The sequence below is a fragment of the Corynebacterium sp. 239_CJEI genome, from assembly GCF_001055995.1.
In the GTDB taxonomy this organism is placed as follows: domain Bacteria; phylum Actinomycetota; class Actinomycetes; order Mycobacteriales; family Mycobacteriaceae; genus Corynebacterium; species Corynebacterium jeikeium_D.
On the sequence record NZ_JVOW01000030.1, the window covers coordinates 1 to 44,536 of the forward strand.

Here is a 44,536-nt window from a genome sequence, read left to right on the forward strand (position 1 = left end):
GGGTTAAGTAAAGAAAAGTGTGTCCGCATGCCACCATAACCCCAGACCACACACCACAAATCACCAAAGAATAGCTCCCCGAAAGCTATTACCCACACCATCCCACACCTCCGGCCACATTTGTGCTAACCGCACACCGGTTGGATTAAAGGATGACCACCAACCGCCCCAGCTGCCCACTATGCGGCAACAACACAAAGAAAAACGGCACCACCAGCAAATCAACCACCCGTTGGCGCTGCACCCACTGCGGACACTCCTTTACCCGCAACACCCAAACCCACAACAAAAACACCGCCACCATGGCTTTGTTCATCCAATGGGCCACCGGCACCCAATCTCTAACCACCTTCGCCGCACACCATGGCGTAACCAGGCAAACCATGCACCACCGATTCCGATGGTGCTGGTGGATCATCCCCACACCCACCATCGACTCATTCCGCATCCATGACCAAATCTTCCTCGACGCGACCTATCTAAAGTCCGGATGCCTCCTGATCGCAGCCAGTAAAACCCACGTCATCAACTGGACCTGGGCCAGACACGAAACCACCGCCGCCTACACCGAACTCCTACGCCCCATTGCCGCACCACTAATCGCAGTCACAGACGGCGGACAAGGTGCCCAATCAGCCATCCACCACTGCTGGCCAACAACACGCATCCAACGCTGCCTCGTCCACGCCCAACGAACAGTCCGCCGCCACACCACCAGCAACCCCCGCACCGATGCCGGCAAAACCCTCTACCGCCTAGCCCTGAAACTCACTCGCATCACCGACCTTGACCAAGCATCCACATGGGTCGCCCACCTGCACGAATTCGACCACACCTACCGGGAATGGATGAACGAGAAAACCACCATCAAAGACCCCGTTACCGGCGCCTACACCAAGGTCTACACCCACCAACGCGTCCGAGCGGCCTATCAATCATTGCTATCTCTGCACCGCAGAGACCTGCTGTTTACCTACCTGCAACCCCCACCAACAACCATCGACCCCGACAACCTTGCAGCAACAACAAACAGCCTCGAAGGTGGCATCAACGCCCCCATAAAAGAACTAGCCCGCAGACACCGCGGACTATCACTACCGCATCAACGCACAGTGATGGATTGGTGGCTGTATCTACATACAGAAGTCCCTGACGATCCGGTCAAGATCGCCAGGGACCAACGATGGGGTCAAGACGCACTTTCCACAGCAACAGACCTGATCACCCACAACACCACAGCCACTACCAATGACATCGGTGCACCAGCAGAATACGACACCGCCATCGACACCAGCTACCAACACAACCTCGGCATCCAAAAAGGCTGGATCAAATAACCGCAACACGCCCGGAAAAGACACACTTTTCTTTACTTAACCCTTAACCCTCAACGGGCCCTACAAAAAAATCACCGCGAGAAAATTCTCGCGGTGATTTCACTGTGCCAGATGATGGATTCGAACCAACGAAGGCAATGCCGACGGATTTACAATCCGCTCCCTTTGGCCGCTCGGGCAATCTGGCGTGCACTCTTAAACGGTGCGAATGGAATGCTACCCACTACTCTGTCATTTACACAAATCGGCAGGTCGAGAGGATATTTCCCTACCTGGATTCACCCCTCAGCAGAACTCACCCCTCAGCAGAGCTCACCTCAGAGCAGTGCTCGCCCCTAGGCTCATCTCGCCGATGGAGCTCAATCCACTACCCCACGCGCTCCACGGTGTAGCGAGCAACGTGACGCAGGGCCTCCTTGGCCGCACAGTCAGGAAGGTCAGCGATGACGCGGTCGGACTCATCCAGCAGTTCATTGACCTTCTCCATCGCGCGAGCCACACCGTTGGTCTGAGCCAGGAGCTCGAGGGCCTCGTCGACAAGCGCGTCGTCGGAGACTGGGCCGACGAGAATCTCACGGAGGCGGTCAGCGGCTGGGGTGTCCTCCTGCAGCGCGTAGAGAACCGGCAGCGTGAAGACGCCCTCGCGCAAGTCAGTGCCCGGAGTCTTGCCGGACTGATCGGTATTGGAGGAGATGTCGATAATGTCGTCGACAATCTGGAAAACGATACCGATTAGTTCGCCATAGCGGCGCAGTGCGTTGGAAATCTCGGCCGACGCACCGGCGTGATAGGCGCCGAGATAACCGGCCGATGCGATGAGCACACCGGTCTTTTCGGCAATGACCTTCAGGTAGCGCTCGATGCGCTCTTCTATCGGCAGGTCCAAGTCGTTGAGGCACTCTCGCATCTGACCTGTGACAAGAACACCGAAGGTCTCAGCGAAGTGAGCCACGCTCTCGGAGCCGAGCTCTGCCAGCAGGCGGGACGCAGCAGCGAAGAGGTAGTCACCGGCCAGAATGGCGACGGTGTTGTCCCAGCGCGAGTTTGCGGAGGGCACGCCGCGGCGCTTATCCGCTTCATCCATGACGTCGTCGTGGTAGAGCGTCGCCAGGTGCGTCAGCTCCAGCACCGTCGCGGCGGTGATGACCTTATCGCTCTCCGGGTTCTCCCCGAACTGCGCGGCCAGCATGGTAAACATCGGGCGGAAGCGCTTACCACCAGCGTGAGCTAGGTGGGAAACCCGTTCGACTAGGAAGTCCTCGCCGCGCCCCAGCTCGGTAATCAGGAGGTCCTCGCTCTTGCGCATTCCCTCGGTGATTGTTGCTTCCAGCGCCTCATCAACGAAGTGAGAACTAGTGGCGGTGTGCTCACCAGTGCCCTGAGCACTTCCGGAACTAAGCCCGGAGTAGTCTCCAGTACGCATTCGAGACCTGCCTAACTGACGATAAAAGATAAGAAACTGCTAAATAAACTACCTTACGAGCATAGTGGCTAGCAGACCGGTTCCCATATTTGTTTCAACGTCGTTATACGCTGGGGCAATGACCTCAAGCCCGATTTCGCGAGTTTCCCCCACGTTCGACGGCACCGTCGCTCTACCCAGCAGCACTGACGTGCTCATTGTTGGTGCTGGTCCCACTGGCTCCGCAGCCGCGATTCACGCCGCCCGCGCCGGATTTTCGGTCACTGTGGTCGACTCCCAGCGCTTCCCACGCGACAAAACTTGTGGCGACGGGCTCACTCCTCGCGCCATCGCTGAGCTACGTCGCCTAGGGCTTGACGACGAGCTCCTGCGCCACAACCGCAACCGCGGACTCAAGCTGCACGGCTTCGGCGGCTCCATCACCGCACCTTGGCCAGATGATGCCTCCGGCACTTTCCCCGCTGTCGGATCCGCGATGCCGCGAGTTGAGCTCGACACCTTCTTGCTCAATGCCGCCGCCGATGCCGGTGCACAGGTCTTCGATGGGGTCGCTGCGCGGAAGGTAATTCTCGGAGCGCTGAACACTGGCGGCACGCGAGGGCACGGCGTGCGCGCGGTGGAGCTTTCCGACCGCGAGGGCAAGCCACACACCATCTCGGCCCGTTGGTTGCTCGTGGCCGATGGGGTCCGCAGTACCGTCGGCAAGCAGCTGGGGCGTGCGTGGCATCGGGACAGCGTCTTTGGCGTGGCCGCGCGGTCGTATGTCAGCTTCGACAGCGCAGACGTAGCGGATGACTGGATTCACTCGCACCTGGAACTGCGCAGCTCCGATGGGCAGACGCACCCGGGCTATGGCTGGATTTTCCCGCTGGGCGAGGGCCGGGCGAATGTGGGGTGTGGGGCGCTGGCGACGTCGGCACGCCCGGCGCGCACGAACGTGAAGAAGTTGCTGCGTGAGTACCACGGACAGGTGCGCGATCAGTGGCAGATGAGCGAGCCGGAGCACGTGACGTCGGCGCTGCTGCCGATGGGCGGTGCTGTGTCGAATGTGGCGGGGCCCAACTGGGCGTTGCTCGGTGATGCTGGGTGCTTAGTCAACCCGCTCAACGGTGAGGGCATTGACTACGGCATGGAGTCGGCGCGACTGGCGGTGGAGCTGATTAGTTCGATTGGTGCGGGCCGCGATGGGCTGACGCACTCCTGGCCCGCCCTACTTCGCGACCACTACGGCACCGGCTTCTCGCTGGCTCGCAAGTTGGCGCTGACGCTGACGTACCCGAGCTTCCTTCCCACGGTCGGCCCGCTGACCATCGGCGCCCCGTGGGGAAGCCAGCTCATGGGTGTTGCCGCACGCCTGATGGGAAACCTGGTCACGGAACACGACCGCGACGTAGTGGCGCGACTCTGGCGCGCTTCGGGGAGGACAGCGCTGGCCTCCGATAAGTGGTTCGGGCGCCAGCCCTGGCAGTAGGAATCGCTTTACGACGGACCCTGCGACCCAGCCCGACTGAGAGCTAGCGAGCTACTGCACGGGCTTGGTTGCCGAGTGCAGCGCTGCGATACCGAAGGTGAGATTCTGCCAACCGGCATCCTCCCAGCCAGAGGCATTGATGTCGCGGGCAAGCTGCGGCTGGTTTGGCCAGGCGCGAATCGACTCCGCCAAGTACACATAGGCCTCCGGGTTCGAGGAGACAACCTTGGCAATCTGCGGCAGTGCCCGCATCAGGTATTCCTTGTAGAAGGTGCTGAACACCGGCACCACAGGGGTGGAGAACTCACAGACTGTTAGCTGGCCTCCGGGCTTGGCCACGCGGGCTAGCTCAGCGAGGCCCGCCTTGTAGTCCACGATGTTGCGCAGACCGAAGCTGATGGTCACCGCGTCGAAGGTGTTGTCCGGGAATGGCAGCTTCATGCCGTCACCGCAGACCTTGGGAACATCGCGGTGTGCACCGGCCTTGAGCATGCCTCGGGAGAAATCACAGGCAACGACGTATGCGCCAGACTTTGCCAACTCCACTGATGAAACAGCCGTACCGGCGGCCAGGTCGAGGACTTTCTGGCCAGGCTGCAGGTTCAGGCGCTTTGCCGTGCGCACGCGCCAGTAGTGGTCAATGCCACCGGTGAGCACGGTATTAGTGATGTCGTAATTCTTCCCCACGCCGTCGAACATCGAGGCGACTTCGCTGGGATTTTTCGTTAAATCAGCCCTAGACACGATGTCCAGATTACGCGACCGACTTCTGACGCGTAGCAGCACCTGCATGGGAGGCATCAATCGCATCTGCTGCGACCTTGCTTGACGTCTCGGCCGCGGAAACCCCAGAAACCTCCTCGTAGTGGCGAACCAGGTCTGCACACAGTGCTTCCCAGGTGCGTTCGGTCACGGTGTCGCGGCAGCGGTTGCGCAGCTGCTTGCGTGCCAGCTCATCGTCGACGAGCAGTAGCTTGTCGACCGCCTCAGACAGATCGCGGGTGAAAGTCTTGGGTTCCAGCAGGTAGCCGTTGACGTCGTTGGTAATCAGGTCGCGCGGGCCGCCTGCGTTCGGAGCGATGGCCGGCACACCGGAGGCGTGGGCTTCCTGTACCGCCTGGCAGAAGGTTTCAAAGTCACCGGTGTGGACGAACACGTCCAGACTGGCGAATGCCGCTGCCAACTTATCGCCGGTGAGCTGTCCGGTAAAGACGGCATTCGGCATCTGCTTCTGCAGCTTCTGCAGCTCCGGGCCATTGCCGACAATGACCACCTGGATATCATCGCGGCCGTTCAGCGCTGCCAGCCGCTCCACAGACTTCTCCGCCGCGAGCCTGCCGACATAACCAACAATCGGCTTGCCCTCCGGGCTCCACTGCTTCCTGAGCTCTTCACTACGCTTTGTCGGAGTAAAGCGAACCGCATCAACACCGCGGCCCCAGCGGTAGACATCACGAATCTTGTGATCCTGCAGGTCCTCAATAGTCGGCGACGACGGCGCCAGCGTTCGGGCGCAGGAGTTGTGAATCACGCGCGTCCACAACCATGCGGCCGTGGAGAGCCCCGCCAACTTGTAGTTCTTGGCAAAACCCGCAACGTCCGTCTGATAGATGGCCACAGCCGGGATACCCAGTGCCTTGGCAGTCAGCGCGCCCGCACCACCGAGCACAAATGGCGAAGCCAAGTGGACAACATCCGGCTTAAACTGCGTCAGCGCCGACGCTACCCGACGGTTCGGCACACCAATCGGTAGCGAATCAATCAACGGCACCATCACAGTGGGCACACGCTCAATGCGGTAGTCGCAGTAGAACTCTGCCTCTTCCTGCCAGTCCCGAGCGCCCGGCGCAATCACCAGCGCCTCGTGTCCTTCACGGCGTAAGTGTTCCAACACCCGCAGCACGGAGTTTGTCACTCCATTGATGTTGGGCAAGAAGCTTTCAGCAATGATGGCAACGCGCATGGTGCTAGTTTTCCATCTCGTCGGAAAGCGAAAGTGACCCTCTGTTTACCTTTTGGGGATCTCTTTGTAAACGACGGGTTGCGCGCAACGACGACCACCACAACGGCGCGACGACGAGAAATGTAACCACAGCGATACTGGTCGCCGGGAGAAGTGACAGCGTCCATGTGCGCCCGGCGACGCGGACGACATTGGGATCAGTGCGGTCGTATTCGACGCGGACGCGCTGCCCCTCTTCCAGACCAACGGGATAGAGCAAACCGGTTGGTGGCGACTGAAAATCGCCATTCTCGTCGACGAAATCAACCGTGGTGCGAAGGAGCTCGACCGAGCGCACATTGGCTACGGACTGCCCCATGTTCGACTCGATATTGCGGTCATTAATGAAGCAGCCAACCACCATGGCCAGACACGACAGCAACAGGCAAATCATCACAAAGAGCAGTACCTGACGAAGGAAGCGCGGCCAATTGGCCAGGGCAGTTTTCCACTGCATGGCGGTCGCGACCTCCTATTTTTCTGTCCCTGATTGTTTCCAGCTCTGATTGGATGCTGCCGGCCGGCTAGTGCTTGTCCAGCACCCCAATCTCCGCATTGTATGCCAGCTTGTGGTGCAACTGCCGACGCGTCGCACGTGTGGTCGCCACCTCGATGACGCGGATGCCGTCGACATCGGTATCCGGGTGCAGCTGCGCGAGCAGATCTGGGAGGCGGTCGACACGCACGTGCTCGACTCCGTAAGCCTGGCAGATGCCCTCAAAGTCCACGTCCTGCGGCGTGCCGAAGATGCGCTCAAAGCTTCCCCGCAGAGCCGGGCTGCCCGCCTCCAGCGTCTCGAAAATACCGCCACCGGCATCATTGGCCACCACGATGGTGAGGTTTTCCGGCCTCGGCTCCAGCGGCCCAATTGCCAACGCTGCGGAGTCGTGCTGGAACGTCAGGTCACCCATAAGTGCAATCGTCCGCGGCGGGCGAATCTCGTCGGCATGCTCACGGTCGGACGCCAGCGCAATACCGATTGCCGTCGCCACCGTGCCGTCGATGCCCGCGGCACCTCGTCCCGCATACGTGTTCACACCCGGGAAAGGCAGGCCCGTGTACGACGCATCGCGCACCGGGTTCGACGCGCCCAGCACCACGTTGTCACCCGTGCGCAGGCTATCCGTCAGCGCCGCCGCCACATGAAATCCGGTCAGCGGTTCCTCCGCTTCAATCGACTCGGTAAGCGTCTCTCGCACGGACTTCACCGCCAATTCGCTGGCAGCCTCACAGATTTTCGTCCACTGCGGGTCCTGCTCCCCCACAGTCTGCACATGCCTAACGACGGCCCTTGCGTTCGCCGTCACATCCGGGAACTCCACCCCAAAACCGTGGTTTTCCGCTTCGGAGACAACGGTCAGCTCGATATCCGGATTGGCCAGCAGCTTAGAGATACCTCGGTGCAGCGTCGGCCTGCCGACTAACACAATCTGCTCCGGCAGAATCTGCGCAAAAGTACCCGCCGCGAGCGGGTGAACCGGGTGCGCCGGCGCATATGCATTCGGCTCAGCGATGGTTGGCAGATCCTCCAGTTCTGGCAGGTGCGAGGCATTCGAACCCGCAATCACGAGTGTGCGGCGGCTGATGTCAATTGTGGCTGTGCTAGCCGAGTTGGCCGGGCCGGTTGCGGTGGCCGAGTTGGCTGCGATGGCGGCCGCGCCGACGTTGTTGCTGTTGGTAGGCGCAATCGTGGTCCAGGGGCCGCCGTCGGCGCGGCCCTCGGGGATGTCGGCGACGGAGTCGTCGTCAGGCACGAGCGGTTCGACAAAACGGACGTTAAGGTGGCCGGCGCCGGATGCCATGGCGGCGACAACGCGATCGATGCGGGCGCGGATCTGCGCGGCGGTGGCCTTCGTGACCGGGGCGGTGCCGTCCAGATCGAACTCGACGACGGAGGCATCAGCGAACAGGCGGTCCTGGACGATGGTCTGGTTCGCGCCAGTGCCTCGATAATGCGCGGGGCGGTCGGCGGTCAGTGCCAGCAGCGGAATGCCCGACGCGGTGGCTTCCACCATGGCGGGCACGAGGTTCGCCACTGCTGTGCCGGACGTTGTAATTACCGGGGTCACCTTGCGGGTGCGCGAGGCCAGGCCGAGGGCGAGGAAGGCGGCGGAGCGTTCATCGATACGTACGTGGAGGCGAACCTTCGCCGCGTCGGCGGCCTGGACCAGAGCGCGGGCGAGCGGGGCGGACCGGGAACCCGGGCACACCACGGCATCGACCATGCCGAGACGCAGCAGCTCATCGACGATGAGGCCCGCTACCACTGCGGATGGGGCTTGTGTGGACTGGGCGGCGTGAGTGGTTTCGACCGCGCCGGTGTCCGGGTCTTGAGAGGTGTCCTGGTTATTGTTCACACTCAATAGGCTACTTGCCGGGAGTTACTGACTAGGTTTATGTCAGTTTGGAAGCCGTTTTTCGGGCTCAAAGTGTCATAAACCTAGTCACTTTCTTGGCGTTATAGATGGGCATACGCCGCGCGGAGGCGGTCGAACCACCAATCGCGGCGGGGGCCCGGCGCGGCGAGCTCGGCCAGGCGGGAAGGGTCGGGCGCGGGGTTGGTGACGGGCAGTCGGCCATCGATAAGTGGCCGGGGCTCGATGACGTCCTCGATAAACAGCGAGGACGTGGCCAACCCCGCCGCATTCGGCTCCGGCTGCAGCTCGGTAGCAGGCAGGGCCGCCGCCGTGAACAATCCCGCGGCCATACCAACGCCGGTATCCAAGGCGCTGGCGACGGTCACCTTCATCTCCAGTTCCTCGGCCAACCGAAGCAAACGGCGTGGCCCGCCAAGCGGCGCAACCTTCATTACACCCACGTCAGCAGCCTGCTCGCGCGCAACCAAATACGGATCCTCGGCCTTGCGAATCGACTCATCGGCAGCAACCGGGCAAAACTCCCCCACTGCGTCGCGGACCTCGCGCAGCTCGGCGACAGTCGCAACGGGCTGCTCCATGTACTCCAGCGGCCCCAACTCATGAGCGGCGCGGATGGCCTGCTCCACCGACCAGCCACGATTCGCATCCACCCGCACCACAGGTTCATAGCCATAGGCTTCCGCCACCGCGGTGCGGACGGCGGCTACGCGCTCGATGTCGTCGTTAAGCGATTGGCCGCTCTCTGCGACCTTGACCTTAAACGTGCGGCACCCGGGGTAGCGCGCCACGACCTCCGGCACCTGGTCGGGTGTGACGGCGGGGATGGTGGCGTTGACCTCGACAAACTCGCGCTTCGGGATGGGCAGGCCGACGTATGCGCATTCGATGGCCGAGCGCAGCCACGCGGCGGCCTCGGACGCCTCGTATTCCAGGAAGGGAGCGAACTCGCCCCAGGTGACGGGGCCGTCGATGAGGAGTGCCTCGCGGGTGGTGACGCCACGGAATTTCACTGCCATGGGCAGCGCGACGACGTGGGCGCGGTCGAGGATGTCATCGATGGGCGGAAGCTGGATGTTGGGCGCAGCGGACACAGACATACCCCTCATGCTAGAGACCTTTATGCTGGAAGCCATGACTGATACCGCGAAGTACTCGACCGATAACCCCTTCCGCCCCGAGCAGTGGAAGACGGTTGATGGTTTTGAGGATTTGACCGACATCACCTACCACCGCCACGTCGGCGAGGGCCGCGAGAACGGCATTGTGCGTATTGCGTTTGATCGCCCGGAGGTTCGTAACGCGTTCCGTCCGCACACTGTCGACGAGCTCTACCGCGCGCTCGACCACGCGCGCCGCACCCCGGATGTCGGCGTAGTGCTGCTGACCGGTAACGGCCCGAGCACCAAGGACGGTGGCTGGGCATTCTGTTCGGGTGGTGACCAGCGCATTCGCGGTCGTTCCGGCTACCAGTACGCAACGTCCCACGAGCATGACGACGCTACCGCGGACGCATCCACCATCGATACCGCGCGCGCCAAGGTCGAGGGAGGTCGCCTGCACATCCTGGAGGTGCAGCGCCTGATTCGCACTATGCCGAAGGTTGTTATTGCTGTGGTCAATGGCTGGGCCGCAGGTGGCGGACACTCCCTGCACGTGGTGTGTGACCTGACGCTGGCATCACGCCAGGAGGCTCGCTTTAAGCAGACCGACGCTGACGTGGGATCTTTCGATGCCGGCTATGGCTCGGCCTACCTGGCGAAGCAGGTTGGTCAGAAGTTTGCCCGCGAAATTTTCTTCCTCGGCCGCTCCTACGACGCTGAGACCATGCACCGAATGGGTGCTGTCAACGAGGTCGCGGACCACGCTGAGCTGGAAGATGTCGCGGTCGAGTGGGGTCGCATGATCAACGGTAAGTCCCCGACAGCGCAGCGCATGCTGAAGTTCGCCTTCAACCTGACCGATGATGGCCTGATGGGTCAGCAGGTCTTCGCGGGTGAGGCTACTCGCCTGGCGTACATGACCGACGAGGCCGTCGAGGGCAAGGAAGCGTTCCTGGAAAAGCGCGACCCGAACTGGGACGAGTTCCCGTTCTATTACTAGGCCTGTTGGGACACTGCTAGGGCTGGCTTAGCGGCGTGAGCCCCCAGCCCTACTGCACCCCAGCCCTACTGAACCTTCGTAACCTCGAAGCGCTGCTCCGGGTGAACGTAGGCCTCCTGCGCGCGAATGAGCTCCAGCTCGCCAGAGCCGGACTCGTGCGTGACCTTCAGTAGCTCAAAGATACTGGCCGCGGTGTTGCCCAGCGCGACCGAAAGGTCACCGTCAATACCGCGACCACGCAGCAGGTTGCCTGCAAACAGCGCAGCCGCGACATCGCCGGAACCGTTGCGCTTCAACGGCAGGTACGGAGTCGCTACCAACCATGCGCCAGAGCCATTGACGGCGAGCATCTCAATCTCGCCTTCCTTGCCCTCCGGGCGCAACACGCTGGTGACCAGCACAGTTTCCGGGCCCATCTCACGAGCAGCATGGGCTGCAGCCAAGGTAGATTCCAGATCCCCGACCTCGCGGCCTGTCAGATATCCCAGCTCAAACTGATTCGGCGTAATCACGTCTGCCACCGGCACGACCTTGTCCCGCAGCAGCGGCGGAATGTCATCCGAGACGTGGCAGCCACTCTTGGCATTTCCCATCACCGGGTCACACGAGTAGATAGCCTTCGGGTTGCGCTGCTTGGCCAGCGCCACGGCCTCGATGATGACATCCGCAATATCGCTACCGCCCTGGTAGCCGGAGATAATCGCGTCGACGTCGTCAAGCTTGCCCAGCTCATCGATACCCTTGATGACCTCGCGCACATCCGTGGCCGGAATCATCGGGCCGCGCCACTGGCCGTAGCCGGTGTGGTTGGAGAAATCGACGGTGTGGACCGGCCACACTTCAAAACCTGCGCGCTGCAGCGGGAAGACCGCAGCGGAGTTGCCCACGTGGCCATAGCTCACATGCGACTGGATGGACAGAATCGAGGGCACGCGGTTGAACTCCGCGACAGTTTCAGCTGCCTTTTCAGTAGGGGCCTGGTTTTCGCTCATACCATCTATATTGCAACGGATGCACGAAAATCCCATATTCCCTAGTAGGCGCTGGGGCGACGTCGGCTGGCTTTGAGCTCGGAGCGGCGTTGCTTCTGCGCTTTACGACGGGCAATCGAGGCCCGACTCGGTCGAGTCCGCCGGCGCCTCGGAGGCGGTGGCTGCACGGCTTCTCGGATGAGATCTGCCATGCGACGCCGGGCTTCCGCGCGGTTGCGTACCTGGGAGCGCTGCGTGGTAACCGACACGGTGAGTGTCGTGCCATCGAGTCGGTGGCTGAGGTTCTGAAGGACGCGGCGGCGGTGGACGTCGGAAAGCACGCTGAGCTCGGCGATATCCACCGATAGCTGCACCTTGGAGTCGGTGGTGTTAACGCCCTGACCGCCCGGCCCTCCGGAGCGCGCGAAGCGTTCGGTGAGCTCCGCTGCGGGAATAACAAGGCCCTTTGGGATGCCAGGGCCTGGTGGGATGTTCAGGGGTTGCATGGTGGCCAGTGTAGTCAGGACGCGTTTGTGATCGGGTCCCGTTTCCTCCAATCCGCTGTTAAACAACAAATGCTCGCCTAAGCTGGCGAATAACATTTATCCACTTATAAAAACAGCAAGAAAAGGCAGGATTGAGGCACCATGGCCACTTCTGATTCCCCGTCCATTTTCATCTCCGGCGGCGCGCAGGGTATTGGCCGTGCGGTGGCCGAGAAGTTCCTGGCTGCAGGCTGGACCGTCGGCGTCTACGACATCAACGAGGATGCCCTGGCAAAGCTTAAGGCTGAGCGCCCGGAGGTAATCGTCGGCAAGCTGGACGTGACGGACTACCAGCAGTGGGAGGACGCGCTTGCGGACTTCACCTCCCACACCGGCGGCAAGCTGACGGTGCTGGACAACAACGCGGGCATCATCGGCGATGGCGATATCATCGACCAGTCGCCGGAGATTATCCGCGCGCAGGTGGACATCAACTGCACCGGCCTGACTCTGGGCGCGAAGGCGGCGCACCCGTACCTGAAGCGCACTAAGGGGTCTCACCTGGTCAACATGGGTTCGGCTTCGGGCATTTACGGCCAGCCGCACATCGCGCCGTACTCCGCGTCGAAGTTCTACGTCTCTGGTCTGACGCAGGCTCTGGATCTGGAGTGGCGCAAGGACAAGATCCGCGTCGTCGCAATCATGCCGCTGTGGGCGAAGACCAAGCTGGCGGACGTTTCCGCCGGTTCCACCCGTCGTCTTGGCGTGCGCATTACGCCGAACCAAGTCGCTGATGCTGTGTGGAAGGCAACGCACCCGCAGAACTTCATTGAGCGCCAGCGTCACTTCTACTCGGTGTCGGCGGCAGACTTTATCCTGCGCTACCTGGGCAAGATTGGTCCGCAGTTCCTTTCCCGCCCGGTTAACGCAATCATCGCGGGTTAAGAGGCAAACTAGACCTATGCTCTTTGATCAACTCCCGCGCGATGATGCCCGCATCACGCCGGGAGTTGTTCATTTGCCGGGATGGCTTCCCCTGGACCGGCAGGCGGGCATCATCACGCAACTCCGCGACATCGCCCGCGACGTTGCCGGCACTCCCCTGGCCATGACTCGCCCGCAGCTCAAAAGTGGTCAGATGCAGGTCTTTATGCTGCATCTCGGCCGCATGTGGGCCACCAATCCCTACCGCTACGTCACGCACGCAGGCGGCGTTCGCGTCCCGCCCGTGCCTGACAATCTGCTACAGCTCGCCACCGAAGCACTTCGTGCCGCCGCGCTTTACGACGAATCCCTCAACCAGTGGCCCTCCACTTTTCGGCCCGACATGGCGTTGGTCAACTACTACCCACCCGGGGCCACCATGGGGATGCACCAGGACCGAAACGAAAACTCCCCTGCCCCGATTGTGTCGCTCTCTATCGGCGATGAGGCCCTGTTCCGCATTGGCGGGACTGAAAACCGCAACAAACCCTGGGATGACGTGACTCTCGCCAGCGGGGATGTGATTGTGTTTGGTGGTCCGAAGCGGCTTGCGTTTCATGGTGTGCCCAAGACTCGTCGCGGCACTTTGCCGGAGGGGTGCGGGCTTAAAGAGGGCCGCATCAATATCACATTCCGGCAAGTGGAAAACTCACACTAAACCGCGCAAGCCACCGACCGCTAGCCTGGACACATGCAGCGCACCGCTTCCTCCATGCACGCACAGCCTGCCACCACGCAGACTCCTGCCCCACTCGACTGGCACAGCCGGGTGCGTTACTTCGTCGGCTCATTCCCAGCTGCCGATCTCGCTATTGCGACTGCTTTCCTGCTGTGCTGCTGGTTGAGCATGACGCCGCTACTTACTTATGGCCCGAGCTTTACTTATGTCACCAATGTGATTCTGTCCGCGATGATTGCCGGGGCCGCAGCGTTTCGTCGTAAAGCAGTGCGTGCATCGTTTGTGGTTACGTACAGTGCCCTAGCGGGTCTCGCCTTGCTGGTGTGGCTATCCCCAGTGAACCTTGGGCTAGACCCCATTATTGTTGCTGCCCCACTATCTCTATGGGCTGTGACCAGGTGGGAACCGAATCGCACCTGGGGCATCGTTGGGCTGTTTTTAGGGTTGATTGGCAGCTTCCTCAACCCGGCAGTTCCTGCCTTCGGCTTTACCCCGGAACGACTATTGGTCTTCGGACTACCGGCGGTGCTTATCACGGCGAGCGCGTACGCAGTGCCACTATGGCTGCGCATCAACGCCGAGGAACATGCCGCGGAGTTGGAGAACGTCGTGGCGCTCAACAAGCTGGAGTTGTCCAGGGAGCTTCACGACGTCGTGGGGCACGGACTCACCTCTATTAAGGTTCAGGCCCAAACCGCTCTGTACCTGGCGGAGATGGATGGCTCACGAGCGGAATCCGCTGCTGAAAAGACCACGCTGGAAGGTATTGCCCAGACCGCAGACCAATCGTTGCGGGATGTGCATGCGCTTGTCGATGCGCTACGTGATGGCGGCGAGATTAGCGCTGACCCGAATGAGATTCCGCGTCTGGTTGCGGCAGTTTGTCCGCCGGGTCGCGATGTTTCGGTGACTCTGCCGGAGTCTTATGGAGACCTGGCGGATTGGCCACTCGCGAAGCGTTTGACTTTGGTGCGGGCAGTGACGGAGTTGGCCGCGAATATGGCCACGCACTCATCGGGCGCTGGTCAGCTGGCACTGGTAATCGATCCACCTGCCGATGCTGATGACAGCCCGGCGCGGGTTCATTTGGTGACTGCAAACCGGGCTGAGAGCGAAACTTTGGAACCCAGGAAGCGAGCTGGCGCTGGCCTGATTGGTCTGGAAGAACGCGTGGCTCAGCTCGGTGGCGAGATGACTTATGGTGAAAGCGACGGCATGTTCCGCGTCAGTATTCGGCTGTAAGCGGTTCGACCGAAGCAGGGCTGACTGTCAATCCTGTTGAGAAAGACGAGCAATGGATGTAATTCGAGTATTAGTGGCTGAAGATCAGGCTTTGATTCGGCAGTCTTTCGCGCAGCTTATTGATGCCCACCCGCAGATGAAAGTCATTGGTGCCGTGGGCGACGGCGCCGAGGCTGTGCGTCTTGCCTCCGGAGCCGATGTGGTCGTCATGGACATTCGAATGCCCGTGATGGACGGTATCGAGGCCACACGACAGATTGTGCAAGGCGTGCCGTCCGGAGGTGCGGCTCGCGCTTCCACTCCAAAAGTCTTGGTACTGACCACTTTCCGCGAAGAAGACCTGGTGCTCGGCGCTTTAGAAGCTGGGGCCGCAGGCTTTTTGCTCAAAGACTCCAATCCCCGTGAGCTGCTTTCGGCCATCATGCGTATCCACCGTGGTGAAGGAGTCATCGATCCGAAGGTGACGCCGATGGTGTTGCGGCATGTTTCACCGCGCGCACCGCACTCAGGACAGCCAGCGAGAGCGTTCTCGACACATGGCGCTGACTCAGACCCCACTCACACAGGAACCCAATTCACACCCCGCGAACAGGAGATTTTGAACCTCGTCTGCCAAGGGCTTTCCAATGACGAAATTGCTCGCAGGTTGGTTGTCGCCACGACGACAGTGAAAACCCATGTGAAATCCCTGTTGACCAAGACAGGCTCACGCAGTCGCGTGGATCTTGTCATTTGGGCTGCGAAAAACGGGCTGCTGTAGCTTCTCCTCGCTGGTACCGTCATCCTCGCTATCGCCTCCTCCCTAGGGAGGATATTTCCGCCACCTCATCCTCAGGGAGGGCGCGAACCGTGCCAAACACTCCTATTACTTAAGGCATGAACGCACCAACCCCCACCTCAGGCCCTTCCGCAGACGCCGCCGCTCCCCTCCTCCAGCTGCGCGGCATCACTGTCTCCTACGGCAAGAACGAACCTGTCCTGAACGGCCTCGATATGAACGTCCGCGCCGGCGAGGTCTACGGGCTATTGGGACTCAACGGCGCAGGTAAATCCACGTTGATGAGCACGGTGCTTGGGCTAATTCCCTACTCCGGTGAAATCAGCATCGCGGGACACCCGTGGTCCGTTGTCGACCTGGACCGCATCGGCGCCTCCATCAATGGCCCGGCGTTCTACCCACAGCTCTCAGCCACCGACAATCTCAAAGTGCACGCACATCTGACCGGCACGGACAAGAGCCGTATCGCCGAAGTCCTCGACTTGGTCGGGCTTCATGCTGGTAACAAGCGTGGCCGCGCTTTCTCAACGGGCATGAAGGTTCGTCTTTCCCTGGCGATGGCGCTGCTCACCGACCCCGACATTGTGCTTCTCGACGAGCCCACCAACGGCCTCGACCCCGAAGCTATCGTGGGCCTGCGCACCTTGTTGCGAAATCTTGCCGCTAGTGGCAAGGCCGTCGTGGTGTCCTCCCATCAACTCGGAGAGGTCGAGAAGAGCGTTGACCACCTTGGCGTCCTTGCTGGTGGCCGACTGGTCTACGAAGGCCCGCTGGCTGACTTTGCGGCTGCTGGTCAATCCCTCGAGCAAGCTTTCTTCACCGCAGTAGGTGTTGCCCGATGAGCACTCAACCGCACACGCGCACTCTTAACACGCGCACCGTTCCTGCCCGCCGCTACTTCCGCGCCGAGCTACTGCGGGCAAAGTGGTCACTCACCATGTTTCTTCCCATCATCATGGTGGCAATCGCTCTGGTCAGCATGGTCTTTTCTAGAGGCGTTGACGCCACCGCCATGGCGAGCGCCCACATCTACTCGCTTATCCTGCTTCCTCCCCTGGCTGCTATTACGTCCGTCATCGGCCAAAACCGTGAAGAAAAACTCCGCCAAGGCGGCCTAATCTGGCGCAATATCTCGGGCACTCGAGTGCTCCTTGCCCGCGCAGCCACTGTCATTGCCTCCGCGGCCCTCGGTCACGCATTGATGGCTGCACTCCTTGCCCGGAGCGTGAGCACCGCATTGCAATTCACGCTCTTTAGCACGTTGTCATTCTTCGTCTTCTGGACATTCGGCCTTGCCCTATGGCGCCTTGTGCCACGCGCAGCTCTCTTCCTCGCTCCGCTCGCTTCCATCGCTTGGGCCATCGCAGGAACACTGGACGCCATGAGCCCAAACTGGAAAGTTCTCCCGTGGACCTGGGCAATCCGCCCAACGTTACCTATCCACGGAGTGCAGGCTAATTCCATCTCGGCTCCCGCCGACAGCGAGATCTGGAACATCGCCATCCTGCCGCCCGCGTTGCTGCATTTACTCCTCGGGCTAGGTCTATTTGCCATCGCATTGCTTGCGCACGGAAAATCTCTCAGCTTGCCGACGGGCCGGGAACGCAGCACTTCGTCGTTAAGCCATGGCATGAGCGCGACCCTTCCCTGGCGCACCTGGTGGAGTCTCGCAGCGCTGATGCTTGCCGGACTTGCGGTCGTGCGTGTGGTGTGGAACCCGGAGTATGCGCTGGGGCTGCTGAGTTTCGTCTGCGTGCCGACGGCCGCAACCGTGGTGGCCATCATGACATGGACTTCGCAAGCCGATGCCTGGCCAGCACTGATGTATCGGCGTGCGCGACGCAGCATCACGCTCCGACTGTTTGCCTTGGATATGGCGTTTCTCCTGCCGGTGCTGGTGGTTGCGGTGGTTATCAGTGGTGCAGGCGGCGAGACCAATAGCCAGACGGGCATTAACCCCTGGCCGTACCAGGCGGTAATCGCGTCTCTTGTGGCCGCGATGATTGTGGCCGTGACCGGCTTAATTGCGCGTCGAAGTGTGGCGGCCGCAATCTTTGTCTCGGTCGCGCTCGGCGGTTGGGCGGTGATGGTTGGCGGTGATGTCCTCAGCGCCTCACCGCTGTGGTGGACCTCGGAATGGGGATGGACCTGGGTAGTACGTGATTACCCCCAGCGGTGGCCGTCGATGGTTCTCGTATCCGCCATTGTGATCGTGGCTTTCGTGGCTTGGGCTCGGGCGACATCGCTAAAGGCCATCCGATCCCAAGATTGACAGCGGTGCCGCGAGCACCCCACCTACTCCTCGATAGCCTCGCGAACCTCTTCGACACTGAGGTTGGAGTCTTCAATCTCCTCGCGGGCCTCCTTGTTCCGGCCACGGCGGACCAGGCGGAAGATGCGCTTGCGGCGGGAAGTCTCTTCACTGATGCGCTCGCGGCCGCGCAACCAGGCAACAAGCATGACAGTAATGAGCAGCAGACCGATGTAGCCCAGGATTGGGTAGACCCAACCGATTAGGTTCTGGAAGCCCATGAAGCTCAAGGCGAAACCGAGCAAGACCAGCGCGACGTAGACAATCTTGAATTTTTCCGGGTGATTTGCGGTGACGCGACGCCCCAGTGCGTAGAACATGCCAAGTGCCGTGTTGAAGATCATGCCAAGGATTACCACGGCCATGGCCTGGCCTAGCCACGGGTGCAGTCGATTAATGACGGTGAGCATTGGCACGGCATCGGTGGCGACGGTACCAACAGTGTGGAACAACGTGATGGTGGTGATCAGCAGCATCGCGGAGTAGATCAAACCACCGGTAAACCCACCGGCTCCAGCGGCGCGGGGATTGAACAGGCTACCGCCAATAACAATCGCCATGGAAACCGCAACCATCAGGTTAAAACCGACATAGTTCACTGCGGCGACAACCCAGTTCGGCAGAGTGGTCGGGACTTCCGCAACGGCAGCTGCCTGCTCCGCGGCTGGGGTGGCATCGGTGAACGCCAGCGTATAAACACTGGCCAGCAGAATAAAGCCGACGATAAACGGCGTGATGGAACCGATCACTGTGGTCACTCGGTCAACATCGAGGAAACCGGCTGCAATGGTAACCAGCACCATGATTACGGCACCGATCCACACGGGGATGCCCCACTGCTGCTCCATGTTGGCACCGGCACCGGCGAACATGACGAACCCTGTGGCGAAGAGCGTGATAATCACGCCAATGTCCAGTACTCGCGAGAAGATGGGGTGCGATACGCGTCGGAAAACTTCGCCGTGCTCGCTGGCCTGAAAGTAGCTTCCCAGCTGCAAAATGATCATCGCCATCAGGCTCATGATCACCGCTGAGAGAACGGCACCCCAGACACCATTGATGCCAAAGGCGACGAAGTATTGCATGATTTCCTGACCCGTCGCAAAGCCCGCGCCGACGACCACGCCGACGAAGGCAAATGCAACGCGCAGTACTTGCTTCACCACAAGGGTTCACTCCTATTCGACTATCTGATTGATATAACCACCTTACTTTTCTCAGTGAGTTTTACTAATCGCGACTGACCGTTCTAAAAAGCTTCGCCTTTAAATTCCGCAGGCCACGCCGGTCGAATGCACTGGGCAGTAGCCGTTCGGATTCTTAAACAAGTACTGCTGATGCTCATCCTCGGCTCGGTAGTACTCCCCTGCCGGAGTCTCCGCGAGTGGCTTAATCTCCGTGGTGATGGCCCCCAGGCCAGCGTCGGCAAGCTTCGGCGCGTAGGCATCGGCGATCTCCTGTGCCCGGCGCGCTTGCTCGGGCGTCGTCGTGTAGATCGCGGAACGGTACTGCGTGCCGACATCATTACCCTGGCGGTAGCCCTGCGTGGGATCGTGGGCTTCGAAGGCCTTGGCGATCAGCTGGTCGAAGCTAATCTGCTCCGGGTCGTAGACGACCTCCACAATCTCGGTGTGGTTGGTGCGTCCGGTGCAGGACTCGCGGTAGGTGGGATTTGGCGTCACGCCACCGGCGAACCCGACCGATGTGCTGAGCACGCCCGGTGTTTCCCAAAACAGCTTCTCAGCGCCCCAGTAACAGCCAATCCCGATGTAGACGACCTCCTGGCCTTCCTCCCATGGGCCGGTGATCGGCGTGCCGAGCACCGCATGCGGCTTCGGATTTTCCAACACCGGGTGCGAGCCGCCCTTGAGCGCCTCATCTTCCGGCACCAGCTCTGCGGACCTGCCAAAAATCCAACCCATCTTCTACGCCTTTCTATCTATGACTGTCTTTGGTCTGCGCAACGCGCCCGAGGCCACGATTGTTCCGACCTCGCCACCAGAAACTACGGCACAACACGGGCTATGGTTTGGGTTGTGCGTACGCTCAGCCTGCTTTCCGTCAATCCCCACGACCCGACCGCCATCCTGCCCGACCTCCGCGCCGCGCTGGACGGTGAGGTCTCTCTTCTTCCCGTTCCGCTTCACGACGGCACGCGCGCCTCAATCTTGCGGAACTCGCAACGCGCAGGTGAGCCGATTGATGAGTCCATCGCGCTTGTTGTCGGCACTTCCGGTTCCACCGGCACACCGAAGGGTGCACAGCTGACGGTGGATAACTTGGTCTCCTCTGCTACCGCTACACATCAGTGGCTCGGCGGTGAAGGACAGTGGATGCTGGCGATGCCGGCCTACCATATCGCTGGCCTGCAGGTTCTCATTCGTTCGCTGCTCGCTGGCACGGATCCGGTGTGTGTGGATGTGACCGACGGTTTTGATGTTGCCGCATTCGCCGACGGCGCCGAGGCCCTCACCAGCGACCGTGCCTACACCTCGCTGGCTCCGATGCAGCTGGCCAAGGCCATGGAAGAACCCTTTGGCGCGGCAGCCCTGCGCCTGTTTGATGCTGTCCTTGTCGGCGGCGCAGCCTTGAACCCGCAGGTGGCAGCGCGCGCCGAAGAACTCGGCATCAACGTCGTGACCACCTATGGTTCCTCCGAGACAGCCGGCGGCTGCGTCTATGACGGACAGCCCATCGAAGGTGCACAGGTCGCCATCGAAAATGGTCGCGTTTGGCTGGGCGGACCGATGATTGCACACGGTTACCGCAACGCGCCCAGTCACGAGGCTTTCCATAAACCAGGTTGGTTCGCCACCTCCGATGCGGGCGAGATCCACGATGGCCGACTAGTCATTACGGGACGCCTGGACACCATCATCGACTCCGGCGGGTTGAAGCTGCACCCCGAAGTCCTCGAACGTGAACTGCTCGCCATCGATGGAGTTACGGGAGCCTGCGTGGTCGGTGTGCCACACCCAAGGCTCGGCCACGCTATCGTCGCAGCGTATGAAGGCATCGCTGAGCTCGGCGATGTCATGGACGGGCTCGGCGATGCTGAAGACGCCGGGCGAATCAATCACTGGATGATTCCCAAGGACCTGCGTCGCGTGGAGGTCCTGCCACTGATTGGTCCGGGCAAGGTCGACCGGAAGAAAGTCGCGGCGCTCTTTTAGCTCATTCAGACACGCATTAGTTCAAGGCATTTGGTGTCACGTCCTATTATTAATTCATGTCTGAAGCACCAAAGAGTCCTGCAACGGCGTCGTTAAGCGATTGGCTGGAAGGCGCGCGCCCCCATACCTGGGCGAATGCGTTTGCGCCGGTCATCGTCGGTGTCGGAGCGGCATCGACGCACGCGCCGATTATCTGGGGACGTGCGGTGCTCGCGCTGGTTGTCGCGTGGGCGTTGATTGTGGGCGTGAACTTCGCCAACGACTACTCCGATGGCATCCGCGGCACTGACGATGACCGCTCGGGCCCGCTGCGCCTGACGGGTTCTGGTCTGGTCGAGCCGAAGGTTGTGAAGTACGCGGCGTTCGGTTCCTTTGGTGTCGCCGGTCTTGCCGGTGTGGCGCTGTCCCTGATGAGCGCGTGGTGGCTCATTCTGGTCGGTGCACTGTGCATCGCGGCTGCGTGGTTCTACACCGGCGGTAAAAATCCCTACGGTTATCGCGGACTTGGCGAGGTCTCGGTCTTCGTCTTTTTCGGTCTCGTCGCGGTGCTCGGCACGGAATTCACCCAGACGGGCTCGCTGTCTTGGGTCGGCCTGGCCTGCGCAATTGGTATTGGTTCGGTGTCTTCTGCCGTGAACCTGGCGAACAACTTGCGCGACATCCCCACCGACGCCGCTACCGGCAAGATCACCTTGGCAGTTCGCCTGGGCGACTTCCGCACCCGCATCGTCTGGCAGATTCTCTCCCTCATGCCCGCGCTGGCCAGCAGCTTTATCGCTTTCTGGCGCCCATGGGCGCTGGTGGGTCTGCTCATCGTGCCGCTGTGGGTGAAGGCCTCCGAGCCAATTCGCATGCATAAGAAGGGCAAGGAGCTCATCCCGGTACTGGGGCTTACCGGCAAGATGATGCTTGCCTGGTCCGTCATTACGGCACTCGCACTCGCGCTCAGCTAGGGGGTACCGATGGACTTCCGCACACTGACGCACAAGGCGCTTGACGACGTCCAGGAGGCCGCAACCCGAGTTGGCGACACAGCAGCCAAGGCTCCAGCTTTCGCCCGCAGCGCTGCTCTGCGTTTGACCAAATCGGGACGCCGCCGACTGGCGCTGGAGCACGGTGCGCTGCATTCGCAGACCCGTGAACCGGGACTCACCGATCTCACGTCAACCGGCGTGGTGCATATCAAGACCGCACCGGTCACGGCCGAGATTGCGGCCAAGGACGACGAGCGGAAGGCCAGCGACAAGCCGGATGCTGTCACCACCGATATTCCGGTGCACTGGTACGAGGTTGAACCTAGCGAACCCGCCAAAGAACCCGTGACCATCGTCTTCGTCCACGGCTTCACCCTGGCTGGTGAGTCCTGGTACCGGCAGTTCAACGCGCTGCGCAAGTCGCACCCGGAAGCACGCCTGTTGACTATGGATCTGCGCGGCCACGGCCTGACCGGAGCGGTTCCGGCTTCACTCTGCACGGTCGAAGGGGCTGCGGCCGATGCGCTGGCCGTGATCGCCGAGCGTGCCGCGACCGGAAAACTCATCGTGGTTGGGCATTCGCTAGGCGGTTTGATTGCACTGCACATGGTGCGGGCTGCCGAGGAAAGCATTCGCCGTCGGATAGCAGGCGTAGTGTTGATTTCCACGTCTATCGACAAGCTGGCCGCCCAGGGTGTGCCGCAGATTCTGGCGTCCCCGGTGGCGGATGCGGCGCGCAATGCAATTGAGTCCTCGCCGAAGGAGATTCGCAAGTTCCGCGAGGCAATCGCGTCACTGATGGCGCCGTCGTTGGCGGTGGCGGTGTTCGCCCGGCGCACGGACTACGAGATCATCGAGTTCCACGCGGCCATGATTAATGAAACACCGCTGGAAACTTTCGTGGGATATCTCGACGACCTGCAGGATCACGACGAGTTCGCATCCGGGCCTTACTTGGAGGGCTTGCCAGGAGCGGTACTGGTGGGCACGAAGGACGATGTCACTCCGCGCAAGCAAGCAGACCTAATTATGGAAAAGTGGCCGGACGCCGAACTGGTTGAAGTCGACGGGGCCGGCCACATGTTGCCGCTCGAGGCTCCGGAAGCGGTGAACCGGGCTATCGAGCGGGCCCTGGAGAAGGTGCGCTAGTTTTCCTCGCGGTCCTTAATCTGCTGCGCAATGTATTCCTTGTGCGCGCGGCGGTTCTCCGACCACACTGCAACAGACTCATTGGCCTGGACGCGCAGCTTCGGGAACACAAAAACCGACAGCGGCATCGCAATAATCAGTGCGAACACAGCCGTAATTGCGGCCGGAATCTGCACATTAACGAGGTAGATAATCACGAGCAGAATGAAGAACAGCACCAGGAACAGCAGCAGACGCGCAAGGCCGTACCAGAACAGACCCTTCATGGCATTGCCGCGACCAGCATTCTTGGAGCTAGGAGCTGACTGCTTCGGAGCTGCTGAAGCCGGAGCCTGAGTCGACTCCACTTCAGCCTCAGAAGCCAACTTGTCCTGCTCTGCTGGATTGGTCATTAAACCCTCACCTCTACGTGTTACGCCTGTACTGCGCCCCGGGCGTTGTTAGCGTCCATGGCTGTTCGTGTCCAACGTTCCTTTGTACCCTAACGGACTCTGTACGCCGTACCGCATGCAGTGCGATACCCCTCGTGGGCACTACTGGACTCGTTGCGTATTCTAGTCGGTAAATCCAGGAGGTTAGCTATTACATGGGTCGGCTCATTCTGCTGCTGTTCATCATCCTTGTCGTAGTCATGCTGTGGAAGGCATTTGGTCCCGGCAGTCGCGGCAACGGCATGCGACGTATTTCCGCTCCGCAACCGGAACCCCGTCCGCTCGCTCCCGACGATGATCCGGAGTTCCTCTGGAAGCTCAAGAAGGCCGAATTCGATCGCCGTAAACGTGAGCAGGAGCTACAGGAGCGGCGCGAACGGGAGCAGGACGACAACCCCGATAATCCCGGCGAAACTGACTAAACGTCCTTGCCACGCAGCAACAACTGCTGCAGATATTCCCCGTAGCCACTGGCGCTGAGGGCGTCGGCACGCGCGCTAAGCGCAGCATCGTCAATGAATCCCATGCGCCACGCCACCTCTTCCGGCGAGCCAATCTTTAGCCCCTGCCGCTGCTCGATTGTGCGCACAAAATCGCCCGCGGCCATCAGATTGTCCACCGTGCCGGTATCCAGCCACGCCGTGCCGCGCGGCAGCACCTCTACCTGCAGTTTTCCGCGCTCCAAATAGACGCGGTTAACATCCGTGATTTCCAATTCGCCGCGTGACGACGGTTGCAACGAGCGAGCTATTTCTACAACCTCGGCGTCATAAAAGTACAAACCAGGCACCGCGAAATGGCTGCGTGGTTTCTTCGGTTTCTCCTGGATCGCCACGGCCTTGCCGTCTTGGTCGAAGTCCACGACTCCATAGGCTGTGGGATCTGCGACCCAGTAGGCGAAGATCGCTCCGCCATCGACGTTATGGAAGCGGCGCAGCTGCGTGCCCAAGCCAGCACCGTAAAAGATGTTGTCGCCGAGGATGAGGGCAACGGAGTCATCGCCGATGTGGTCCGCACCGATGATGAACGCTTCAGCGAGACCACGGGGCTCGTCTTGGGTGGCAAAGGTGAGGGTGAGGCCCCACTGCGAGCCGTCGCCAAGCAAGCGTTCAAACTGCGGGGCATCATGTGGCGTGGTGATGACGAGGATGTCCCTGATTCCCGCTAGCATCAGCGTGCTCAGCGGGTAGTAGATCATCGGCTTGTCATAGACGGGAACCAGCTGCTTGCTTACGCCAAGTGTGATGGGAAACAGCCGAGAGCCCGTACCACCTGCGAGGATGATGCCCTTCATAGTGCTCGCGCCTTTCTGCCTTACTGCCCGGCCGCTTCGTTGGCGATTGCCCACTCGTCGCGAGCCATGTTCTCAAGATCCTTGCAGTCAAACTCACTGGGGAGCTTATTGCCCTCGGCCTCGAACTGCTCGATAGTCGGAGCCTTCTGATCGCGCTCGGAGAGAATCATGTCCGCGTCGGTGAGACCACCCTTGGCCAGCAGCGCAGCCAGGTCAATTCCGAGAGTCGGGTCCTGGATGCTAACAGCACGCTCTGCCTCCGGGTTGTAACCGGTGGAAGTGAGGTAAGTGAGCACAGAGTCGTCGGCAAGCGAGACGAAGCCATGTCCGATGCCGTTGGGCAGATAGACCACTCGGCGGGTCTTGCTGTCGAGCTCGAAAACCTCGACCTTGCCGAAGGTATCGGAGCCGCGACGCAGGTCAACCGCAATGTCGAGGATGTGGCCCGCGGGACAAGTAACCAGCTTCGCCTGGCCGGGGTGGCCATCTGGCGCGGTGCTGACGTCAGCGAAGTGCAGGCCACGGACAACGCCTGCGGCGGAGACACTCATGTTGGCCTGCTCCGGGAAGAACGGGTAGCCCGTGGCCTCGGCGAATGCGTCGAGGCGATACCACTCGTGGAAACTACCGCGGCTGTCGCCGTGGATGACCGGTTCGAAGGTGAAAACGCCGTCGATAGAAGTGGGCTGGAATGTGCTCTTAGGGCTCATGGGTAACAAGTGTAGACGGGGCGCCCGGGCTGAGGCTGTGGCACGCGTTGAGTGTGCACTGAGTGTGCGTTGAGGGTTCGCTAGGCATGCCCCAGCAGCGAACTACAACTCCTGCTCGCGCTCCGCGTAGCCAGCCTCAGCGGCATCGTAGGCCGCCGCCCACCAGGACTCGTTGGCGCGATACCAGTCGATGGTCTCGGCGAGCCCCGCGGAAAAGTCTTGGTAGCGCGGCTGCCAGCCAAGGCTGCGGATGGATGCGGGGTCAATCGCATAACGACGGTCATGCCCCGGGCGGTCAGTGACATGGACAAAGTCGGACCGCTCACGACCGAAGCCCTCCAGGATGTCTCCGACCACGTCGAGGTTGGAACGCTCGCCATCGGCACCAATCAGGTAGGTCTCCCCCACCTCGCCAGAATCCAAGATTGCCCAGACCGCGTCGTTGTGGTCATCGACGTGAATCCAGTCCCGAACATTCTCGCCAGTGCCGTACACGCGAGGGCTACGACCGCGCAACAGACCACAGATCTGGCGGGGAATCAGCTTCTCCGGATGCTGCCTCGGCCCGTAGTTGTTCGAGCAGTTACTAATCGTCGCAACCAACCCGAAGCTGCGCACCCACGCCCGGACAAAGTGATCCGCTGAAGCCTTGGAGGCCGAGTAGGGGCTGGAGGGTTTGTACGCGGTGGCCGTCGTAAAGCGTGCTGGATCGTCGAGAGCGAGATCGCCGAAGACCTCGTCGGTGGAGATGTGGTGAAGGCGGACGTCGTGGGTGGCGCAAGCCTTGGCCAGATTCACGGTGCCCATGACATTAGTGGTGACGAAGGGATCGGCATCCACCAGCGAATTGTCGTTATGGCTCTCTGCGGCGAAGTGGACGACCACGTCGAAGCGGGGCACGAGGCGATCGATCAGCTCCGCGTCACGAACATCGCCGCGGATGATTTCACAGTCCGCGCCATCCAAGCTCGCAGGGTTCGCGGCATAGGTGAAAGCGTCCAGCACCGTGACATTCACATCGGGCCGTGTAGCCAGAGTGCGGAGAACGAAGTTGGAACCAATAAAGCCGGCACCACCGGTGACGAGAACGCGCATGGAAGCGATTCTAGTTCACCCGGCGATGCCGGCTTTGTACAAGTGTGAAGACTTAGTTCAGACCAGCGTAGGAGTGCAGGCCCGAAACCACCTGGTTGATGAAGAAGAGGTTGAACACCATGGTGGCAAAACCGAAGATGTTGATCCACGCGGCCTTGGTATTACGCCAACCCGAAGTCGCGCGAGCGTGCAGGTACAGGGCGTAGATAATCCAGGTAATCAGCGCCGTGGTCTCCTTCGGGTCCCAGCCCCAGTAACGACCCCATGCGGACTCGGCCCAGATAGCGCCCAGCACAATGCCCAGACCGAACAGTGGGAAGGACCAAATAGCGGTGCGGTAAGCAATCGCATCCAGCTTTTGAGCATCCGGCAGCGGCGCGACCAGTTTGCCCAGGAAGCCCTTTTCCTTGCCCTCGCGGTTGTACATCCGCAGCATGTAGAGAATCGAGGCAACACCGGAAATCAGTGCGATACTGCACCCGATAGAAATAATCGAGACGTGAACCGGAATCCAAATCGACTGCAGTGCCGGCACCACCGGAGCAGCCTCAACATATAGGTTCTTACCACCGTAAAACATCAGCGCCAGAATCGGAGCCAACAGCCACGGCCAGAACACACGCATGGTTTCACGATGCAGTACGCCAGCTGCAATTGCCATAGCAAAGAGGATTGAAACTGATACGTACTCGTAGAGGTTGCCCCACGGGAAACGCTGCACGGCCAGGCCACGCAGCAGCACCGATGCAAAGTGCACGGCCACCCCGACGTAAATCAGCATTTCCGTCACAACGCCGAGTCGGTTCGTCAGCACCTGGTTCTTAGGCTCGCTTGCCGACGACTTCGTCGCCGACTCCCCAGAGTCAGCAACACTAGCGGTGGTAGCTCCCTCACCCGCACCGGCGGCTACCAGCTCGCGTTCCGCAACCTGGCTTTTCGCTTCAGCGGCCGCGATACGACGACTGTAGTAGGCAATGGAAATAACAAAGGCCACAAGATAAAAGGCGAAGGCCGTGAAGTACGACCAGTCCGAAAACTGCGCCAGTGTCTTATTGACGAGCATGTACTTGGCTCCAAAGTGTGGAATTAGCGGAATACTTCTTCAAACCCTAGTACTAAAGCAGGACTAAGCAAAAGGGGACCGGGGACACGGGGGACGCAAAAATGCGCGGAGGCGCAATTCTCGCCCCCGCGCATTCACCCTGCAGTAATGATGGACCAGACTTAGTGGTCAGTTAGCTTTTGTCCTTGTCGTCCGCGCTCTCGTCGGTCGCAGCATTGTTGTCAGCAGCATCCTCGTCATCACTGTCACGTTCCAGGATGTCATCTACGATGTACTGGAACTCCTCGCCCCAACCTGCCTTGTCGGTGCGGGCAAGGCCACCGAACTCAACGCGAGTGCGGCCATCTTCCAGCGGGAACATGCGCACCCAAACACGTCGGCGCTTAATGCCCAACGAAAGAACCATGCCCGCCAGTGCGGCCACAGTTGCCACCAGCACCCAGAACTGCGTGGGATCGTGCGAAACCTGCAAGTTGACGAATTCCTTCGCACCGAGGAATTCAATCTTGGTGCCGTCGGCAAGCTCGGTGGATTCGCCCTGCTTGAGGTTGACGCGGGCTTCCTTAGCCAGCTGACCCGAGTGCATCAGATCGCGGTCGAGGGAAAACAGCCCCTGCGAACGACCGGTGTCCAAGCCCGCGTCGCCGCGGTAGATGTCGACAGCCACGGCCGGGTCTTGCATCGCCGGGTAAGAGGACTGCAGCAGAGCACCCTTTTCACCAGTAAACTCCGCGGTCGGAGCGAACAGTCCCTCGATTGCAATCTGGTTCTGGCGGCGCTCGAACAAGTCCGGGTACATGCCTGCTGGTGGGTCGAAGCGCAGCGCACCAGAGGACAGGAAGAAGGTCGGATCATCCGGACGGAACTGGACAATCGACGTACGCGACTCGCCATTCGGCCAGGTCACCTTAAAGGCCGGGGCAAAGCCGTGCCCCTGCAGGTACACACGGTCACCGGCGACGCGCAGCGGATGGTTGACCTGCAGCGTGGTCTTTTCCCACTCATCGACCGGCTTGCGCATATCCTCTTCTTCTGCGAATCGGATATGAGAGGTAAACATCTTGGCCTGACCGTTCGGCAGGTAATCGGCGAAGAAGTCATCGACCTGAATACAGAACGGGTTCAGAGTTGTACCGTCGAAGGTGTTGCCAGCACGCAGCGAGTCATAGTTCGCAGCAGCGGTGTTACAGAACGGAACGCCCACCGCGCTATTGACGTTGTCGTCAGAAATCTCGGTGCCGGTGTTGGTCAGCAAAATGACCTGACCCTCGTAATAGATCATGCGGCCCAAGCCGACGATGATAATCAGCAGCGCAATGCCCAGGTGGAACACCAGGTTGCCAAACTCACGCAGGTATCCCTTCTCCGCGGAAAAGGATCGTGCCCCAGCGCGATCTTCATCTGCTGGAGTCTCGGTCAACGCCCACTTGTTCAGGCGCTCACGCACCCGCTTAGAAACTTCATCCGCAGAGGCATCGACCACGGCTTCGTCGTGAAGCGGAAGACGCGCCAACCGTTTCGGCGCCTTGGCCGGTGGCGTCTTCATGGCCTTGTAGTGGTCGATGGTGCGCGGAATAATGCAGCCAACCAGGGAAATCAGCAGCAATGCCACGATGGCGACGAACCAGACGGACGAGAAGACATCGAAAAGCTGCAGCTTATCCATGATCTCGGCGGTCTTGCCGTTGGCGGCTAGATACTGGTCGACCTTGTCCTTATTCAGCGAGCGCTGTGGCAACAGGGCGCCCGGAACCGCTGCGAAAGCGAGGATGAACAGCAGAATCAGCGCTGTGCGCATGCTGGTCAACCAGTTCCAGACCTGCTGGAAGGGCTGTCGTACCTTATTCCAATTCACCGACATCGAAAAATCTTTCACTAAATTGGCGTTACCGTATCAGTAATAAAAGCGGCCTGAACCCAGGCAACAAAAACATCCCACAGTCCCGTGACCAGGGCAATTCCGACCAGCACCAGCGCCACACCACCGATGAGCTGAATAGTTCGCGAGTGCTTACGCAGGAAGTCCACTCCACGCATCGCGCGTGCCGACCCCAGCGCCACCAAAATGAACGGCAGCCCCAGCCCCAGGCAGTAAGCGATAATCAGCGCCACTCCCCTGGCCGCGGTCATACCCTGCGTGCCCGCGGACACCGAAATAATTGCAGTCAGCGTCGGGCCCAGACACGGCGTCCACCCCAGCGCGAACACCGCGCCAAGCAGTGGCGCTCCCAGCCACGTGGTCCAGCGCTTCGGCGCCATGCGGGTGTCCTTCTGCAGCGCCGGCACCATGCCCATGAAGGCGAGTCCCATCACGATGGTCACCACGCCACCGACAATCGTCAGCGTGCGCGCCTGCAGACGCAGCGTGGACACGAGCCCGAAAATTGAGGCCGACCCCAGCACGAAAATGACAGTGAAGCCCAGCACGAACAGCAACGCAGCCAGGCCGACGCGGGCAGTTGCGGAACGCTTGCCACGCCCTCCATCGCCGTCACGCTTATCGACGGCGGTTGCGTCCGCAGTGCCCGTCGTCAAGCCCTGGCCCTGCGCCCCCGATGCTCCGGAAATACCGGTGAGATACGAGACGTAACCGGGCACGAGCGGAATGACGCACGGGCTGGCAAACGAGACGAGACCAGCCAGCGCAGCAGCGAGCAGGCCTAATAGGATGGGACCGCCGGTGGCGGCGTCGGCGAACTGCTGGCCGATGCCATCGGCAAGATAAATCGTGTCCATGGCAAGAGTTCCCATGCTGGGGCCTAGCCCTCCGCCTTCACTTCATTAACAGCCTTCATCAGCATGGTGTGATCGACCTCGCGGAGGAAGACCTTGGCCGGGCGGTGCTGCTTGTCCAGAATGATGGTTGTCGGAATCACCGAAGCCGGGATGCCGCCGAGTGCGCTGGCGTTGACGAAGGCCGGGTCATAGATGGACGGGTAGGTGATGCCGTTGTCCTTCACAAAGTCGATGGGAGCCTGGCGGACATTGTCGCGGACGTTGATGCCGAGAACGGTGCCGATACCTTGCTCTTCCATCTGTTCCTGGACATACTGCAGGTCATCCGATTCGGATCGGCACGGTGCGCACCACTGCCCCCAGGCGTTTAGGACCACAATCTGGTCCTTGAAGTCATCGAGGGAGATTTTCTTGTCGTCGTCCTCTAGAGAAGGACCGAACACCTTGCCGACCGGTTTGCGCTCCTCGGGTGCGTAGTCAATGATCTGCTGACCCCCTGGAGAAACAAACTCGAACTGACCGCCGACGGCAACGGCATCGTGTCCCACTGAATCTCCGGGGTTACATGCTGCGAGCGACAGAGACAGAGTTGCTGCCGCTAGCGTTGCTGCAATTCGGGACGATGAGACCTTGGCCACTTGGGGTGCCACCTTCCGGGGGTCAGTGAAACTTCAACAAAACTATTTATTCACCTTACAGGTGACCGGCCGGTTCACTGTAGCGCACGTCGACAATGGTGTCGCCGACGAAGACCAAGGAGGTCACGCTGGCCAGATCGCACTGCCTAGTTGCCGGGTTGTGGGCGAGCTTCAAGTACCGCGCACGACGCTGAGCTGCAATGATGCACAGCTGGTGTGTCACCAGCACCGCTTCCGCTCCCTCGGCGGCCTCGCGGGCTCGCTCGATGGCGTGGAACATACGGTCCGCGATCTCCTCGTAGGGCTCGCCCCAGCTGGGCACGCTCGGACGACGCAGTCGTGGCCAGTACTTCGGATTCCACAGTGCGGAGTCAATGCCCTTGATGTGCAAACCCTCAAAGGAGTTGCCAGCCTCCAGCAAATCTTCATCCAGGGTCGGCTTCATGCCGATTACCTCGGTGAAGGGCCGTGAGGTTTCCTGCGTGCGCTGCAGCGGAGAGCAGGCGAAGTAGCGGATGTCGTGGCCTTCGAAGGACGCGGCCGTGGCCGCTGCCTGACGCTGACCGCGCTCAGACAGGTGCCAGCCGGGCAGGCGACCGTAGAGAATCTTATCCGGGTTATAAACCTCGCCGTGGCGGACGAGATGTACGACCGTGGTCTTGGCGTGCTTTGTTGCACGCTTAGACGCCTGGTTTTCCGGCGGTGTCGGCTGCGATTCCTGCTGTGCTGCCTGCTGCTCGGCCTGCGAATTGGTCTTGTTCGACACGTGTCACCTACTCCGGCTTGGCGGCTGCCGCCGCCTCGGCCGCGCGGGCTGCTGCACGCTCGATGATTTCGAAGTCGGCGTCGGTCAGCGCAGCGGAGACGAACCAGGTCTCGTAGCAAGAAGCCGGCGGGTAGACACCATTGGCCAGTAGGGCGTGGAAGAAAGCCGGGTAGCGGAAAGTATCCGCTGCCTGCATCTGCTCAAAGTTATGGCCCTCGCCCTCAGCGAAGCGTGGCGAGAGCATCGTGCCCGCACGCTGAATGTGGTGGGCCACGCCCTGCTTGGTCAGGGCGTCGGACAGAATCGTGGCCAGGCGATCTGCATTGGCTGCGACGGTGTCATAGACATCCTTCGTGGCATTTTCCAGGTTGGCCAGTCCAGCTGCCATAGCGACCGGGTTACCGGAGAGTGTGCCTGCCTGGTACACCGGACCGTTCGGAGCCAAGTACTCCATGACGTCGCGGCGACCACCGAAGGCAGCTGCCGGCAGACCACCGGAGACGACCTTGCCGAAGGTGGTCAGGTCACCGGCCACACCATCAATGCCGTACCAGCCGTTGTAGGAAGCGCGGAAGCCAGTCATGACCTCATCGAGAATCAGCAGTGCGCCGTCTGCGTGGCAGACTTCCTTCAACTTCGCGTTGAAGTTGTCCTGCGGTGCGACGGTACCCATGTTGCCCGCTGCCGCCTCAGTGATGACACAGGCAATCTCGCCCGGGTTCTCAGCGAATGCGGCCTTGACGGCCTCAATGTCGTTATAAGGAACAACAATGGTGTCGGCAGCCGATGCACCGGTGACACCCGGCGAATCCGGCAGACCAAAAGTAGCGACACCGGAACCGGCCGATGCCAGCAGCGCGTCCACGTGACCGTGGTAGCAGCCGGCGAACTTGATGATCTTGGAACGGCCAGTGAAACCGCGAGCCAGGCGTACTGCGGACATAGTGGCCTCAGTGCCGGAGTTGACCAGACGCACCTCATCTACCGACGTGCGCTCAACGATGTGACGAGCCAGGTCGGTCTCAGCCGTCGTCGGAGCGCCGAAAGACAAACCGCGAGTGGCGGCGCTCTGAACGGCCTCCACCACTGCCGGGTGCGCGTGGCCCAGAATCATTGGACCCCACGAGCAGACCAAGTCCACATATTCGTTGCCATCAACATCCACGAGACGAGAGCCCGCGGCGTGGTCAATGAAACGTGGGGTGCCACCGACGGAACCGAAGGCGCGGACCGGCGAGTTCACGCCACCCGGCGTCACTGCCTGAGCCTGCGTAAAGAACTCTGCCGAACGATCGGTGAGCTCAACGTTTTCTGGGACATGAGGAGCATTAATGTCTTGAGTCACGGTGACCATCGTAGACGGCCACTCGGATGAAGGGCTACCCTGCCCTACCAACGTCCCAGCTTCACCCTGAATAGATGCTTGCGGCGAGAGGACACTCGACGGGATCGCCAGTCGATCCACAAGCTGGAGAAAATCATCAAAAGCGATGCCAGCAGCGGGTGAATCATACCGGTCATACCCAGCAGGATGACCGCAACGTTGTAGAACCACGCAAAGTAGATGTTGGAGTCCATCATCCGCACCACAGCACGTGCGATTTCAATGGCCTCCGGAATCGACAACACGTTGTTACGCAGTGCCACGACATCGGCGTAATCAACATCAAGATTCTGATTGCCTTCGGTGTTGTCCATCAAAACACCCACGTCAGCGGCACGCAGAGAGTCCCGGATGTCCTTGTCGCCAACCATCACGACAGTCTCGCCGTCACTGTGGACCGAACGCACCGCAATGGCCTTGCGGGAGGCAATGATGCCCGCGAATACTCGTGAGATATTCAGCCGGTCAGCAAAACGACGGGCTACTGGATACGGATCTCGCGTGATCATCATGGTGTCCACGCCCATATCCTCAAGCTGGTCAATGCTCTCGACCGCATCGGGCTTAATGTCCTCACCAATGGTGATGACACCACGGACCTTGCCACGCCACGACACCACCATCGGAGTACCGCCACTGAGCGCAGCCACGGCCATTTTCTCGCTGAGTGCAGTGAGATCACGCGGACGCCAAACACGCCCCTCAACAAAGCGCATCTCCAACTTGTCGTCCGAGTCCTTCACCGGGATCTCTACCTGGCCAACGAACGCACCGTCTTCCGCAATTGCGACGTGTACAGTCTCAATCCAGTGCGGCACCTCGCCACCGCCGGAACCGGCGTCGCGGGATACACGGCACGCGCGCACGATTGCCGCTGATGCCGGGTGGTTGCTCTCCATCATGAGAGCGCCCGCCACACGCAGAACCAGATCCGGATTTTCATTGCGCTCAGCGGCGACACCGAGCACGTGGGTGTCACCCTCGGTCAGCGTTCCAACTCGGTTAAAAATCACCACATCGGCAGCGGCCAGCTTTCGGAAAGTCTCATTGCCACGAATCAAGATTCCGTTACTAGCACCGGCCAGAATCCCGATGCGCTGCACGGTCGACGTAGACATTGCCAATGCCACCGGCGCGATGCCCGAGAGCATAGCCAGCGCCACCGCGAGGGCACCGCTCATCGTGCCAGTCGCCAGCCACCAGCCGCAAAAAGCCACGCCCGCCAACGACAGCGTCCATGGCACCAGCTCTGATGCCGAGTGCACTGCGGTCTGGTGCATCACCGTTTCTTCTCGAACCGCTTGACGAAGCCAGCGCGCTATCGATGACGCCCGGGTCTTGAAACCGGTGCGTTCCACGCGCACCTTGAGCTCCGAATCCAGGTTGATTGCACCGGCCCAAACCTTGGAATTGACCTTGACCTTCTGCGGTTCAACGCCGATACCGAGTAGCTGCGCATCCATCGTGGACGCACCACCGATGACTGAGCCATCAACCGGAATCACCGAGTGCGGTGGAACCACGATGTCATCACCGATATTGAGCTCCGCGACCGTCACCTCCACCCGTTTCGGCTCCGCGGATTTAGCGCTCTTGCGCACGACTGTCACGTTTCGCTCAGCTGGAATGCGCAGGTTGCGCAAGATTTGTCCAGTACGCACCTTGTTGTAGCGCGTAAACATGCGACCTGTTAGCAACAGCACAGTCAGGCCGCACGCAACGTCGAAAAACACCTCTGCCGAGGCGCTTTCCCGGTAGTTGAAAGCAAACCAAGTGGGCGCAGTGGTATATCCAATCTGTCCCGCGGGACCAAAGATAAGCTGCGCTAGCGACCACAGCCACGCCAGCAGGATGGCAATGGAGCTCGCCCCATCCAGCGCCGACATCCGCCGACGCAGGGACGCCGCCATTGCCCGGTGGAACGGCCAACCACCCCACCACACCACAATCGTGGTCAGCACAAGACACATCCACTGCCAACCCGGGAACTGCCAGTTGACGTTCAACGACGTCACCAGCACCGGAATCGATAGGAACAGGCTTCCCCAAAAGCGTTGCTTGGTCACCAGTTCACGCGCCGTGAACAGTACTTCCGCGCCACCGCCGCTTCGGCGCAAGGCCGCTTCACGACGGCGAATGCGCTCCTCCTCATTCTGTTGAGCGGCAGCCGGAACAGCGGGACGGCGATGTTGTGACACATCCAGCCGAGTTGCACGACGCCGAAGCGTGCTGCGCGTGAGGTACGACTCGACCCCAATTTCGCGGAGAGCTTCGATGAACTGATTCGGATCGATGGTATCGGGCGCGGTAATCCACGCGCGTCCGGGCTTGTAGACCACAGAGGCGGTCACATCTGGAAAGGATTCCAAAACATGCTCAGCACGCTCAGCGCTCTCGGCGTTTTCCAAGTTCTCCAGGATGAGTGCGAAAGCTGTGTTGGACTGGCCTCTGCGGTGTGCAAGCCGCTGATGGGCACTTTCTTCGTCGATGTCCTGACGGCTTCGTGGCAATGCCTTACGAGCAGCGACCTTGGCATCCACAATCGCTTGTTCAACGCGATTGTCCAGAGAGAAATCAAACTCACCGGTGTCACTCATGGCCTTTGAAACTTTCCGTCTAATCCTGTGGCTGGTTGGCGCGCGTGAGCGCTAATTCACGATAGAGCAACAGTAGTCCACACGCCATCGCCAGGCTGGGCGCGATAACCCATACAGTCAGCGCTCCAGCCATAATGGCAAAGAACATGGCGAGAGCCGTGATAATCACCATGATGAGCAGGCAGTTCCGGGAGAGTTTGAACTCAGTGGCCGTCGGCAAGCAGCCGCTACCAATAAGCGAGCAGACCAGCGTCACACCGGCGACGATGTAGATATCGCGGCCAACGGCGGCGGGAGCCTGCGAATAGTCGCCGGTGACCAGTATCAAGCTCAGGACAATCTGGGCGATGAGCGCGACGAAGAGCACCCACTGCCAGGGCCGACTCGGCAGGGACATCATCGCTTGGACTCCTCAGGCTGCTTGGATTGCTTGGGCTGTGACTGGCCCAGCTGCTGTTGCCGCTTTGGATCAGCGCCATGCTTCGACGCTCTCGGCAGATGCGATTCCGGAGCGGACGGGGTCCACGGTTTCGACGGGCGCTGATGATCGAAGTAGTCCTTGGATTCCTTCGAAGCGGCGAGCACTAGACCCGCTACCGCGGCAGTGGCCGAGGCGATTCGCACAATTCCGCTGATAAGAACGAGGGATGCCGGCACTCCCGATTCTGAAGCCGTAGAAGAGAAGAAGGACATCAGCGCCGACAGTGCCAGGTAAAGCGAGCCGATAACCAGCACGGTGCGAGCACCTTCGCTCCCCTTGCGCATTCGCTCGATAATGGCGAAGAACGCGATGCAAAGCCCCACTGCGAAAAAGAACGCGATAACGATAGTCGCCTTCATGGCAGCATCAATCTGGCCCTCGCTGAAACCCGGGAAATTCTCCTTAGCGGTTGAGGGGCTCATCAGCATTTCCGGATGCAGCCAGTAGGTCACCGTAGCTACCGCAGCGACGAGCAGCTGCAACACGGCCGTAACCCGCCACGCCTGCCTAGCTCCCTCGACCTGCTCGGGAATTGCGGGCTTCTTCTCTTCTTTAGTCATCCGTCCACTTCTCGATATTTGCTACTGCACGTTCACCCGAGCGAATTAGAACTGGGCGCGCAGCTTCTTCGCCAAGTCCACCGCTGCGTAGGTCAAAATCTGCTCCGCACCGGCACGGCGAATGCTCAGTACTGCCTCCATCATCGCAGCATCCAGGTCAATCCACCCGTTGGCGGCAGCGGCGTGAATCATCGCGTACTCACCAGAGACCTGGTAGGCGGCAACCGGCACCGGCGACATATCCGCGACCTCGCGCAGAATGTCCAGGTAGCTCATGGCCGGCTTGACCATCACCATGTCCGCACCTTCGTCAACGTCGAGCTGCACTTCAAGCAGGGACTCACGACGGTTTGCAGGATCCTGCTGGTAGGTACGGCGATCACCCTGCAGCGAGCTGCCCACAGCTTCACGGAATGGACCGTAGAAGGCGGAGGCGTACTTTGCCGAGTACGCCATGATGGAGACATCCTCATGGCCAGCGGCATCCAAGCCCTCGCGAATTGCGGCAATCTGGCCGTCCATCATGCCCGAAGGGGACACGATATGGGCACCGGCGTCGGCCTGCGCAACGGCCATCTTGATGTAGTTAATCAGCGTGCGGTCATTCTCAACGACCGTGTTGCCGAAGCGGTCCTTGCCCAGCACACCACAGTGGCCGTGGTCAGTGAACTCATCCAGGCAGGTGTCGGCCATAATCAAAATGTCATTCCCGAACTCGTCGCGGAGACGACGCAGGGCACGGTTGAGTACGCCCTCCGGATTCCAGGACTCAGAGCCCTCGCCGTCCTTGTCCGCATCCAGCGGGACACCGAAGAGGTCAACTGCCGAGATACCTGCCTCAACAGCCTCGCGCACAGCTTCTACCAGGGAGTCCTCGGTATGCTGCACTACCCCGGGCAGGGAGCTGATTGGCTTCGGCTCATCAATCCCATCTGCAACAAACATGGGCAGGATGAGATTTTTCGGAGTCAGTGTCGTCTCCGCCGTCATCGCACGCATCACCGGGTTGGTGCGCAGCCTGCGTGGGCGACGAATCGGGAGAGGAAATCCAAACTGTTCGAGATCGATTTCGCGGGATGATTCAGAAGCTCCAGATGTAGTCATAAAGACAACCTTAATCAAAACGCGAACTCGCTCCGGTACGCCCCTGCTCAGTCCTTGGTTTTACGCGAACGACGGCGCTTCTTGCGCGGTGGTGGCAGCTGCCCTGCCGCCCGCAGTTGCGCAACATGCTCTGCCAGCGCATCCACCAGCTCCGGGATGCTTGCGCGCTCCGGCACGACATCTACCCGCAGGCCGTACTCGCGAGCCGTGGCTGCGGCCATCGGCCCGATGCAGGCAATGATGGTGCGAGCATGCGGCTTACCCGCGATGCCGACCAGGTTCTTCACCGTCGACCCCGAGGTGAAGCACACTGCGTCGAAGCCACCGGACTTAATCATGTCGCGGATATCCGCACTCGGTGGCGCTGCCCGCACGGTACGGTAAGCGACCACATCATCAACTTCCCAGCCCAGGTCAATCAGACCGTCGACAAGCACATCGGTGCCGATATCGGCGCGCGGCAGCAGCACGCGGTTGACCGGATCGAGATCCTCGATGTACTCCGGGAACACGTCGACAATGCCCGCGGCATTTTGACGAGTGTCATCCGGAAGCAGCTCCGGAGTGATGCCGAGATCGCGGATGGCAGCGGCGGTGCGATGGCCGACGGCTGCGATGCGGACCCCAGCGAAGGAGCGCGCGTCCAAGCCGAATTCCTGGAACTTCTCCCACACTGCGGTGACGGCGTTGACGGAAGTGAAGACAACCCACTGGTAACGGCCGTCGACAAGCCCCTTGATGGCGCGTTCCATCTGCGCCGGGCTGCGCGGTGGCTCGATTGAGATGGTCGGGACCTCAATCGGGATGGCGCCGTGCGCAACGAGACGGGCACTCATCGGGCCTGCCTGCGCCTTGGCACGTGGGACCAGCACCTTCCATCCGTAGAGAGCGCGGTTTTCCCACCATGAGTACTTCGAACGATTGTCCACACCCTTGCCAAGCGTGACCACCAGCGGACCGGTCAGGTCACCCGAGAGCTGCGCCAAGGTGCCCAGCGTGACGTCGTAGGTGCGCTGCAGACGAGTCGTACCGTTGACAGTCACCGACACCGGCAACGACGACGGCAGGCCGCGTTCGCCGAGCTCAGTTGCAATGGCGGACAGGTCGTCCTGCACGGCCTGCAGTACCAGCGGCTGTGGTGCCTGGGCCAGCTCGTCCCAGTCCACATCGGCGCGACCGAGATCGGTCTCCGTGTACGTCGAGCCCAACGCGATACCGGCAAATGCCGGGACGGTGGAGGGCACGGACATGCCAGGGACAATCTGGAACTCAACATCGGCGTGCGAGACGTCGTTGATTTCGGCCAGCAGCGAATCGTTGGTCAGCGGATTGCCTGCCACCAAACGCACCACGTCATTGCCTTTAGCGGCTTCTTCGACGAGCAGGTTGGCCATCTTCTTGGGATCGTCGATAGGCGTGCGCAAATCTGCGGCGGTCGGTGGTGCCGGACGCGGCGGCTTACGACGAGACCCCTTGGCCTTGGCTGCGGCGCACATGCGCTCATACTCTTCCTCGGCTTCCTTCAGCAGCTCGGGAGGAACAGGCACATCGGTTGCGACGAGCTCTCGAACCCCCGGCATGACATCGGCGTCGACGTAGGCGATAGCGGTGTCTGCGAGAATCTCACGGGCGCGAAGCGTCAGCAGGTCGGGATTTCCAGGACCAGCGCCGACGAACAGGATGCGTCCCGTTGCTGAGGGGAGGGAGGTGTTCATCGTTGCGGAGTGATTTCTTTTCTATTGGTTGTTCACTTTTCGTGCCGATGAGTCTCTAAGGAAGAAAGCGGACATGCGCCAACGCATGTGAGGGGCAGGTGGACACCTGAATCTCACATGCGAGCACACGAAGGAAACCCTTATCCCAACGGCATGCATACAGGCCTATTAGCATAAAGGGTTTGAGCCAAATTAACTAACCGGCTACTTTTGAGATTCCCGCAGGGTATCGCCCATTACCTCATGAGCACCCCGTTCGAGCAGGGCCGCCGCAACCTTCCGGCCAAGCTCATCGGCCTTATCCACGTTTGCGGTAGCGGTCTCGAGCAACTGACGCGAACCGTCGAGTGCGAACACCCCCGCCTGCAGGGTGAGTTCACCACTGTCGCTCACGGTTGAGTAGGCCGCGACCGGAGCGGTACAGCCCGCTTCCAGCTCATTGAGTACCGCGCGCTCAGCGACAGCGCGGGCATGGGACACCGGGTGGTCAATCTTGCGCAGAATATCCACAATTTCGCGGTCAGCAGTGCGGCACTCCAGCGCCAGGGCGCCCTGAGCCGGGGCCGGTATGAGGACGTCCACGTCCAGGGATTCCGCAATCTCTCCGAGGCGACCCGTGCGCTCCAGCCCAGCGCGAGCCAGAATGACAGCGTCCAAGTCCTCAGAGACGCGCCCCATGCGGGTTTCGATGTTTCCACGCAGTGGTACAAGTTCCAGGTCGGAGCGCAGCGCACGCAACTGAGAGACACGACGCGGCGCGGAGGTACCCACACGAGCCCCCTCAGGCAGGTCCATCAGCGGCGTGGCATCGCGGGAAATCAGCGCTTCTCGCGGATCGACGCGCTCCGGCACGGCTGCGACCATCATGTCGTCTTCCGGCAGGGTCGGCAGGTCCTTAAACGAGTGCACGATAATGTCGCACACCCCCTCGCGGAGTGCATGACGCAGCGCCTGGGTGAAGACACCGATGCCAATCTTTTCCACCGGGTCGTGGCGGTTATGGTCACCGGCGGTCTTTACAATCACCAGCTCTGCAGGCTGTCCCAGCTCAATCAGTGCATCACGGACGTGACCGGCCTGTGTCGTGGCCAGTTCCGAGCCCCTGGTACCGATACGAATAGTCGCTGGGTCAGGCATGTTTCCCTCCGGGTGTTAATTTTTGGTGGTTTCAGCAACGCCTTCAATGATGGCACTACTGTCAAGACCATACTGCTCAAATCCCTGCATCCGCCCAATTCGGCCCTCTACCATGAGATCTGCGGGGATATCGGTGTCAGCATACAGGCCAGAGGGGGTGGATAGGGGCAGGTCGAAGAGCTTCTGCAGGGCAAGCGCGTAGTTGCCACCACCCTGCTGGCTAGAAAGCTTCTTGACCTGAACCGTTGGCGCGTGCAAGAGCTTATCGACGACGCGGCGAACCGTGGACTCGACCTCGCGACGTTCCTTTTGAGTAAGACCCGGTGTCTTCGCCTCCAGGCGAGCGAGCTCAGCCGCCGCCACATCCGCCGCGCGCTCACGCAGAGCGCGAACAGTCGGTGCTACCTCGCTTGCGCGCTGCGCCGTGAGGTAGGACTCCAACTCTTCGGCCACAATGTCGCGCGCTGCAGCCTCATCATCACGACCCGGAACCTCCGTGCGAGTCATCTGCAGCAATTCGATGTTGAAGAGTGCGATCCCCTCAAGCCCGGAGACATCCTCCGCGACGTCGCGAGGCATAGACAAATCGACGATGGCGAGCGGGCCGTGGTCGACAACATCTGCAGCTGAAACGACGGGAGTCATGGCCCCAGTGGCGCTGACGAGAATGTCCACATCATCGAGGACATCGGCGAAATCATGCAACGCAATAGCAGTAGCGGGGATGCCCGCTTCGATGGAGTGGTTGGCCAGGTTCTGCGCCCTGTCAACGGTGCGGTTGGCAATAATCAGACGGTCAATACCGCAGCGCCCCAGGTAGCTAGCGGCCAGCGAACTCATCGCACCGGCGCCGAGGATAAGAGCCGAACGTCCGGCCAGGATATCGGTACCCTCAGCGACGTCAACACCAGAGTTGAATCCGGGTTGCAGTGCAGCAACTGCCTCGTCGATGGCCACGGAGACCATCGAAGCACCAGCGTTATCAATCAGAGTTTCACTGTGCACGCGCTTACCCGTGTGCAGCGCCTTCTGTGCCAAGTCATGCAACATGCGACCGACTGTGCCGGCTTCGTCCGCTTCCTGGTAGGCATTGCGAATCTGACCGATAATCTGCTGTTCGCCCAGCACCATCGAGTCGAGACCAGCACACACCGAAAAAGCATGCTCCGCCGCAGCCTGTGCATACCGGACATAGAGGTGCGGCGTCAGTTCATCGAGTTCGAGCCCAGTACGACCGACAATTTCACGGACCACGGCCGATAGCCCAGAGTGGAAGCCGTTGGCCACCACGTAGTACTCAACGCGGTTACAGGTCGACAACAGCATCGCTTCACTGATTGCTTCATCCGCGATCAGACGGGCCAAAATGGCCTCTCGCTCAGTTTCACCGACAGAGACCTTTTCAAGAAGGGTCACCGGTGCAGACCGGTACGACATTCCGACGAGAAGCACACTCACCGCTCAATCACCGCTCTATTGCTCCTTCACAGTCCCCGCTACGGGCTTTTTCACACAGCTATGACTGTTAACGCTAGACAACTCTGCCATCTCGCCACAACAAAGGCATACTTTACTTAGCCTCTACCTCGATGTTCGCAGCGCTCTACTGCTTCTTTGCCGCTACTCCACATTCTGCCATGTTCCCGCAGCTCCTAGCAGTTCGGCAGAGCTGTCTCGGGAACTTATTCGACCTCCGCTATCGCTTCCAGGAGCTCATCGTCATCGATTTCCCAGCAAGCGATTTCCTCATCATTGACCAAAATCACCGGCACGCGATCGCCAAATTCCATGGCCAAGTTCGGATCGGTATCGACGTCTTCCACCTGGAACTGCGCATTTTGGTCCCGAACCAGCGGCTCAATCTGCGCAATCACGCGAGCGCACGAACCGCACGTCTTCCTACTCATCACCGTCACAGTCACCATAACGGCCAGTCTAAAGGTCGACTGTTTCGCTTTACGACGTCCCCCTCCCCGCACTTCCCCTGCAAAAGTGACCCTTCTTATCTTTGCCCCCCATCCGCTCCTTGAATCTCAGCGCGCAGCTTTGCCTAAAGAGCGGATACTATTCAACAAGAGCTTCCGATAACGGATATCAGTTGCATACACCGTGGAAAGAGATTTTCGTACCGTGAGTGAGTTCAGTGCCGTCAACCGCTCCCCCTTCCCCATCGACATGCTGGGCGACCTTGCGTCCTCGCAGGGTAACGTCCGCAATTTCCTCGAGCAGATAGTTCTCGCTCCGCTCAATGATGAAGCACAGGAGGAAGCTGGTACTGCAGCAGCCGCCAATGCGCTGGAAGCTCTCGGCGAGGTCTACGACGTCGGCGGCGAAGAACTGGCTACGGGATTTCGCAGTGTAGCGGGTGCCGAAGATGCCGCTGGCGGTGCACGTGTGCTCTCGCAGCCCATTCCAGGTGTCGAACGCGATCAAGGCGCAGCCGCTTTCTTCGATGTGGACAACACGCTTGTCCAGGGCGCATCAATCTTCCTCTTTGCCATGGGGTTGGTCGAGCGCGGGTTCATCAAGAAGCGCGATTTGGCCGGGATGATTTGGAAACAGCTTAAATTCCGAATCTCGGGCGCGGAAAACGCCGCCGACGTAGCTAAGGCCCGCGAACAGGCATTGGAGTTTTTCGCCGGCCACGATGTGGATGAAATGGTCAAACTCGGCGAAGAGATCTTTGAAGAAAAGATCAGCGACCGCGTTTACCAGGGCACCCGCGATCTGGCGGAACTGCATATCCAGGCTGGCCAAGAGGTCTGGCTGGTCACCGCCACCCCGGTGCAGCTGGCCCAGGTTATCGCTAAGCACATCGGGCTGACCGGCGCCCTCGGCACAGTCGCCGAGGTCAAAGATGGAAAGTTCACCGGCCGCCTGGTGGGCGATATCCTCCACGGCCCGGGTAAGAAGCACGCGGTAGCGGCTCTGGCGGCCTCCTCCGGGTTGGACATGTCTCGCTGCACGGCATACTCAGATTCCGCCAACGACATTCCCATGCTGTCCATGGTGGGCACCGCCGTGGCCATCAACCCGGATCGCAAATTGCGGAATTACGCCCAGAAGATGGGTTGGACTATCTACGACTACCGTCACTTCCGCTCCGTAACCTTCGCCACGATGCGGTGGCTCTCGATCGGAGCACTACTGGCAGGAGTTGTTGGGGGCGCGGGACTCGTCGGCAAGCGACTGTGGGACGCGAACAAGGAAAGCTAAGCGCTGCTAGGAGTACTCGAGGGTAGTGACCGCGTTTATGACAAAAATGGCTCGAAAAATGGCCTGAAAGTGCCATAAAATCGCACAGTTTCACATTTGCAGCCCGCGATCTTTTGCTACTTAATCCGTACTCAGCAGCTCTCCCCCCCCCC

Annotated in this window: 42 protein-coding genes and 1 tRNA gene; 14 read left to right on the top strand and 29 right to left on the bottom strand. The window is 60.5% G+C overall.

The window, feature by feature from the left end:
• The first annotated feature begins 152 nt into the window (after positions 1–152).
• On the top strand, positions 153–1,337 hold the full coding sequence (locus tag ADB08_RS08075; RefSeq protein WP_015382061.1) for an IS256-like element IS3503 family transposase: 1,185 nt from the start codon (positions 153–155) through the stop codon (positions 1,335–1,337).
• Positions 1,338–1,442: 105 nt separating this feature from the next.
• Here the strand turns inward: ADB08_RS08075 and ADB08_RS08080 are convergent.
• Positions 1,443–1,524 (bottom strand) — tRNA-Tyr (locus ADB08_RS08080).
• Between the two features lie 180 nt (positions 1,525–1,704).
• Positions 1,705–2,760, bottom strand: a complete 1,056-nt coding sequence (locus tag ADB08_RS08085) for a polyprenyl synthetase family protein (protein ID WP_049172333.1) — start codon at positions 2,758–2,760, stop codon at positions 1,705–1,707.
• 118 nt (positions 2,761–2,878) lie between these two features.
• Between ADB08_RS08085 and ADB08_RS08090 the strand changes: the two genes are divergently transcribed.
• Positions 2,879–4,231: a geranylgeranyl reductase family protein gene (locus ADB08_RS08090; RefSeq protein WP_162837154.1), complete on the top strand. Its 1,353-nt coding sequence runs from the start codon at positions 2,879–2,881 to the stop codon at positions 4,229–4,231.
• Positions 4,232–4,282: 51 nt separating this feature from the next.
• Here the strand turns inward: ADB08_RS08090 and ADB08_RS08095 are convergent, their stop codons facing one another.
• The 5 genes from ADB08_RS08095 to ADB08_RS08115 form a co-directional block, all read right to left on the bottom strand.
• A complete protein-coding gene (locus ADB08_RS08095; protein WP_049172335.1) occupies positions 4,283–4,975 on the bottom strand; it encodes a demethylmenaquinone methyltransferase in 693 nt (230 codons plus the stop codon).
• Positions 4,976–4,985: 10 nt separating this feature from the next.
• Entirely contained in the window at positions 4,986–6,194 is a 1,209-nt protein-coding gene (locus ADB08_RS08100) for a glycosyltransferase family 4 protein (protein WP_049172337.1), read from the bottom strand.
• A gap of 4 nt (positions 6,195–6,198) precedes the next feature.
• Positions 6,199–6,690, bottom strand: coding sequence for a DUF3592 domain-containing protein (locus ADB08_RS08105; protein WP_049172339.1), 492 nt, complete (start codon positions 6,688–6,690; stop codon positions 6,199–6,201).
• A 67-nt stretch (positions 6,691–6,757) separates the two neighbouring features.
• Entirely contained in the window at positions 6,758–8,590 is a 1,833-nt protein-coding gene (gene menD / locus ADB08_RS08110; protein WP_049172342.1) for a 2-succinyl-5-enolpyruvyl-6-hydroxy-3-cyclohexene-1-carboxylic-acid synthase, read from the bottom strand.
• A gap of 101 nt (positions 8,591–8,691) precedes the next feature.
• Positions 8,692–9,717 (bottom strand): o-succinylbenzoate synthase, encoded by a 1,026-nt coding sequence (locus tag ADB08_RS08115; RefSeq protein WP_049172344.1) that lies wholly within the window; start codon positions 9,715–9,717, stop codon positions 8,692–8,694.
• Between the two features lie 13 nt (positions 9,718–9,730).
• Between ADB08_RS08115 and ADB08_RS08120 the strand changes: the two genes are divergently transcribed.
• A complete protein-coding gene (locus ADB08_RS08120) occupies positions 9,731–10,711 on the top strand; it encodes a 1,4-dihydroxy-2-naphthoyl-CoA synthase (protein ID WP_016422029.1) in 981 nt (326 codons plus the stop codon).
• Between the two features lie 65 nt (positions 10,712–10,776).
• On the opposite strand, the gene pdxY is transcribed toward ADB08_RS08120, so the two are convergent.
• The gene (gene pdxY, locus ADB08_RS08125; protein ID WP_239660048.1) at positions 10,777–11,703 is read right to left on the bottom strand and encodes a pyridoxal kinase PdxY; all 927 of its coding nucleotides are present in this window, start codon (positions 11,701–11,703) and stop codon (positions 10,777–10,779) included.
• Positions 11,704–11,744: 41 nt separating this feature from the next.
• Entirely contained in the window at positions 11,745–12,188 is a 444-nt protein-coding gene (gene arfB / locus ADB08_RS08130; protein ID WP_049172404.1) for an alternative ribosome rescue aminoacyl-tRNA hydrolase ArfB, read from the bottom strand.
• Between the two features lie 141 nt (positions 12,189–12,329).
• Here arfB and ADB08_RS08135 point away from each other — a divergent pair, with 141 nt between their 5' ends.
• The 6 genes from ADB08_RS08135 to ADB08_RS08160 all read left to right on the top strand — a co-directional run bounded on the left by ADB08_RS08135 (position 12,330) and on the right by ADB08_RS08160 (position 18,122).
• Positions 12,330–13,112, top strand: a complete 783-nt coding sequence (locus tag ADB08_RS08135) for an SDR family oxidoreductase (RefSeq protein ID WP_049172346.1) — start codon at positions 12,330–12,332, stop codon at positions 13,110–13,112.
• A 16-nt stretch (positions 13,113–13,128) separates the two neighbouring features.
• On the top strand, positions 13,129–13,809 hold the full coding sequence (locus tag ADB08_RS08140; protein ID WP_049172347.1) for an alpha-ketoglutarate-dependent dioxygenase AlkB family protein: 681 nt from the start codon (positions 13,129–13,131) through the stop codon (positions 13,807–13,809).
• A 33-nt stretch (positions 13,810–13,842) separates the two neighbouring features.
• Positions 13,843–15,072 (top strand): sensor histidine kinase, encoded by a 1,230-nt coding sequence (locus tag ADB08_RS08145; protein ID WP_049172349.1) that lies wholly within the window; start codon positions 13,843–13,845, stop codon positions 15,070–15,072.
• Positions 15,073–15,145: 73 nt separating this feature from the next.
• Entirely contained in the window at positions 15,146–15,832 is a 687-nt protein-coding gene (locus ADB08_RS08150; protein ID WP_239660049.1) for a response regulator, read from the top strand.
• A 116-nt stretch (positions 15,833–15,948) separates the two neighbouring features.
• Positions 15,949–16,692, top strand: coding sequence for an ABC transporter ATP-binding protein (locus tag ADB08_RS08155; protein WP_049172353.1), 744 nt, complete (start codon positions 15,949–15,951; stop codon positions 16,690–16,692).
• Positions 16,689–18,122: a hypothetical protein gene (locus ADB08_RS08160; protein WP_049172355.1), complete on the top strand. Its 1,434-nt coding sequence runs from the start codon at positions 16,689–16,691 to the stop codon at positions 18,120–18,122. The genes ADB08_RS08155 and ADB08_RS08160 overlap by 4 nt, the downstream gene beginning before the upstream one ends.
• 23 nt (positions 18,123–18,145) lie before the next feature.
• On the opposite strand, the gene ADB08_RS08165 is transcribed toward ADB08_RS08160, so the two are convergent.
• Positions 18,146–19,327: a hypothetical protein gene (locus ADB08_RS08165; RefSeq protein ID WP_016422008.1), complete on the bottom strand. Its 1,182-nt coding sequence runs from the start codon at positions 19,325–19,327 to the stop codon at positions 18,146–18,148.
• A 99-nt stretch (positions 19,328–19,426) separates the two neighbouring features.
• Positions 19,427–20,083, bottom strand: coding sequence for a peptide-methionine (S)-S-oxide reductase MsrA (msrA, locus tag ADB08_RS08170; protein WP_016422007.1), 657 nt, complete (start codon positions 20,081–20,083; stop codon positions 19,427–19,429).
• 102 nt (positions 20,084–20,185) lie between these two features.
• Between msrA and menE the strand changes: the two genes are divergently transcribed.
• From menE to ADB08_RS08185, 3 genes are read left to right on the top strand one after another with little or no spacing between them, the layout of a single operon-like run.
• On the top strand, positions 20,186–21,334 hold the full coding sequence (gene menE / locus ADB08_RS08175) for an o-succinylbenzoate--CoA ligase (protein WP_016422006.1): 1,149 nt from the start codon (positions 20,186–20,188) through the stop codon (positions 21,332–21,334).
• Between the two features lie 56 nt (positions 21,335–21,390).
• Complete coding sequence (locus ADB08_RS08180) at positions 21,391–22,287, top strand: 1,4-dihydroxy-2-naphthoate polyprenyltransferase (protein WP_016422005.1); 897 nt, start codon at positions 21,391–21,393, stop codon at positions 22,285–22,287.
• 9 nt (positions 22,288–22,296) lie between these two features.
• Positions 22,297–23,457 (top strand): alpha/beta fold hydrolase, encoded by a 1,161-nt coding sequence (locus tag ADB08_RS08185; protein WP_016422004.1) that lies wholly within the window; start codon positions 22,297–22,299, stop codon positions 23,455–23,457.
• On the opposite strand, the gene ADB08_RS08190 is transcribed toward ADB08_RS08185, so the two are convergent.
• Positions 23,454–23,849, bottom strand: a complete 396-nt coding sequence (locus ADB08_RS08190; RefSeq protein WP_049172358.1) for a DUF4229 domain-containing protein — start codon at positions 23,847–23,849, stop codon at positions 23,454–23,456. The two genes, ADB08_RS08185 and ADB08_RS08190, sit on opposite strands and share 4 nt — an antisense overlap.
• Positions 23,850–24,043: 194 nt before the next feature.
• Between ADB08_RS08190 and ADB08_RS08195 the strand changes: the two genes are divergently transcribed.
• Complete coding sequence (locus ADB08_RS08195; protein ID WP_016422002.1) at positions 24,044–24,310, top strand: hypothetical protein; 267 nt, start codon at positions 24,044–24,046, stop codon at positions 24,308–24,310.
• Here ADB08_RS08195 and rfbA read toward each other — a convergent pair.
• The 17 genes from rfbA to ADB08_RS08280 all read right to left on the bottom strand — a co-directional run bounded on the left by rfbA (position 24,307) and on the right by ADB08_RS08280 (position 43,093).
• Entirely contained in the window at positions 24,307–25,182 is an 876-nt protein-coding gene (gene rfbA / locus ADB08_RS08200; protein WP_049172360.1) for a glucose-1-phosphate thymidylyltransferase RfbA, read from the bottom strand. The genes ADB08_RS08195 and rfbA overlap by 4 nt on opposite strands.
• Positions 25,183–25,202: 20 nt before the next feature.
• Positions 25,203–25,892 (bottom strand): dTDP-4-dehydrorhamnose 3,5-epimerase family protein, encoded by a 690-nt coding sequence (locus ADB08_RS08205; protein WP_016422000.1) that lies wholly within the window; start codon positions 25,890–25,892, stop codon positions 25,203–25,205.
• Between the two features lie 102 nt (positions 25,893–25,994).
• A complete protein-coding gene (gene rfbB, locus ADB08_RS08210; RefSeq protein ID WP_016421999.1) occupies positions 25,995–26,987 on the bottom strand; it encodes a dTDP-glucose 4,6-dehydratase in 993 nt (330 codons plus the stop codon).
• A 52-nt stretch (positions 26,988–27,039) separates the two neighbouring features.
• Complete coding sequence (gene ccsB / locus ADB08_RS08215; RefSeq protein ID WP_016421998.1) at positions 27,040–28,050, bottom strand: c-type cytochrome biogenesis protein CcsB; 1,011 nt, start codon at positions 28,048–28,050, stop codon at positions 27,040–27,042.
• A 172-nt stretch (positions 28,051–28,222) separates the two neighbouring features.
• Complete coding sequence (resB, locus tag ADB08_RS08220) at positions 28,223–29,911, bottom strand: cytochrome c biogenesis protein ResB (protein WP_016421997.1); 1,689 nt, start codon at positions 29,909–29,911, stop codon at positions 28,223–28,225.
• Positions 29,912–29,925: 14 nt separating this feature from the next.
• Positions 29,926–30,786: a cytochrome c biogenesis CcdA family protein gene (locus tag ADB08_RS08225; protein ID WP_042389096.1), complete on the bottom strand. Its 861-nt coding sequence runs from the start codon at positions 30,784–30,786 to the stop codon at positions 29,926–29,928.
• 23 nt (positions 30,787–30,809) lie between these two features.
• Positions 30,810–31,424, bottom strand: coding sequence for a TlpA disulfide reductase family protein (locus tag ADB08_RS08230; RefSeq protein ID WP_016421995.1), 615 nt, complete (start codon positions 31,422–31,424; stop codon positions 30,810–30,812).
• A gap of 55 nt (positions 31,425–31,479) precedes the next feature.
• Positions 31,480–32,190, bottom strand: coding sequence for a histidine phosphatase family protein (locus tag ADB08_RS08235; protein ID WP_016421994.1), 711 nt, complete (start codon positions 32,188–32,190; stop codon positions 31,480–31,482).
• A gap of 7 nt (positions 32,191–32,197) precedes the next feature.
• A complete protein-coding gene (gene hemL / locus ADB08_RS08240) occupies positions 32,198–33,544 on the bottom strand; it encodes a glutamate-1-semialdehyde 2,1-aminomutase (protein WP_016421993.1) in 1,347 nt (448 codons plus the stop codon).
• A gap of 35 nt (positions 33,545–33,579) precedes the next feature.
• On the bottom strand, positions 33,580–36,171 hold the full coding sequence (locus ADB08_RS08245; RefSeq protein WP_016421992.1) for a heavy metal translocating P-type ATPase: 2,592 nt from the start codon (positions 36,169–36,171) through the stop codon (positions 33,580–33,582).
• Positions 36,172–36,190: 19 nt separating this feature from the next.
• Positions 36,191–36,571, bottom strand: a complete 381-nt coding sequence (locus ADB08_RS08250) for a hypothetical protein (protein WP_016421991.1) — start codon at positions 36,569–36,571, stop codon at positions 36,191–36,193.
• Positions 36,568–37,212, bottom strand: coding sequence for a hypothetical protein (locus tag ADB08_RS08255; RefSeq protein WP_016421990.1), 645 nt, complete (start codon positions 37,210–37,212; stop codon positions 36,568–36,570). The genes ADB08_RS08250 and ADB08_RS08255 overlap by 4 nt, the downstream gene beginning before the upstream one ends.
• A 45-nt stretch (positions 37,213–37,257) precedes the next feature.
• A complete protein-coding gene (gene hemB, locus ADB08_RS08260; protein WP_049172406.1) occupies positions 37,258–38,316 on the bottom strand; it encodes a porphobilinogen synthase in 1,059 nt (352 codons plus the stop codon).
• A gap of 47 nt (positions 38,317–38,363) precedes the next feature.
• The gene (locus tag ADB08_RS08265) at positions 38,364–40,031 is read right to left on the bottom strand and encodes a uroporphyrinogen-III synthase (protein ID WP_016421988.1); all 1,668 of its coding nucleotides are present in this window, start codon (positions 40,029–40,031) and stop codon (positions 38,364–38,366) included.
• 204 nt (positions 40,032–40,235) lie between these two features.
• Positions 40,236–41,168 carry a hydroxymethylbilane synthase gene (gene hemC / locus ADB08_RS08270; RefSeq protein ID WP_016421987.1) on the bottom strand — a complete coding sequence of 311 codons (933 nt, stop codon included), beginning with the start codon at positions 41,166–41,168 and terminating at the stop codon, positions 40,236–40,238.
• A gap of 15 nt (positions 41,169–41,183) precedes the next feature.
• Positions 41,184–42,626 (bottom strand): glutamyl-tRNA reductase, encoded by a 1,443-nt coding sequence (locus tag ADB08_RS08275; RefSeq protein ID WP_049172363.1) that lies wholly within the window; start codon positions 42,624–42,626, stop codon positions 41,184–41,186.
• Positions 42,627–42,850: 224 nt separating this feature from the next.
• Positions 42,851–43,093: a glutaredoxin family protein gene (locus tag ADB08_RS08280; protein ID WP_038627544.1), complete on the bottom strand. Its 243-nt coding sequence runs from the start codon at positions 43,091–43,093 to the stop codon at positions 42,851–42,853.
• Between the two features lie 166 nt (positions 43,094–43,259).
• Between ADB08_RS08280 and ADB08_RS08285 the strand changes: the two genes are divergently transcribed.
• On the top strand, positions 43,260–44,384 hold the full coding sequence (locus ADB08_RS08285) for an HAD family hydrolase (RefSeq protein ID WP_049172365.1): 1,125 nt from the start codon (positions 43,260–43,262) through the stop codon (positions 44,382–44,384).
• Positions 44,385–44,536 lie beyond the last annotated feature (152 nt).

Coding starts and splice junctions, on each gene's coding strand:
- ADB08_RS08075 (WP_015382061.1), top strand. CDS start 153: ATGACCACCAACCGCCCCAGCTGCCCACTATGCGGCAACAACACAAAG.
- ADB08_RS08085 (WP_049172333.1), bottom strand. CDS start 2,760: ATGCGTACTGGAGACTACTCCGGGCTTAGTTCCGGAAGTGCTCAGGGC.
- ADB08_RS08090 (WP_162837154.1), top strand. CDS start 2,879: ATGACCTCAAGCCCGATTTCGCGAGTTTCCCCCACGTTCGACGGCACC.
- ADB08_RS08100 (WP_049172337.1), bottom strand. CDS start 6,194: ATGCGCGTTGCCATCATTGCTGAAAGCTTCTTGCCCAACATCAATGGA.
- ADB08_RS08105 (WP_049172339.1), bottom strand. CDS start 6,690: ATGCAGTGGAAAACTGCCCTGGCCAATTGGCCGCGCTTCCTTCGTCAG.
- ADB08_RS08115 (WP_049172344.1), bottom strand. CDS start 9,717: ATGAGGGGTATGTCTGTGTCCGCTGCGCCCAACATCCAGCTTCCGCCC.
- ADB08_RS08120 (WP_016422029.1), top strand. CDS start 9,731: ATGCTGGAAGCCATGACTGATACCGCGAAGTACTCGACCGATAACCCC.
- pdxY (WP_239660048.1), bottom strand. CDS start 11,703: ATGAGCGAAAACCAGGCCCCTACTGAAAAGGCAGCTGAAACTGTCGCG.
- arfB (WP_049172404.1), bottom strand. CDS start 12,188: ATGCAACCCCTGAACATCCCACCAGGCCCTGGCATCCCAAAGGGCCTT.
- ADB08_RS08135 (WP_049172346.1), top strand. CDS start 12,330: ATGGCCACTTCTGATTCCCCGTCCATTTTCATCTCCGGCGGCGCGCAG.
- ADB08_RS08140 (WP_049172347.1), top strand. CDS start 13,129: ATGCTCTTTGATCAACTCCCGCGCGATGATGCCCGCATCACGCCGGGA.
- ADB08_RS08145 (WP_049172349.1), top strand. CDS start 13,843: ATGCAGCGCACCGCTTCCTCCATGCACGCACAGCCTGCCACCACGCAG.
- ADB08_RS08155 (WP_049172353.1), top strand. CDS start 15,949: ATGAACGCACCAACCCCCACCTCAGGCCCTTCCGCAGACGCCGCCGCT.
- ADB08_RS08160 (WP_049172355.1), top strand. CDS start 16,689: ATGAGCACTCAACCGCACACGCGCACTCTTAACACGCGCACCGTTCCT.
- msrA (WP_016422007.1), bottom strand. CDS start 20,083: ATGGGTTGGATTTTTGGCAGGTCCGCAGAGCTGGTGCCGGAAGATGAG.
- menE (WP_016422006.1), top strand. CDS start 20,186: ATGGTTTGGGTTGTGCGTACGCTCAGCCTGCTTTCCGTCAATCCCCAC.
- ADB08_RS08180 (WP_016422005.1), top strand. CDS start 21,391: ATGTCTGAAGCACCAAAGAGTCCTGCAACGGCGTCGTTAAGCGATTGG.
- ADB08_RS08185 (WP_016422004.1), top strand. CDS start 22,297: ATGGACTTCCGCACACTGACGCACAAGGCGCTTGACGACGTCCAGGAG.
- ADB08_RS08190 (WP_049172358.1), bottom strand. CDS start 23,849: ATGACCAATCCAGCAGAGCAGGACAAGTTGGCTTCTGAGGCTGAAGTG.
- ADB08_RS08195 (WP_016422002.1), top strand. CDS start 24,044: ATGGGTCGGCTCATTCTGCTGCTGTTCATCATCCTTGTCGTAGTCATG.
- rfbA (WP_049172360.1), bottom strand. CDS start 25,182: ATGAAGGGCATCATCCTCGCAGGTGGTACGGGCTCTCGGCTGTTTCCC.
- ADB08_RS08205 (WP_016422000.1), bottom strand. CDS start 25,892: ATGAGCCCTAAGAGCACATTCCAGCCCACTTCTATCGACGGCGTTTTC.
- rfbB (WP_016421999.1), bottom strand. CDS start 26,987: ATGCGCGTTCTCGTCACCGGTGGTGCCGGCTTTATTGGTTCCAACTTC.
- ccsB (WP_016421998.1), bottom strand. CDS start 28,050: ATGCTCGTCAATAAGACACTGGCGCAGTTTTCGGACTGGTCGTACTTC.
- resB (WP_016421997.1), bottom strand. CDS start 29,911: ATGTCGGTGAATTGGAATAAGGTACGACAGCCCTTCCAGCAGGTCTGG.
- ADB08_RS08225 (WP_042389096.1), bottom strand. CDS start 30,786: ATGGACACGATTTATCTTGCCGATGGCATCGGCCAGCAGTTCGCCGAC.
- hemL (WP_016421993.1), bottom strand. CDS start 33,544: ATGGTCACCGTGACTCAAGACATTAATGCTCCTCATGTCCCAGAAAAC.
- ADB08_RS08245 (WP_016421992.1), bottom strand. CDS start 36,171: ATGAGTGACACCGGTGAGTTTGATTTCTCTCTGGACAATCGCGTTGAA.
- ADB08_RS08250 (WP_016421991.1), bottom strand. CDS start 36,571: ATGATGTCCCTGCCGAGTCGGCCCTGGCAGTGGGTGCTCTTCGTCGCG.
- ADB08_RS08255 (WP_016421990.1), bottom strand. CDS start 37,212: ATGACTAAAGAAGAGAAGAAGCCCGCAATTCCCGAGCAGGTCGAGGGA.
- hemB (WP_049172406.1), bottom strand. CDS start 38,316: ATGACTACATCTGGAGCTTCTGAATCATCCCGCGAAATCGATCTCGAA.
- ADB08_RS08265 (WP_016421988.1), bottom strand. CDS start 40,031: ATGAACACCTCCCTCCCCTCAGCAACGGGACGCATCCTGTTCGTCGGC.
- hemC (WP_016421987.1), bottom strand. CDS start 41,168: ATGCCTGACCCAGCGACTATTCGTATCGGTACCAGGGGCTCGGAACTG.
- ADB08_RS08280 (WP_038627544.1), bottom strand. CDS start 43,093: ATGGTGACTGTGACGGTGATGAGTAGGAAGACGTGCGGTTCGTGCGCT.